Origin of the sequence: Aeromonas sp. s2, assembly GCF_040907935.1 — a bacterium.
Lineage (GTDB): Bacteria > Pseudomonadota > Gammaproteobacteria > Enterobacterales > Aeromonadaceae > Aeromonas > Aeromonas dhakensis.
In genome coordinates this window covers 169,237-224,800 of record NZ_JBFOCR010000002.1, presented here as the reverse complement: position 1 = coordinate 224,800, position 55,564 = coordinate 169,237, and the positions used below count along the sequence as shown (strand labels likewise).

Annotated in this window: 58 protein-coding genes (2 of these 58 running past the window's edge); 16 read left to right on the top strand and 42 right to left on the bottom strand. The window is 61.6% G+C overall.

What is annotated here, in order from left to right:
* Nucleotides 1–67: the start of a hypothetical protein gene (locus AB5Y81_RS01285; RefSeq protein ID WP_025202220.1), read on the bottom strand. 479 nt of this gene lie to the left of the window's left edge; 67 of the gene's 546 nt are visible here — the first part of the coding sequence; its start codon is at nt 65–67; its stop codon lies beyond the left edge, outside the window.
* A 186-nt stretch (nt 68–253) separates the two neighbouring features.
* On the opposite strand from AB5Y81_RS01285, the gene AB5Y81_RS01280 reads away from it, so the two are divergent.
* Nucleotides 254–2,044, top strand: a complete 1,791-nt coding sequence (locus AB5Y81_RS01280; RefSeq protein ID WP_025202221.1) for a long-chain fatty acid--CoA ligase — start codon at nt 254–256, stop codon at nt 2,042–2,044.
* A gap of 63 nt (nt 2,045–2,107) precedes the next feature.
* On the opposite strand, the gene gshA is transcribed toward AB5Y81_RS01280, so the two are convergent.
* Genes gshA through AB5Y81_RS01260 form a run of 4 tightly spaced genes read right to left on the bottom strand, consistent with a single transcriptional unit; the run spans nt 2,108 to nt 8,007 of the window.
* Nucleotides 2,108–3,706, bottom strand: a complete 1,599-nt coding sequence (gene gshA, locus AB5Y81_RS01275; RefSeq protein WP_005308917.1) for a glutamate--cysteine ligase — start codon at nt 3,704–3,706, stop codon at nt 2,108–2,110.
* Nucleotides 3,707–3,765: 59 nt separating this feature from the next.
* On the bottom strand, nt 3,766–6,579 hold the full coding sequence (locus AB5Y81_RS01270) for a pitrilysin family protein (protein WP_279484861.1): 2,814 nt from the start codon (nt 6,577–6,579) through the stop codon (nt 3,766–3,768).
* A 19-nt stretch (nt 6,580–6,598) separates the two neighbouring features.
* A complete protein-coding gene (locus AB5Y81_RS01265; protein ID WP_017780238.1) occupies nt 6,599–7,036 on the bottom strand; it encodes a YqaA family protein in 438 nt (145 codons plus the stop codon).
* The gene (locus tag AB5Y81_RS01260; protein WP_026141414.1) at nt 7,033–8,007 is read right to left on the bottom strand and encodes an NADP-dependent oxidoreductase; all 975 of its coding nucleotides are present in this window, start codon (nt 8,005–8,007) and stop codon (nt 7,033–7,035) included. The genes AB5Y81_RS01265 and AB5Y81_RS01260 overlap by 4 nt, the downstream gene beginning before the upstream one ends.
* A gap of 56 nt (nt 8,008–8,063) precedes the next feature.
* Here AB5Y81_RS01260 and AB5Y81_RS01255 point away from each other — a divergent pair, with 56 nt between their 5' ends.
* Nucleotides 8,064–8,231, top strand: a complete 168-nt coding sequence (locus tag AB5Y81_RS01255; RefSeq protein ID WP_005308905.1) for a hypothetical protein — start codon at nt 8,064–8,066, stop codon at nt 8,229–8,231.
* Between the two features lie 48 nt (nt 8,232–8,279).
* On the opposite strand, the gene AB5Y81_RS01250 is transcribed toward AB5Y81_RS01255, so the two are convergent.
* Nucleotides 8,280–9,284, bottom strand: a complete 1,005-nt coding sequence (locus AB5Y81_RS01250) for a hypothetical protein (protein WP_026141415.1) — start codon at nt 9,282–9,284, stop codon at nt 8,280–8,282.
* Between the two features lie 274 nt (nt 9,285–9,558).
* Here AB5Y81_RS01250 and AB5Y81_RS01245 point away from each other — a divergent pair, with 274 nt between their 5' ends.
* The gene (locus AB5Y81_RS01245; protein WP_017780241.1) at nt 9,559–9,837 is read left to right on the top strand and encodes a hypothetical protein; all 279 of its coding nucleotides are present in this window, start codon (nt 9,559–9,561) and stop codon (nt 9,835–9,837) included.
* 18 nt (nt 9,838–9,855) lie between these two features.
* The gene (locus tag AB5Y81_RS01240; protein WP_010635110.1) at nt 9,856–10,203 is read left to right on the top strand and encodes a hypothetical protein; all 348 of its coding nucleotides are present in this window, start codon (nt 9,856–9,858) and stop codon (nt 10,201–10,203) included.
* 53 nt (nt 10,204–10,256) lie between these two features.
* Here AB5Y81_RS01240 and AB5Y81_RS01235 read toward each other — a convergent pair whose 3' ends face one another.
* The 4 genes from AB5Y81_RS01235 to rpsF form a co-directional block, all read right to left on the bottom strand.
* On the bottom strand, nt 10,257–10,997 hold the full coding sequence (locus tag AB5Y81_RS01235) for a ferredoxin--NADP reductase (RefSeq protein ID WP_042051409.1): 741 nt from the start codon (nt 10,995–10,997) through the stop codon (nt 10,257–10,259).
* 101 nt (nt 10,998–11,098) lie between these two features.
* Entirely contained in the window at nt 11,099–11,545 is a 447-nt protein-coding gene (rplI, locus tag AB5Y81_RS01230) for a 50S ribosomal protein L9 (protein ID WP_005308892.1), read from the bottom strand.
* A gap of 52 nt (nt 11,546–11,597) precedes the next feature.
* On the bottom strand, nt 11,598–11,828 hold the full coding sequence (gene rpsR, locus AB5Y81_RS01225) for a 30S ribosomal protein S18 (RefSeq protein ID WP_005308890.1): 231 nt from the start codon (nt 11,826–11,828) through the stop codon (nt 11,598–11,600).
* A gap of 30 nt (nt 11,829–11,858) precedes the next feature.
* The gene (rpsF, locus tag AB5Y81_RS01220) at nt 11,859–12,245 is read right to left on the bottom strand and encodes a 30S ribosomal protein S6 (RefSeq protein WP_005308887.1); all 387 of its coding nucleotides are present in this window, start codon (nt 12,243–12,245) and stop codon (nt 11,859–11,861) included.
* A gap of 237 nt (nt 12,246–12,482) precedes the next feature.
* Here rpsF and AB5Y81_RS01215 point away from each other — a divergent pair, with 237 nt between their 5' ends.
* Both AB5Y81_RS01215 and AB5Y81_RS01210 read left to right on the top strand, forming a co-directional pair.
* On the top strand, nt 12,483–13,706 hold the full coding sequence (locus tag AB5Y81_RS01215; protein WP_026141721.1) for an Nramp family divalent metal transporter: 1,224 nt from the start codon (nt 12,483–12,485) through the stop codon (nt 13,704–13,706).
* Between the two features lie 67 nt (nt 13,707–13,773).
* Nucleotides 13,774–14,664, top strand: a complete 891-nt coding sequence (locus AB5Y81_RS01210; RefSeq protein ID WP_279484862.1) for a hypothetical protein — start codon at nt 13,774–13,776, stop codon at nt 14,662–14,664.
* Here AB5Y81_RS01210 and AB5Y81_RS01205 read toward each other — a convergent pair.
* On the bottom strand, nt 14,655–15,545 hold the full coding sequence (locus tag AB5Y81_RS01205) for a LysR family transcriptional regulator (protein WP_042008753.1): 891 nt from the start codon (nt 15,543–15,545) through the stop codon (nt 14,655–14,657). The two genes, AB5Y81_RS01210 and AB5Y81_RS01205, sit on opposite strands and share 10 nt — an antisense overlap.
* Nucleotides 15,546–15,669: 124 nt before the next feature.
* On the opposite strand from AB5Y81_RS01205, the gene AB5Y81_RS01200 reads away from it, so the two are divergent.
* The 4 genes from AB5Y81_RS01200 to AB5Y81_RS01185 are packed head-to-tail and all read left to right on the top strand — an operon-like array spanning nt 15,670 to nt 18,906.
* Nucleotides 15,670–16,341, top strand: a complete 672-nt coding sequence (locus AB5Y81_RS01200) for an SDR family oxidoreductase (protein WP_279484863.1) — start codon at nt 15,670–15,672, stop codon at nt 16,339–16,341.
* A 10-nt stretch (nt 16,342–16,351) separates the two neighbouring features.
* Entirely contained in the window at nt 16,352–17,527 is a 1,176-nt protein-coding gene (locus AB5Y81_RS01195) for an MFS transporter (RefSeq protein ID WP_279484864.1), read from the top strand.
* A gap of 43 nt (nt 17,528–17,570) precedes the next feature.
* Nucleotides 17,571–18,023 (top strand): VOC family protein, encoded by a 453-nt coding sequence (locus AB5Y81_RS01190; protein WP_017780248.1) that lies wholly within the window; start codon nt 17,571–17,573, stop codon nt 18,021–18,023.
* Nucleotides 18,024–18,054: 31 nt separating this feature from the next.
* Nucleotides 18,055–18,906 (top strand): glycine betaine ABC transporter substrate-binding protein, encoded by an 852-nt coding sequence (locus tag AB5Y81_RS01185; protein ID WP_341536319.1) that lies wholly within the window; start codon nt 18,055–18,057, stop codon nt 18,904–18,906.
* 58 nt (nt 18,907–18,964) lie between these two features.
* On the opposite strand, the gene AB5Y81_RS01180 is transcribed toward AB5Y81_RS01185, so the two are convergent.
* The 5 genes from AB5Y81_RS01180 to rlmB form a co-directional block, all read right to left on the bottom strand.
* Nucleotides 18,965–19,801: a DMT family transporter gene (locus AB5Y81_RS01180; RefSeq protein ID WP_139396699.1), complete on the bottom strand. Its 837-nt coding sequence runs from the start codon at nt 19,799–19,801 to the stop codon at nt 18,965–18,967.
* Nucleotides 19,802–19,921: 120 nt separating this feature from the next.
* Nucleotides 19,922–20,782, bottom strand: coding sequence for a DMT family transporter (locus tag AB5Y81_RS01175; protein WP_010635120.1), 861 nt, complete (start codon nt 20,780–20,782; stop codon nt 19,922–19,924).
* A gap of 218 nt (nt 20,783–21,000) precedes the next feature.
* Nucleotides 21,001–21,450 (bottom strand): GNAT family N-acetyltransferase, encoded by a 450-nt coding sequence (locus AB5Y81_RS01170; protein WP_005308863.1) that lies wholly within the window; start codon nt 21,448–21,450, stop codon nt 21,001–21,003.
* A 57-nt stretch (nt 21,451–21,507) separates the two neighbouring features.
* Entirely contained in the window at nt 21,508–22,074 is a 567-nt protein-coding gene (locus AB5Y81_RS01165; RefSeq protein ID WP_005308861.1) for a Crp/Fnr family transcriptional regulator, read from the bottom strand.
* A 10-nt stretch (nt 22,075–22,084) separates the two neighbouring features.
* A complete protein-coding gene (gene rlmB, locus AB5Y81_RS01160; protein WP_279484867.1) occupies nt 22,085–22,834 on the bottom strand; it encodes a 23S rRNA (guanosine(2251)-2'-O)-methyltransferase RlmB in 750 nt (249 codons plus the stop codon).
* 947 nt (nt 22,835–23,781) lie between these two features.
* Between rlmB and AB5Y81_RS01155 the strand changes: the two genes are divergently transcribed.
* The 3 genes from AB5Y81_RS01155 (at nt 23,782) to AB5Y81_RS01145 (ending at nt 25,784) form a co-directional block, all read left to right on the top strand.
* A complete protein-coding gene (locus AB5Y81_RS01155; protein WP_368146511.1) occupies nt 23,782–24,513 on the top strand; it encodes a PhzF family phenazine biosynthesis protein in 732 nt (243 codons plus the stop codon).
* Between the two features lie 73 nt (nt 24,514–24,586).
* On the top strand, nt 24,587–25,018 hold the full coding sequence (locus tag AB5Y81_RS01150; RefSeq protein WP_279484869.1) for a GFA family protein: 432 nt from the start codon (nt 24,587–24,589) through the stop codon (nt 25,016–25,018).
* A 199-nt stretch (nt 25,019–25,217) separates the two neighbouring features.
* Entirely contained in the window at nt 25,218–25,784 is a 567-nt protein-coding gene (locus AB5Y81_RS01145) for a (d)CMP kinase (RefSeq protein WP_279484870.1), read from the top strand.
* Nucleotides 25,785–26,087: 303 nt separating this feature from the next.
* Here AB5Y81_RS01145 and rnr read toward each other — a convergent pair whose 3' ends face one another.
* Nucleotides 26,088–28,481, bottom strand: coding sequence for a ribonuclease R (gene rnr, locus AB5Y81_RS01140; RefSeq protein WP_005308855.1), 2,394 nt, complete (start codon nt 28,479–28,481; stop codon nt 26,088–26,090).
* Between the two features lie 134 nt (nt 28,482–28,615).
* On the opposite strand from rnr, the gene AB5Y81_RS01135 reads away from it, so the two are divergent.
* The gene (locus AB5Y81_RS01135) at nt 28,616–29,638 is read left to right on the top strand and encodes a GGDEF domain-containing protein (protein ID WP_024942009.1); all 1,023 of its coding nucleotides are present in this window, start codon (nt 28,616–28,618) and stop codon (nt 29,636–29,638) included.
* A 61-nt stretch (nt 29,639–29,699) separates the two neighbouring features.
* On the opposite strand, the gene luxS is transcribed toward AB5Y81_RS01135, so the two are convergent.
* The 8 genes from luxS to AB5Y81_RS01095 all read right to left on the bottom strand — a co-directional run bounded on the left by luxS (nt 29,700) and on the right by AB5Y81_RS01095 (nt 37,295).
* The gene (gene luxS, locus AB5Y81_RS01130) at nt 29,700–30,209 is read right to left on the bottom strand and encodes an S-ribosylhomocysteine lyase (protein WP_011704660.1); all 510 of its coding nucleotides are present in this window, start codon (nt 30,207–30,209) and stop codon (nt 29,700–29,702) included.
* Between the two features lie 18 nt (nt 30,210–30,227).
* Nucleotides 30,228–30,821 (bottom strand): transglycosylase SLT domain-containing protein, encoded by a 594-nt coding sequence (locus AB5Y81_RS01125; RefSeq protein ID WP_272943021.1) that lies wholly within the window; start codon nt 30,819–30,821, stop codon nt 30,228–30,230.
* Between the two features lie 60 nt (nt 30,822–30,881).
* Entirely contained in the window at nt 30,882–31,220 is a 339-nt protein-coding gene (gene glnB / locus AB5Y81_RS01120; RefSeq protein WP_005308848.1) for a nitrogen regulatory protein P-II, read from the bottom strand.
* A gap of 9 nt (nt 31,221–31,229) precedes the next feature.
* A complete protein-coding gene (locus AB5Y81_RS01115; protein ID WP_117404995.1) occupies nt 31,230–32,852 on the bottom strand; it encodes an NAD+ synthase in 1,623 nt (540 codons plus the stop codon).
* 73 nt (nt 32,853–32,925) lie between these two features.
* Nucleotides 32,926–35,034: a prepilin-type N-terminal cleavage/methylation domain-containing protein gene (locus tag AB5Y81_RS01110; RefSeq protein ID WP_124249360.1), complete on the bottom strand. Its 2,109-nt coding sequence runs from the start codon at nt 35,032–35,034 to the stop codon at nt 32,926–32,928.
* 8 nt (nt 35,035–35,042) lie between these two features.
* On the bottom strand, nt 35,043–36,149 hold the full coding sequence (locus tag AB5Y81_RS01105; protein WP_005308842.1) for a hypothetical protein: 1,107 nt from the start codon (nt 36,147–36,149) through the stop codon (nt 35,043–35,045).
* Between the two features lie 4 nt (nt 36,150–36,153).
* Entirely contained in the window at nt 36,154–36,741 is a 588-nt protein-coding gene (locus tag AB5Y81_RS01100) for a PilW family protein (RefSeq protein ID WP_017780260.1), read from the bottom strand.
* Nucleotides 36,742–36,761: 20 nt separating this feature from the next.
* Nucleotides 36,762–37,295, bottom strand: a complete 534-nt coding sequence (locus AB5Y81_RS01095) for a GspH/FimT family pseudopilin (protein ID WP_279484871.1) — start codon at nt 37,293–37,295, stop codon at nt 36,762–36,764.
* Between the two features lie 93 nt (nt 37,296–37,388).
* Between AB5Y81_RS01095 and AB5Y81_RS01090 the strand changes: the two genes are divergently transcribed.
* Nucleotides 37,389–37,775 carry a type IV pilin protein gene (locus AB5Y81_RS01090; protein ID WP_005308836.1) on the top strand — a complete coding sequence of 129 codons (387 nt, stop codon included), beginning with the start codon at nt 37,389–37,391 and terminating at the stop codon, nt 37,773–37,775.
* 4 nt (nt 37,776–37,779) lie between these two features.
* Here the strand turns inward: AB5Y81_RS01090 and tppA are convergent, their stop codons facing one another.
* The 12 genes from tppA to murJ form a co-directional block, all read right to left on the bottom strand.
* A complete protein-coding gene (tppA, locus tag AB5Y81_RS01085; protein WP_279484872.1) occupies nt 37,780–38,181 on the bottom strand; it encodes a type IVa pilus pseudopilin TppA in 402 nt (133 codons plus the stop codon).
* 8 nt (nt 38,182–38,189) lie between these two features.
* Nucleotides 38,190–41,543: a pilus assembly protein gene (locus AB5Y81_RS01080; protein ID WP_279484873.1), complete on the bottom strand. Its 3,354-nt coding sequence runs from the start codon at nt 41,541–41,543 to the stop codon at nt 38,190–38,192.
* Between the two features lie 9 nt (nt 41,544–41,552).
* The gene (locus AB5Y81_RS01075; RefSeq protein ID WP_005308830.1) at nt 41,553–42,029 is read right to left on the bottom strand and encodes a PilX N-terminal domain-containing pilus assembly protein; all 477 of its coding nucleotides are present in this window, start codon (nt 42,027–42,029) and stop codon (nt 41,553–41,555) included.
* 10 nt (nt 42,030–42,039) lie between these two features.
* On the bottom strand, nt 42,040–43,134 hold the full coding sequence (locus AB5Y81_RS01070; protein WP_010635135.1) for a PilW family protein: 1,095 nt from the start codon (nt 43,132–43,134) through the stop codon (nt 42,040–42,042).
* Nucleotides 43,131–43,544, bottom strand: a complete 414-nt coding sequence (gene tppB, locus AB5Y81_RS01065) for a type IVa pilus pseudopilin TppB (RefSeq protein WP_005308826.1) — start codon at nt 43,542–43,544, stop codon at nt 43,131–43,133. Before tppB ends, AB5Y81_RS01070 begins: the two co-directional genes overlap by 4 nt.
* Nucleotides 43,541–44,044 (bottom strand): type IVa pilus pseudopilin TppE, encoded by a 504-nt coding sequence (gene tppE / locus AB5Y81_RS01060; RefSeq protein WP_010635136.1) that lies wholly within the window; start codon nt 44,042–44,044, stop codon nt 43,541–43,543. The genes tppB and tppE overlap by 4 nt, the downstream gene beginning before the upstream one ends.
* 258 nt (nt 44,045–44,302) lie before the next feature.
* Nucleotides 44,303–45,238 carry a 4-hydroxy-3-methylbut-2-enyl diphosphate reductase gene (gene ispH / locus AB5Y81_RS01055; RefSeq protein WP_017780262.1) on the bottom strand — a complete coding sequence of 312 codons (936 nt, stop codon included), beginning with the start codon at nt 45,236–45,238 and terminating at the stop codon, nt 44,303–44,305.
* Nucleotides 45,238–45,690, bottom strand: a complete 453-nt coding sequence (gene fkpB / locus AB5Y81_RS01050) for an FKBP-type peptidyl-prolyl cis-trans isomerase (RefSeq protein WP_065018301.1) — start codon at nt 45,688–45,690, stop codon at nt 45,238–45,240. Before fkpB ends, ispH begins: the two co-directional genes overlap by 1 nt.
* Nucleotides 45,687–46,190, bottom strand: coding sequence for a signal peptidase II (lspA, locus tag AB5Y81_RS01045; protein WP_065018302.1), 504 nt, complete (start codon nt 46,188–46,190; stop codon nt 45,687–45,689). The genes fkpB and lspA overlap by 4 nt, the downstream gene beginning before the upstream one ends.
* Nucleotides 46,190–49,051 carry an isoleucine--tRNA ligase gene (gene ileS / locus AB5Y81_RS01040; RefSeq protein WP_279484875.1) on the bottom strand — a complete coding sequence of 954 codons (2,862 nt, stop codon included), beginning with the start codon at nt 49,049–49,051 and terminating at the stop codon, nt 46,190–46,192. The genes lspA and ileS overlap by 1 nt, the downstream gene beginning before the upstream one ends.
* Nucleotides 49,051–50,025, bottom strand: coding sequence for a bifunctional riboflavin kinase/FAD synthetase (gene ribF, locus AB5Y81_RS01035; protein ID WP_005308812.1), 975 nt, complete (start codon nt 50,023–50,025; stop codon nt 49,051–49,053). Before ribF ends, ileS begins: the two co-directional genes overlap by 1 nt.
* Before the next feature lie 142 nt (nt 50,026–50,167).
* Nucleotides 50,168–51,733 carry a murein biosynthesis integral membrane protein MurJ gene (gene murJ, locus AB5Y81_RS01030; protein ID WP_279484876.1) on the bottom strand — a complete coding sequence of 522 codons (1,566 nt, stop codon included), beginning with the start codon at nt 51,731–51,733 and terminating at the stop codon, nt 50,168–50,170.
* 191 nt (nt 51,734–51,924) lie between these two features.
* On the opposite strand from murJ, the gene rpsT reads away from it, so the two are divergent.
* Nucleotides 51,925–52,188: a 30S ribosomal protein S20 gene (gene rpsT / locus AB5Y81_RS01025; RefSeq protein WP_005308808.1), complete on the top strand. Its 264-nt coding sequence runs from the start codon at nt 51,925–51,927 to the stop codon at nt 52,186–52,188.
* Nucleotides 52,189–52,236: 48 nt separating this feature from the next.
* Here the strand turns inward: rpsT and AB5Y81_RS01020 are convergent, their stop codons facing one another.
* From AB5Y81_RS01020 to thyA, 5 genes are all read right to left on the bottom strand, one after another.
* On the bottom strand, nt 52,237–52,539 hold the full coding sequence (locus AB5Y81_RS01020; RefSeq protein WP_005308804.1) for a metalloregulator ArsR/SmtB family transcription factor: 303 nt from the start codon (nt 52,537–52,539) through the stop codon (nt 52,237–52,239).
* A 49-nt stretch (nt 52,540–52,588) separates the two neighbouring features.
* Nucleotides 52,589–53,521 carry a transcriptional activator NhaR gene (gene nhaR, locus AB5Y81_RS01015; protein WP_005308802.1) on the bottom strand — a complete coding sequence of 311 codons (933 nt, stop codon included), beginning with the start codon at nt 53,519–53,521 and terminating at the stop codon, nt 52,589–52,591.
* Nucleotides 53,508–53,891, bottom strand: a complete 384-nt coding sequence (locus AB5Y81_RS01010; RefSeq protein WP_005308716.1) for a hypothetical protein — start codon at nt 53,889–53,891, stop codon at nt 53,508–53,510. The genes nhaR and AB5Y81_RS01010 overlap by 14 nt, the downstream gene beginning before the upstream one ends.
* A 20-nt stretch (nt 53,892–53,911) precedes the next feature.
* The gene (nhaA, locus tag AB5Y81_RS01005; RefSeq protein WP_010635142.1) at nt 53,912–55,102 is read right to left on the bottom strand and encodes a Na+/H+ antiporter NhaA; all 1,191 of its coding nucleotides are present in this window, start codon (nt 55,100–55,102) and stop codon (nt 53,912–53,914) included.
* 225 nt (nt 55,103–55,327) lie between these two features.
* Nucleotides 55,328–55,564, bottom strand: partial view of a thymidylate synthase gene (gene thyA / locus AB5Y81_RS01000; protein ID WP_005308712.1) — the 3' end only. The gene runs 558 nt beyond the window's last position; the window shows 237 of its 795 coding nt (coding positions 559–795); the start codon falls outside the window, past its right edge; its stop codon occupies nt 55,328–55,330.

Sequence of the window (55,564 nt, the reverse complement as noted above, 5' to 3'; positions counted from 1 at the left end):
AGAGCCCGCCGGCCCCCGCCAGCAACAGCAATACCCCGGTCACCACCCCCTTGATACCGACACTCATTATGCTCCCTCCCTGAATGGCTCCACACGTCAGCCACCATCATGCCTCAAGCGCCCCCTAATTGACGACTTTGTGATCCAAGACAAATGGCGAACACTTGTAAGCTGTAATCTTAGAGTTTAAACTCCAGCGCGATTTTTCAGTGCCCCTTAGGGCGTACAACTGTTACTTGAGGATGTCTGACTGATGCCGAAACACCACCTGGTTCGACTGATGCGGGAACGTATCGCCCGGCTTGGCAACAAGGCCGCCCTGCGCGTACAACAGGATGGCCAGTGGCGTGCCATCGGCTGGCGTACCCTGGGGCAGGCCATGGACTACTGCGCCCAGGCGCTGATCCGCGCCGGCCACCAGCCTACCGAGATGGTCGGCATTTATGCCCGCAACATGCCGGAGTGGACCCAGGCCGATCTCGGCATCCTGGCCGCCCGCGGCGTCAGCGTCCCTATCTACCCCACCAGCACTCTGGATCAGCTGCGCTACATCGTCAAAGATGCCGGCATCAAGGTGCTGTTCGTCGGCGAACAGCCCCAGTTCGACCAGGCGCTGCAACTCATTGAAAGCGGCGAGATCCAGCAGCTCATCGCCCTCGACGGCAGTGTCAACCTGCGCGGCTGCCCGCAGGCGAGCCACTTCCAGGAGTTCCTCTCTTCCGGCAATCACCAGCCCAGCGAACAGGGGCTGCGCGAGCGTGAGAGCCAGTACCGGATGGACGATCTGCTGACCCTGATCTACACCTCGGGCACCACGGGTGAGCCCAAGGGGGTCATGCTCGATTTCGCCAACATCGCCGCCTGCTTCGAGATGCACAACAGCCGCCTCGATCTGAACGAGCAGGACGTGTCGCTCTGCATGCTGCCGCTCAGCCATGTGTTCGAGCGCGCCTGGACCTACTACGTGCTCTATTGCGGCGCCGAGAACGTCTACATCCGCGATCCGCAGAAGGTGATGGATGTCATCGGCGAGGTGCAGCCGACCGTGATGTGCGCCGTGCCGCGCCTCTACGAGAAGGCCTACGCCATGATCCAGGCTCGCGTCGCTCAGGCCCCACGCCTGCGTCAGGCCCTGTTCGGCTGGGCCACCCGGGTCGGCAAGCAGATGGTCGCCACCCGCCAGGCGGGTAAAGCCGCCTCTCCCCTGCTCTACGGCCAGCTCTGGCTCGCCGAGCGGCTGGTGTTTCGCAAGCTGCGCGCCCGTTTCGGCGGCCGCACCCGCTTCCTGCCGGTGGCCGGCGCCCGCCTCGCCGACGAGGTGAACTTCTTCTTCCAGGCCATGGGGCTCAACCTCAAGTACGGTTACGGCATGACCGAGACCACCGCCACCGTCTGCTGCTACGAGGACAGCCAGTTCAAGCTGGGCTCCATCGGCACGGCGCTCAGCGGCATCGAGGTGAAGCTGGGTGAGAACAACGAGCTGCTGGTGCGCTCCCCCACCGTGATGCGCGGCTACTACAACAAGCCCGAGGCCACCGCCGAGGTGATGACCGAGGATGGCTTCCTGCGCACCGGCGATGCCGGCGAGCTCGACGGCGAAGGCAACATCTACTTCACCGAGCGCCTCAAGGAGCTGATGAAGACCTCCAACGGCAAGTACGTGGCGCCGCAACTGGTGGAGGGGACCCTCGGCAAGGATCGCTTCATCGAGCAGATCGCCATCGTCGCCGATGCCCGCCACTTCGTCTCCGCGCTGATCGTGCCCTGCTTCGAGTCGCTGGAAGAGTACGCCCGCTCCATCAACCTGCAGTACCAGTGCAAGACCGAACTGCTGCGCCACTCCAAGGTGGTGGAGTTCTTCGAGGCGCGCATCCAGGATCTGCAAAAGGAGCTGGCCAAGTTCGAGCAGGTGAAGAAGTTCACCCTGTTGCCGAGCGCCTTCTCCATGGAGTTGGGGGAGCTGACCCCCACCATGAAGCTGCGCCGCAAGATCATCGAGTCCAAGTACCAGAGCGAAATCGAGGCCATGTATAACCACGTCTGATTACCGCTCGGATTTCCGGAAATAAAAAAGCCGCTTCAAGAGCGGCTTTTTTGTTGCCTGTCATCAGGCCGGGGTCTTGCTGGTCCCGAAGTAGTCGGCCAGGAAGTCGTCGAACGACAGGCTGTCGCTGCGCTCCCGCTCCCGCTGCTTGGCCAGCGACTCCCGTGCCTCGCCGGCAAAATAGGCTTCGTCCCAGTACTGCAGCTCACCCGCCAGCATCTCTTCCCGGTAGCGGCTCGCCAGCTCGTCGGCGAAGGCGCCGTTGTCCTTGCCACTTTCCAGCAGTTGCTTGAGCAGGCGGGCGGAGTAGGTGAGCTCGGGATTGAGCAGCTTCTCGCGGTGCATCGCCAGGGTCTCGCGGTAGCGGTTGCGGCCGCAGCAGCGATCCAGCAGCGCGGCGACCTCGGCCAGCTCGTCGAACAGCTTGAGGCCGAACTCCTTGAGGCCGATGGGGTTGCCCTGTTCGTCCTCCAGCTCGAGGCCGGGACGGCGCCCCTCCAGCACCACCTTGGTCTGGTTGCGGCGATTGCGGGCGATCTCTTCGTCATCCAGCACAGGGGACGGACGCAGCAGGCACCAGACCAGGAACAGGTCGAAGAAGCGGATCTGATCCACCTCGATGCCATACGGGGTGAAGGGGTTGACGTCCACGGTGCGCAGCTCGATGTATTCGATGCCACGCTGCTCCAGCGCGTCGGACGGCTTCTCGCCACTGCGCGGGGTGCGCTTGGGGCGGATCGGCGCGTACAGCTCGTTCTCCAGCTGCAGCACATTGTCGTTGAGCTGGCGGTACTCGCCGTTCACCTTGACGCCGATCCTGGCGAAGTCGGGATCATGGGTGTTGATGGCGCGGCGCAGGCTGCTCACATAGGCCGGCAGGTTGTCGTGGCTTATCTTGAGCCCCGCCTGGGCGCTGTTGGTGTAACCCAGATCCGACAGCCGCAGGGCGGTGGCGTAGGGCAGGTAGAGGGTGCCCTTGCCGGTCTTCTGGAACGGCAGGTTGCTCTTGCGCCCCTTGAGGAAGGATTCGCAGATGGCCGGCGACGCGCCGAACAGGTAGGGCACCAGCCAGCCGAAGCGGTAGACGTTGCGGATAAGCCCCATGTACTTGTCGGAGATGAAGCGCTGGCTGCAGCACCCCTCGCACACCAGCTCCTGCCACTCGCACCAGAAGCTGTCCGGCATGGAGAAGTTGAAGTGTACCCCGGCGATCACCTGCATCAGGCTGCCGTAGCGGTTCTTCAGCCCCTGCCGGTAGAGAGTCTTCATCCGGCCGATGTTGGAGCTGCCGTACTGGGCCAGCCGGATGTTCTCCTCGTCGCCGACGAAGCAGGGCATGGAGAGTGGCCAGATCCGCTCATCACCCAGGTGATGAATGGTGTGACGGTGGATGTCGCCAAGCTGTTCCAGCAGGCTGTCGATAGAGTCGGTGGCCGGCGTGATGAACTCCAGCAGGCTCTCCGAGTAGTCGGTGGTGATGTTGGCATGGGTCAGTGCCGAGCCCAGACTTCTGGGGTGATCGGTCTGGGCCAGGGTCCCCTGTGGGGTGATGCGCAGACATTCACGTTCGATCCCGCGCCGGATCCCCTTGAGGGCGGTCAGCCGTTCCGGCGAACCCAGGGCGGTCAACAACTCGGTGAGTGACAAGCTTGTCGTAGTCATATTCACGGCTCATGTGTGGCCGCCCCACAGGGGGGCGGCACTATTTTTATGTAGCGCCCTCAGGGCAGCTGCAGCGGATAGATGGGAAGATGAAGCTCCTGCAGGGGTTTTTCAAGCTTTTGCTTGTCCCCCACCACCACAATCACCATCTCGGCCGGGTCAAGCCAGCGTGCCGCACTGGCCTTGAGCGTCTCGGCCGACACCGTCTTGATCAGGTTGTTCTGGGCCTGCACATAGTCCGGCTTCAGGTCGTACATGATCATCTGCAGCAGGAAGCCCGCCTTCTGGCCAAGCGTCTCGTAAGAGAGCGCATCCTGCTGGGAGACGGCGCTGCGCATATAGGCGAGCTCGACCGGGGTCGGGCCGCTCTTGCGGTAGTTGTCCATCTCCTTGAGGAACTGGCGGATGGCATCCACGGTCGCATCGGCCCGCACGTTGGCGCCGGTGGCGAAGGTCCCCACCTCCCGGTTGGCGGAGAAGCCCGAGCTGGCCCCATAGGTATAGCCCTTGTCTTCCCGCAGGTTGAGGTTGATGCGGCTGTTGAAGTTGCCGCCCAGGTTGAAGTTCATCAGCCCGGCGGTGAAGTAGTCACCCGTGGTATCGAACGGCATGGCGCGACGGCCGATACGGATCACCGACTGGGGCGCCCCCGGCTTGTCCACCAGATAGATACCCGGCTTGGCCTGCTCGCCTTCGGGCTTGAGGCTGCCAAGGGAGGGCGCAGCCCCCTTCCACTGGGTCAGGAAGCCGAGTTGATCCTCCACCTGGGACTGGGTCACGTCACCCACTACCACCACCTTGGCGTTGGTCGGGTTGTAGTAGTTCTGGTAGAAGCGCTTCACGTCCGCCAGGGTCAGCTTCTCCACGTCGGCCAGCACGCCGTCACCCGGCTGACCGAGACGGTTCTGCTTGCCGTAGATCAGCTCGCGGAAGGCCTGGCCGGCCAGCCACTCGGGCTGCTGCTCGCTCTGTTTCATCCCCTGCAGCATCTGCGCCTTGACCCGCTCGAAGTCGGCCTCGCGCATGCCGGGCCGCTCATACACCTCGCGCACCAGCGCCAGGGTCTGTGGCAGCTTGTCGGCCAGGCTGCTGATGGTGACCAGGTTGTTGTACTGGGCGCTGGAGACGCTGACGCTGGAGCCGAGCTTTTGCAGCTCGTCGCTGAGCTGGGCCTCGGTCAGACGCACCGAGCCCTGCCCCATCATGCTGGCGGTGAGGCTGGCCAGCCCCAGCTCGCCCTTGCCTTCGGCCCGCATGCCGCCCGGCAGGGCGACCATGATGGAGACGGCCGGGATTTCATCGCTCTGGGTGCCGATGATCTCGATCCCCTTGTCGAGCTTGCCGTGCCAGATGGCGGGCACCTTGACGCTCACCGCATCGGCCGCTTTGGGCTGCACGCTGCGATCGAAGTCGTCTTTCACCGGCCGCTCGGCCAGCACCTTGTCATGCTTGGCGTAATCCGGCAGCTCGCGCTTGGCCGGGGTGAAGTTGGGCTTGGCGGCCTGCCAGTCGTTCTTGCCTTTGGGCACCACGCTCAGCACCACCGCCGGCTTATTCAGGATGAACTTGTCGTAGGCGGCCTTGACCTGCTCCGGCGTCACCTTGCCGATGGCGTCCAGGCTCTTGAACACATAGTTGGGATCCTGGGCGAACACCTGGCCCATGGCGAGCTGGCTCACCTTGCCGGAGACGCTGTCCAGGCCCCAGATGGCCGAGGCACGATAGCTGTTGATCGCCTTCTCCAGATCCTCCGGCTTGAGGCCGCGACCGGCGAACTCGCCGATCACCTTGTCCACCTCGCTTTTGAGGGTCTTCAGGCTGCCATCCACCGCCGGGTTGGGATAGGCGTAGACGGTGAGGGTGCAGGCCAGCTCCTCGCAGTAGTGGGAGGCCCCCGCATCAATAGCCTTGCCGCTCTTGACCAGCGACTGGTAGAGCATGGAGCTGGCGGAGCCGCCCAGCACGTCGGCGAACATGTCGAGGGCCGGCTCCTGCGGATCGCCAAGGGACACGGTCGGGTAGCTGATGTAGAGCAGCGGCAGGTGCACCTTGTCCTCGAGCGTCACGTAACGGGTCTCGGGCAGGGTCACCGGCTCGGGGGTCGGCTCGGCCACCTCGGGTCCACGCGGGATCGGGCCGAAGTACTTCTCAATCCAGGCCAGCGCCTGCTTGGTGTCGAAGTCGCCGCCCAGGGTGAGGGTGGCGTTGTTGGGGCCGTACCAGCGCAGGAAGAACTGCTTGAGGTCGTTGACGTCGACCCGATCGAGATCCTCCACATAGCCGATGGGCTGCCAGGAGTAGGGGTGGGTGCGCGGGTAGAGCGCCTCCCCCACCTTCTCGCTCACCAGACCGTAAGGCTGGTTGTCGATGCGCTGGGCCCGCTCGTTCTTGACGGTGGCACGCTGGATCTCGAACTTCTTCTGGCTCACCGCATCGAGCAAGAAGCCCATGCGGTCGGCCTCCAGCCACAGCACCTTCTCCAGCTGGTTGGCCGGCACGGTCTCGTAGTAGTTGGTGCGGTCCTTGTTGGTGGTGCCGTTCATGTCGCCACCGGCCTCGTTGATGATCCGCATGTGCTCCTGATCCCCCACGTGCTTGGAGCCCTGGAACATCATGTGCTCGAAGAAGTGGGCGAACCCGGACTTGCCCACCTGCTCGCGGGCCGAGCCCACGTGATAGGTGACGTCCAGGTGCACCAGGGGATCGGATCGGTCGGGCGCCAGAATGACGGTCAGGCCGTTGTCCAGCTTGTACATCTGATAGGGAATGCCGAGCTTGCCCTCTTCCTTGACCTGTTCCGACACCAGGGTGGGTGCCGCCAGCACGGGCAGAGAGAAGCCCAGAAGCATGCTTAATGGAATGAGTTTGTTCACGGTTACCTCGTGAGTGAAGCTAGAAGATCTGCCTGGCCAGCAGAAAGACCAGGGCATAACGGAACAATTTGCCGAGCCCGATGAGAATGAGAGAGCGCCAGAAGGAGAGGCGCAGCCAGCCGGCCAGCAGACAGAGACCATCGCCGACCACAGGCGTCCAGGCCAGCAGCAGACACCAGTGGCCATGTTGTTTGAGCCAGCCGAGGGCTTTTTGTTCCCCACGGCCTTGAAAATCTTCCGGTTTTTTCTTGAAGGTGGCGAGCCAGCCGAGCCACCAGGTGGTCATGGAGCCGAGGGTATTGCCCAGCGTCGCCCACAGCAGCAGGCTGGCCATGCTCCACTCCCCCTTGGTCGCCATGGCCCCCAGCAGCACTTCCGAGCTGCCGGGCAGCAGGGTGGCGGAGGTGAAGGCGCTCAGAAACAGCCAGCCAAGCCCCAGCTCGGTGATGCCATTCATCCGGCCAGCTCATCCGCGGCGGGCATGCGCAGCAGCAGCTTGCCGCGCACGTGGCCCTGCTCGATGGCCTGATGGGCCAGGGCCCCTTCCGCCAGCGGGAATTCGCCGGAGACGGTGATCTGCACCTCCCCCTGACGCAGCAGGATCAGCATCTGGCTCAACTGCTGGCGGTCAGGATGTACCAGCATGCCAAGCACCTCGATGGCGCTGCCGGCCGCGGCATCCTTGATCTGCTGGGCGGTGATGGTGGGTACCGTCACCAGCCGGCCGCCCGGCTTGACGCAGGCCAGCGCCGCCTGGCCACTCTCGCCCCCCACCAGATCCAGCACCAGATCGACCGGACCGTCGGCCACCACCTGGGCGGCCCAGTCCGCATCGTGGTAATCCACCATCTTGCTGGCCCCCAGCGCGTGCAGGAAGCTGTGGTTGTCACCGCTCGCCATCGCCACCACCTCGGCGCCATAGGCGCTGGCAAACTGCACCGCCAGATGGCCGACGCCGCCGGCACCGGCCAGGATCAGCACCCGTTGCCCCGCCTTGAGGGCGCCGTGCTCGAACAACCCCTGCCAGGCGGTGAGGCCGGCCAGCGGCAGCGCCGCCCCCTGTCTGAGGCCAATATCCTCCAGCCTGACCAGCTCCTCCTCGCGGGCCACCACGGACTCGCCGTAGCCGCCGGCGGTGAGGGGAAAGCCCACCATGCCGCATACCCTGTCCCCCTCGGCCAGCGAACTGACACCAGGGCCGACCTTCTCGACCACGCCGGCCACGTCATAGCCCGGCGTCCAGGGCAGCTTCTCCTTGTTTTGCGCCGCCGCCCAGCCGAGGCCGGCCCGGGTCTTGGCATCGATGGGGTTGACCCCCGCAAAGCAGATGCGCACCCGCACTTCGCCCTCGGCAGGCACCTTGTCCTGGGAAGGGTTGAGCCTGAGTACCGAGGGGGCGCCGAATGCGGTAATCTGTAGCTGCGTCATTGCACAATCCATCCTGTTGATTGATCAAGGGTCAACAGAATAACAGCGAGGACACCATGGCTCGAATGTTTCTTATTCCTCTGTTGCTGGCCCTGGGGTGGTGGGCGTTTCTGCTCTACTTCCGCATCCCGCTCAAGCAGGGGGCCAAGGGGTTTTACTGGATCATCGGCATCGGTGGCGGACTGGCCGCCTTCCTCAGCCTGATGATGGTGCTGACCCACTAGCACAGCGCCCGCGCGCAATAAAAAGGCCACCCCGAGGTGGCCTGATGATCAACTTCCTTGCGAACTGAGATGGTAGTGGCGGTTGCTACCCTGCCCCAGCACGCCCTGGGCCAGCAGATGCTGGAACACCCGGTCCACCTCCTCCAGCGACAGCGACAGCGCCTGTGCGACGCTGCGCTTGCTGCACTTGAGCTCGCCGCTCTCCAGCGCGCTGCGCACCTGCTCCACCACCTCTGGCTCGGGCTCCGGCCGGCCGGGCAGCTGCTGCGCCATGGCAGCGGCCTCCGCCTGCTGCAGCACGATCTGTTCCCGCTCGCGGTCCCGCTGCCACAGCCAGCTGCGGCGAAAGCGGTTCTCCTCGCCGATCAGACTGACGAAGAAGGCGCCGAACACGTCGAGCAGCACCGAGAGGAAGCAGACCAGCAGAAACTGCACCTGGCTGATGCTCATGCCCACCCCGTCCGCCAGGCTGCTCATCAGCCCCAGCATGGAGGATTGTTCGTTGACGGGCTTGGCGTCGCGCTCCTGGCGCAGCTCGTCCTGGCGCAGCCTGAGCTTGGTGTTGGCCTGCTGCAGGCCGCTGACGCCGCTGGAGATGCGCGCCATCTCGATATACTTGCGGGCCGCCTCCTCGTTGAGCTGGATCTGCCGCTCTATGCTGGCGATCTGCTCGTCGAAGCGGGCGATCTCCCGCTCATGGCGCGCCTGCTGGTTGAGGATTGTGTTGGTGGCGCTGTTGATGCCGCCTATGCTGCCGCCGATGGAGATGGCGGCCAGCACGCTGTAGAACAGCAGCGACCAGAAGGCCCCGCCCAGATCGCGACGCGCCTTGCACTCCCCGTATTCATACCAGACGTAGAACTTGCCCAGTTCGAAGATGATGGCCAGGCCACCGAACAGCCACTTCATCAGGGGATTCTCGTCGATGGAGAGAAACAGCAGCAGAGAGAAGACGATGGAGGCCAGAATGGCCAAGCCGGTAAAACTGTACACCGTGGTCAGTGCGAACCACCCCTTGGGGTAGCGCAGCACGGCAGAAGCCTGTGTGGTCATGAGAAAGCGGGCGCGATATGCAGGAAAAGTTGGCTGCCGATTATAGTCAGCAGACTCCTCGAGAGAAGGACAATCACCATAATTGCACCAGATCCTTGGTCAGTTGCCCAGAGTGCGACCAAAACGGACAAATCGACCGCAAAAAGTCGATACACTCACTGCCGACTCTCGTAGCATGGGAGATTGAGCCTGATTCTGCCCGGATTCAGCAAGACTGGCATACACTGACCCGCAACAACCAACCACCGAGGCCACAATGAACCGAACGACTAGCTTGTTACTGCCCCTGCTTCTGGTTGCCGGCGCCGCGCTGGCAGCACCGCAGTATGAGGAGGAAGGTGGTACGGCATTTTCCGTCGATGCACTAACCTTCAACCTGGACTGGGATGACAAGCAATTTGGCTGGTCATCGACCAACTGCTTCGAGCCGGGAGTGAACGATGGCACCCAGACGCCATGCCGGGAAAGCAGGGTCAGCTTCGACGATGAAGAGCACCGCAATGATCCCCCCGGCAGCAACCAGATGCCCGCCACCCAGGGCACCGGCCAGTAACCAAGGAGAACTTTCGTCATGACTCATTCAACCATGTTCAACAAAGGCGCCCTGCTGCTCTCCCTGCTGTTGGCCAACGGGGTTGCCTTTGCCGCCCCACCCCACTCCAAGGATGGCGATGGCATCCGGCTCTCCACCGACAACATCAAGCTGAACGTCGACTGGGATGACAAGGAGTACGACTGGTGGCAGCACAACTGCCTGGATCTCGGCATCGGTGACAGCCGCATCAAGCTCAACTGCGACAAGATCGACGGCAAGTACCGGGATCACTACAACCGCAGCATCCATAGCGGCAACAACCCGGGGCAGGGACATGACAAATTCAAAGAAAAAGACAAGGGCCACGGCAACAAGAAGCACTGATCTGACTGCCGTCGAGCATGAACAAGGGGCCCATGGCCCCTTGTTCGCTTTTCCTACCAGTAATTCTCGGCACTGATGTTGCCGGGGGCCCGCCGCAGGTTCTTGGCCAACCCCAATGACAACAGGGTCTGCTGGGTCTCCTTCACCATGGCCGGGTTGCCGCAGATCAGCACCTGGCTCAGCGCGGGAGAAAATTCCAGCCCCACTCGCGCCTGCAGGCGACCATCGGCGATGGCCGCCGGGATCCGCCCCTCCATCGCTCCGGGCCAGCTTTCACGGCTGACGAAGGGGACGTAGCGAAAACGCTCGCCATGACGCTCGGCAAAGCTCGCTATCAGATCCCGATAGCTCAGCTCCTCCCCCTTGCGCACCCCGTGCACCAGCACCAGATTCTCGAAACGGGCAAAGGCTTCCCCGTCCGCCAGCATGGAGAGGAAGGGGCCGATGGCGGTCCCGGTGGAGAGCAGCCAGAGATCGCGTCCGGCCGGCACCTCGTCCAGGGTGAGAAAACCGGTCGCCAGGGATTGCACCAGCAGGCTGTCGCCCGCCCGCAGGGAACCCAGGGTCGGAGTCAGCTCCCCATCGGGGATCTCGACGAAATAGAACTCGTGGTAGGGAGTCGAAGGCGGATTGACGAAGGAGTAGGCCCGCTGGACGCGGCGTTCGCCCTGCTCGAGGGCCAGTTTGGTGAATTGCCCCGCCTTGTAGGGGGCCAGCTCGGCCGCCACGCGCAGGGAGAACAGGGTGGGCGTCCACTCGATGCGTTCAAGGACGCGACCTTCGACCCAGGCCATAGGGATCTCCTCCAGAGGAACAGGTCTTTACTCTACCCCCGGGCCTGAAAATAAAAAACCCGCGCAAGTGCGCGGGTTTTTTCTGCAAAAGCGAATCGCTATTACAGGGCAACAACCTGGATCTGTACGGTTGCTTTAACGTCAGCGTGCAGCTGAACAGCAACTTCGTAGTCACCGGTGTTACGCAGAACGTTGCCCATGCGGACTTCGCTCTTGGCAACGGCTACGCCGGCAGCAGTGATGGCTTCAGCCACGTCACGGGTACCAATGGAACCGAACAGCTTGCCTTCGTCGCCAGACTTGGAAGCGATAACCACGGTAGCCAGTTCGGCCAGCTTGGCAGCACGCTCTTCAGCAGCAGCTTTGTTGGCAGCCAGTTTGGCTTCCAGCTCAGCGCGACGAGCACCGAAAGCTTCGATGTTGGCCTTGGTGGCCATAACAGCTTTGCCTTGCGGGATCAGGAAGTTACGGGCGTAACCAGCTTTCACGGAAACTTGGTCACCCAGACCGCCCAGTTTGGCGATTTTGTCGAGCAGGATAACTTGCATTACCTTTCCTCTATAAATTTCGTTGAGTTAGGCTTAAGTGCCGGACCGATTCTTACTTGTTGTGCAGATCGGTGTACGGCAGCAGAGCCAGGTAACGAGCACGCTTGATGGCGCGTGCCAGCTGACGCTGATACTTGGCGCGGGTACCGGTGATACGGCTCGGTACGATCTTGCCAGATTCAGTGATGTAGTTTTTCAGAGTAACGATATCTTTGTAGTCGATCTCGGTAACGTTCTCGGCGGTGAAGCGGCAGAACTTACGACGACGGAAATAACGTGCCATGGCCTTTATCCTCTAGTCAGTGATCCAGAATTACTCTTCGGAAGCAGCTTCAGTAGCTTCTTCGCGGCGCTCGTCGTCACGACGGGTGAAGCGCTCTTCCTTGGCCTTGGCCATCGGAGAAACTTCAGTCACGGCGTGCTTGGTGCGCATGATCATGTTGCGGATAACGGCATCGTTGAAGCGGAAGTTGGTTTCCAGCTCATCGATAACGGCTTGCTCTGCTTCTACGTTCATCAGAACGTAGTGGGCTTTGTGCAGTTTGTCGATCGGGTAAGCCAGCTGACGACGGCCCCAATCTTCCAGGCGATGAATGGTACCACCGGAGGTGGTGATGGCGCCGGTGTAACGCTCGATCATGCCAGGTACTTGCTCGCTCTGGTCCGGATGAACCATGAAGACGATTTCGTAATGACGCATTTTAGCTCCTTACGGATTAATTCAGCCTCCGCCCAGGTGCAGCCAGACCTCGGAGGCAAGGAACATAATGGTGTTTAGACGCTGCTTTTCTAGGGCGGCGTATTGTACGAAATCCCATCCTTCACTGCAACCAGCCACCGCCGATGTTTTTATCTATGGGAACAATACAAAACATCAATTGATAATAATTATCATTTAGATCTATTCTATCTCCATGCACTTATGGAGGCTGATACCATGCAACCCGCGCTGACCACGGCCATCCCGGCCCGCAAATTCAAACTGACCCTGCTCGGGCCGGCCTTTATCGCCGCCATCGGCTACATAGATCCGGGCAACTTCGCCACCAACATTCAGGCCGGCTCCACCTTTGGCTACCAGCTGCTATGGGTCGTGGTGTGGGCCAACTTGATGGCCATGCTGGTGCAGACTCTCTCGGCCAAGCTCGGCATCGTCACCGGCAAGAACCTGGCGGAACACATTCGCGACCGACTGCCCAAGCCGGCGGTCTGGGCCTACTGGGTGCAGGCGGAGATCATCGCCATGGCCACCGATCTGGCCGAATTCATCGGGGCCGCGGTCGGCTTCAAGCTGCTGCTCGGGGTCACCCTGCTGGAAGGGGCCGGCATCACCGCCGTGGTCACCTGGGGGATCCTGATGCTGCAGTCCCGCGGCCAGAAACCGCTGGAGTTCGTGGTGGGCGGCCTGCTGCTGTTCGTGGCGGCGGCCTACATCGTCGAGCTGGTGTTCTCTCGCCCCCACCTGCCGAGCCTGCTGGAAGGGGCCCTCTTCCCCGGCCTGCCCAACAGCGACGCCGTCTATCTGGCGGCCGGGGTGCTCGGTGCCACCGTGATGCCGCACGTTATCTACCTGCATTCGGCACTGACCCAGCACACCCAGGATCAGGGCTCGGTCCCCCAGCGGCTGCACACCACCCGGGTCGACGTGGCCATCGCCATGACCATCGCCGGCTTCGTCAACCTGGCCATGATGGCCATGGCCGCGGCCGCCTTCCACAGCTCCGGCAACCAGCAGGTGGCCGAACTGGAGTCCGCCTACCAGACCCTGACCCCGCTGCTGGGCCAGGCAGCTGCCACCCTGTTCGGCCTCTCGCTGGTTGCCTCCGGTATCAGCTCCACCGTGGTGGGCACGCTGGCCGGGCAAGTGGTGATGCAGGGCTTCGTGCGCTTCACCATCCCGCTCTGGCTGCGCCGTGCCATCACCATGGCCCCCGCCTTCGTGGTGATCGCCATGGGGCTCAACACCACCGAGATTCTGGTGTTGAGCCAGGTGGTGCTGAGCTTCGGCATCGCGCTGGCGCTCATCCCGCTGCTGATGCTGACCGGCGATCGCGCCCTGATGGGGCAATATCGCAACCACCCGGTGACTCAGGCGCTCGGCCGCCTCATCGTCGCCCTGGTGATCGGGCTCAACGCCTACCTGCTGGTCGCCATGATCTAGCACTCATCATCCTGCCTCCGGACCGGCTCATTAACCGAGGTTAATGAGCCGGTCTGCGCTTTGACGTATGCTGGCGGCTCTCTTCCTCTTCGATCTGCGGGAGCCATCCATGTCACATACCCGAGCCAGCTTCGTACTGGGCCACCATCAGGAGCAGGCCAGCGTCATCTGCTGCCAGAGCGGCGACACCAGCCTGCTGGTCACCGACCTCACCCCCTTTCATCCCCAGAGCCACCTCTGGCCCGATCAGCCGGGTGACGTGGGCACAGTGCGCTGGGAGGGTGGCGAAGCGGCCGTCGGCCCCTGCCGCATGGGGGCCATCAGTCCGGATGGGGAGCTGTTCGTCGACCAGGCGATCCCGGTCAAGCGGGGCGCGGAAGGGTGGCGTTTCGTGGTGGTGCACCCGCTGGCTGGCCACTGTGCGCTACCGGTGGGCAGTCAGGTGACGCTGCAAGTGGATGCCGAGGCCCGTCACGCCCTGAGCCTGGGCCACAGCGGCTGCCACCTGGCGGCACTGGCGCTCAACCGGGCGCTGATGCCTTACTGGCGCAAGGAGGTGAGCGAGCGGGACGCGCTGGAGCAGCCGGATTTCGATCGTCTCGCCATCCAGACCTCGCGGGTCGAGCCCAATGGCTCGCGCGAGCAGTACCGGATCGGCAAGAGCCTGCGCAAGAAGGGGGTCAACAGTGAGGCCCTGCTGGCGGATCTGGCGCAGATTGAAGCGCATATCAATCGCCAGCTGGCCGACTGGCTGGCAACCGGAGGCGAGATCCGCCGCAGCCGGGCCGGCGAGTCGATCATCGACTCCCGTTACTGGCACTGCCCGCTGGAAGGGCGGGAAGTGACCATTCCCTGCGGCGGCACCCATGTGGCCACGCTGGCCGAGCTGGGACGGATCGAGACCAGCCTCACCGCCGATGCAGAAGGGTTTGTCATGATGACCCGGGTCTACCCCTGAGGGCGTCCGAACTCGGCGACCAGCGCGTCGATCAGGGCGCGCACCCGGCGCGGCTGATGCCGCCCGGAAGGGTAGACGATCTGCAGCCGTGATGCCGGGGCTGCGAACTCGGGCAGGATCTCCACCAGGCGGCCACGGCTCAGATCCTCCCCCACATCCCAGCGGGACTTGAGGCAGATCCCCTCCCCCTGCAGACACCACTGGCGCACCAGATAACCGTTGTTACTGATGCGCCGCCCCTGCACCATCACCCGCTTCACCACGCCCTCGACCTGAAAAGACCACCAGCGCTCCGGATGTTCTCCGAAACGCATCAGCAGGCAGTCATGATCGGCAAGCTCTTCCGGATGGCGGGGCTCCCCCTTGCGCGCCAAGTAGGCGGGTGAGGCACAGACGATCCGGCGGTTCTCCCCCAGCGAGAGGGTGCGCAGTGTGCTGTCGGCCAGCTCTCCGTAGCGCAGGGCCAGATCGATCCCCTGCCCCACCAGATCCAGATAGCCGTCGGTCAGGTTGAGATCCAGCGTGATCCCTGGGTGTTGCGCCATGAAGCGATCGAGCAGCGGCACCAGCCGGCTGATCCCCAGATCATGAGGGGCGCTGATGCGCAGCAACCCGTTCATTTCATCCCCACCATCGCGCAGACGGCGCTTGAGCCCCTCGGCCTGGGCCAGCAGATGGCGCCCCTCCTCCAGCAACAGGCGCCCCTCTTCGGTAAGGCTGATGGAGCGAGTGGTTCTGCTGAGCAGGGTCGTGCCGTAGTAGCGCTCCAGGGAGGCCAGCCGCTCCGAGACGGTTGCCGGGGAGAAGCCCAGCTCACGCCCCGCGGCGGCCAGCCCCCCTTTTTCCACTATGACCAGGAACAGATTGAGGTTCTCGAGCATGATTGTATTGATAATCCGAATTATGTTTTAGATTTTGCGGCAATTATCAAAATACACCGTCACATCTATCTTCTCCAGCAGACACAGGCGCGGATCCCCCGCCGTCTCAGAGAGGAACATTGCCATGGCATTTCATCAACACACCCTGTCCCTTGTCATCGGTGGCCACACAGGTATCGGCCGCGCCGTCGCCGATGCCCTGCGCCAGCGCCCCGGTCAGGTCATCGTCGCCAGCCGCAAGAGCGGCCTGGATATCACGGACCAGACCTCGATCGATAACCTCTTGACCGATCTGGGCCAGCTGGATCACCTGGTCATCACCGCCGGTTCCCAGGCGCCTGGTGGGTCGCTGCTCGAGCTGGATCTCTCGGCGGCCAAGGCGGCCTTCGACACCAAGTTCTGGGGCACTCTGGCGGTCATTCGCAGTCTGGCACCGCATATGGCCCCCGGCGGCACCATCACCCTCACCACAGGGTTCCTGGCCCGCAAGACAGTGCCCGGCACCCTGATCAAGACCACCATTAATGCCGCGCTCGAGGCCGCCGCCAGGCTGCTCGCCCGTGAGCTGGCCCCCATCCGGGTCAACGTGGTCAGCCCGGGGCTGACCGATACCGAGGCCTACGCCGCCATGGCGCCCGAGGTGCGAGAGGCCATGCTGGGCCGGGCAGCCGCCAGCCTGCCGGCCGGTCGGCACGGCCGCGCCGAAGATCTTGCCGCCGGCTATCTGCTGGCCATCGACAACCCCTTCATGACCGGCGCCACCATAGATATCGATGGCGGCGCCCTGATCAACTGAGGAGATGAGCATGAAAGAGCCCAACACGCTCCCGGCCCGGATCTGGATCCTGACCCTGAGTGCCTTTGCCATCGGCACCGCGGAGTTCCTGATCGCCGGCATCCTGCCTCAGGTGGCTGAATCGCTGGGGGTCACCACGGGTCAGGCGGGCAACCTCATCACCGCCTATGCCCTGGCCATCGTCTTTGGCGGCCCGCTGCTCACCCTCTGGCTGGCCCGCTTCGAGAAACGTCGCGTCCTGCTGGCACTGATGGTGCTGTTTGTGGTCGCCAACCTGATCGCGGCCTTCAGCACCGACTACGTCACCCTGATCGTGAGCCGCATCCTGGCCGGCCTGACCCAGGGCCCCTTCTATGGCATAGGTGCCGTGGTCGCCACCCGCATGGTGAGCGACAAGATGGCGGGCCGCGCCGTCGGCCAGATGTTTGCGGGCCTGACCCTGGCCAACGTGCTGGGCGTGCCGGCGGGTGCCTGGATAGGCAACGCCTTCGACTGGCATACCACCTTCCTGGTGGTCGCCGGGCTGGGTCTGCTCTCCATGCTTGCCATCGCCCTCGTCATCGAGCGCCAACCCAGGGAGAACGCCACCTCCATCAGCCAGCAGCTCGCCGCCTTCCGCAGTTGGAACCTACTGGCCAGCCTGCTCTTTACCGTACTGGGCTGGGCCGGCTTCATGACCCTCTATGGCTACATAGCGCCGCTGGCAGAAGAGGTGGCTGGCTTCGAACGTTCCGCCATCACAGGCGTGCTGGTGGTCGTCGGGCTGGGCCTGGTGCTGGGCAACAACATCGGCGGGCACAGCGCCGACCGCAATCTGCGGCATTCCCTGCTGGTGTGGCCACTGCTGACCATTCTGGCCCTGCTGCTGGTCGGCGTGGTGGAGCACTACCCATGGCCTTTCCTGATCGCCACCTTCCTGTTTGGTGTGGCCACCTTCGCCAATCTGCCCGCCATGCAGATGCGGGTGATGAAATATGGCCGGCAGGCCCCGGAGCTGGCGGCCACCGCCAACATCTCGGCATTCAACATCGCCAACGCCTTGGGCGGAGTGATCGGTGGTGCCGTCGTCGACAGTCAGCTGGGACCGGCTGCCCTCCCCTTCTTCGCGGCGCTGGTACCGGCCCTGGGGCTGCTGTTCATCCTGACCCAGGAGCGAAGAGGCCGGCCAAAGGCCCTGGCCTGCTAGGCGACGACCCCTTCACCCGCATTCCGAGCCGACAGGAGGCCATATGACCATACATGCCATCGACCACGTCACGCTTCGCACGGATCAGCTGGAGCAGACCATAGCGTTTTATCGCGATGCCATCGGCCTGCAGGAAGGGGGGCGGCCCCCCTTTCCTTTTCCGGGTTGCTGGCTCTACGCAGGAGGGCACCCCCTGCTGCACATCGTCGCCAACAACACCCAGGGCGAGGGACTGACCGACTATCTGGGGAAACGGGAGACGGAGCAAGGCAGCGGCTGCATCGATCACATCTCGCTGAGCGCCTCGGATCCTTTGGAGACGCAGGCTCGCCTGCTGCGACTGGAGGTGCCCTTCGTCAGCCGGGTCATCCCGGAGCGCAACGAGCTGCAGCTCTTTCTGAGGGATAACAACGGGGTGCCGGTCGAGTTGCTCTTCACCCAGACGGACATAGACCAGCACGACAACCCAACGACCGGGGGAGATAGGGATGAGTAACAGACGACATTTCATCAAAAGCGCGATCGCCATGGGCACCCTGGCAGTGGCGGGGCGTGCCTTGGCAAGCCCCCGCTCCCCCTCGGGCCAGGGAGTTGGCCCCCAGCTCAGGCTCGGCATCACGGCTCTCTCATTCCACCGCATGGCCGGGGCCCTGGTGACTGCCGTTCTGGAGCAACGGGGCTACCGGGTCACCCGCAGCCACGCCCCCCATGAGGCCAATTTTGAACGGCTCGCCAGCGGCGAGATCGATCTGCTGGCCTCCGCCTGGCTGCCTGCCAGCCACGGCATCTACAAAGCCGAGGTCGAGAAGCGGGTGGCCGTGCGTGAGCTGGGGCTGCACTACCAGCCCTATGCCCTGTGGGGCGTCCCTGAGTATGTTCCCGTCGATCAGGTGGCCGAGGTCGCCGACCTGCTGCGCCCCGAGGTGAGACGGCGCATGACCCCGCAGATCCAGGGGATCGGGCCGGGGGCTGGCATCAGCCGCTTCTCGCGGGAGATCATGAAGGTGTACGGGCTCGAGCAGGCGGGTTACCGCTTCCTGAACGGGACACAGGAGCAGTGTCTGGCCGCCTTTGAGCAAGCCGTGGCCGAGCAACACTGGGCCATCGTGCCCCTGTGGCGCCCCCAGTTCCTGCACGCCATCCATCCCATCCGTGAGTTGAAAGAACCCGGAGGGCTGCTGGGCGGGGTCGACAGGGCCGTGCTGCTGATACGGGAGGATCGCCTGGACAAACTGGACGGCGCCACCCTCACAGCGCTGGACAAGCTGCGCTTTGGCAACGAGCTGATAGAGCGCCTCGACTATCGGGTCAGCCGGCTCGGCGAGCCCCTCGACCGGGTCGCCCGGGAAGCCATTGCCGCCTTGCAGCAACCAGCCTGATGTCGCCGCCGCCGGCATCCAGGTCGGGGGCGGCCGTCAGCACCGAGGGGGCAGGCCCCTAGCCGAGGCGGATCAGCAGGATCCCGCCCAGGATAATCAGGGCGGCCAGCAGCCTGACCCGCCCCAGCGTCTCCCCCAGCCAGCCCCAGGAGAGCAGCACCGCAAACAACACGCTGCTCTCGCGCAGGGCCGCCACCAGGCCGATGGGTGCCTTGGTCATGGCCCAGATGACGATACCGTAGGCCAACAGCGACAGGGCGCCACCGATGGCGCCGCTGCGCCACGCCGCAGGCCCCAGCTCGCGCCAGGCGGTGCGACTCTGCCAGCGCATCAGCAGCGGCATCATCAGCGCGGTGAGGGCGAACAGCCAGAGGGTGTAACGTATCGGCTCACCGGCCGAGCGGGCTCCCGCCCCATCGGACAAGGTGTAGGAGGCGGTAAACAGCGCCGTGATGAGTACCGCCTGCAGCGCGGCCGGTGCCAGCCGCAGGCCACCGCGCCACGCCATCAGCAGCACGCCGCTCACCAGCACCACGGCTCCCGTCACCGCCACCATTCCCGGCACCTCCCCCAGCAGCAGGGCACCGAACAGCAGGGTCACCAGAGGGGCACTGCCCCGGGCCAGCGGATAGATCTGGCCAAACTCACCCAGCCGGTAGGCTCGACCGAGAAAAAGACAGTAGCCGCAGTGCAGCAGGATGGAGAGCGTCAGCCAGGGATATTCGGCCGCCACCGGCCAGCCCACCAAGGGCAGCAAGGGAGCGGCAAACAGGCCGGAGCAGAGAGAGACCAGCAAAACGCTGACTCGCCCCTCGGCCTGGCGTTTGGCCAGCGCATTCCAAAGCGCGTGCAGCAGGGCGGCCAGCAGGATGGCAGCAAAGATGGTAGGGGTCACGACAGGGTTCCGATAGCAACAGGCCGCCCAGCATAGCCGGTTTGCCCGGCCATGACAGAGAGCGGTCTCATAAGATGCCGGCTTTTCTCACCCATCGGCCTGCTGCCGATGGGGATGTCATCAGCGCAATCGGCGCTGCCAGTGAATGGCCAGCAGGATGAAACTCACCCCGACCCAGAGGTTCCACGCCGGGATCTCGCCAAACAGCCAGACCCCCAGCAGCACCACGAACATCAGGCCGGAATACTCGGTCGCCGCGATGCGGTTGGCCTCCACCTGACGATAGGAATAGAAGCAGCTGGCGTGATAGAGCAGCTGCATGACGCCGCTGCCGCCGATCAGCACCAGCAGCCGCCAGTCCACCGGCTGCCACTGACCCACCGCCAGACCCGCGGTCAGCGGCATGGCCAGCAGGTTGGCCCAGAACAGGGTCGCCACCACCGAGATCCCGGCCGGCAACTTGCGTCCCGTGATGTTGAACAGCGCCAGGGTGAAGGCGGTCACCAGGGCGCCCAGCCCGGCCAGATGGAAATCCCCCGGCCGCAGCACGAACACCACCCCGAGCAGCCCCATGCCGCTCAGCAGCCAGACTCTGGGGTGGATCTTCTCCTTGAGCAGCCAGGCCGCCAGCGGCAGCGTCAGCAGCGGGGAGACATAGAAGATGGCGTTGGCCGTGGCCAGCGGCAGCTGGGTCAGAGCCAGCATCATGCCACCGCCGCCGAGCAGGCAGAGGTGGCCGCGCAGCAGGTGCCACTTCCAGGCACCCAGCCCCCAGGCCGAGCGCGGCACCCGCAGCATGAAGGGCAGCAGCACCAGCAGGGTCAGCAGCTGGCGCAGGAACATGTATTGGAAGGGGCTGAAACCGGGGCCGATCAGCTTGACCAGCACGTCGGAGAAGGCCTGGGCCAGATTGCCCAGCACCAGGGTGATGATGGCGAAGGTTTGCAGGTCCAGTGCGAACCGCTTGCGCAACAACTCCATCAGCGACAACCGCTCGTGTGACGAACGCAAATAAAATGGCTCAACGGCTCAATCGCTGAATCTTGTTCTGTATTAATGGGGTAAAAGACCATTTTTAAAACCTATCCATCAACTGTTGCCGATTAATCACTCAGAGGGTACCCACTAACATGGCGCCAGGCACCCGTTTTCTTTACTACCTCAAGACATAATAATTTCATTGTTATGCCTAAAAGGCATTAAGAGGAGCTCATGCCGATATGGGGAATGTCATCTTCCAGATAGGGTTCACCCACGGCGGTGAAGCCGTGACGGCCGTAGAAGCCCTGCAGGTGCGCCTGAGCCCCCAGATAGATGCTGACCCCGGGCCACAGCCGGGCACACTCCTGCAGTGCCTGCTGCATCAGACGGTGGCCCAGGCCATCGCCTCTCGCTTCGGGGGCAGTCACCACCCGGCCGATCACCACCTGCTCACTCTTGGCCACACCGGGCGCCATCAGCCTGGCATAGGCCACCAGTGCCCCATCCTGCCAGCCGAGCAGGTGCAGTACGTCGGGGCGCTTGTCGACGCCGTCCAGATCGAGAAAGACGCAGGTCTGCTCCACCACGAAGACCCGGGATCTCAGGGTGAGCAGTTCATAGAGTTCGTTGACGTCGAGTTGTTCGAAAGATTTGAGAGACCAGTTCATGGGGATTCCTTGCTCATGATGAGAAGGGCAGCATAGCCAGCCGCACGCAGGCCGGCATTAACCTTTGTTAAGATCCTTCAGCCGTTTGCGAATGCGGCTCAGGCTGATGGGGGTGATGCCGAGGTAGGCGGCGATCTGGTGATCGGGCACCCTGGCCTCCAGAGCGGGAAAACTGCGCAGAAAGTGCTGATAACGAGCCTGCGGGCTCTCGGTCAAGAGCAGCAGCTCCTTCTCCTCCTTGATACGCAGCTGCACCGCCAGCAGATGCTGATACCAGGCGGGCCAGCAGGAGAGCGTGCGCAGGTCGGCCAGATTGAACAGCAAGAGCCGACAGGGCTCCAGCGCCTCTACGCTGTAGCGGGCCGGCTCGCCGCTGAGCAGGTGGTGGAAGTCGAGAAACTCGTCCCCCTCCCAGTAGAACTCCTTGATGTACTCGCGGCCATCTGCCAGCACCACCTTGGCCCGCAGCAGCCCCTGCTCCACCATCACCAGCAGATCGGGTCGATCGCCAGCATGCCAGAGACAGGCACGGGGGCTCAGGGTCAGCGGCCGGGCAAAAGAGAGGAGGCGCGCGGCCTCCTGCTCATCTGTGACCCGATCCCGGCAAAATGGGGGTCTGTCCATTCAGCTCGCCTCAGGTACGACGCTGGCGCACGGCTTCGAACAGGCAGACGCCGGTCGCCACCGAGACGTTGAGGCTCGATACCGCCCCCGCCATCGGAATGCTCACCAGCTCGTCGCAGTGCTCGCGGGTGAGGCGACGCATGCCCTTGCCCTCTGCGCCCATCACCAGCGCCATGGGGCCGGTGAGCTTGGCCTGATAGAGGTCGTGATCCGCCTCACCGGCGGTGCCGACCAGCCAGACGCCACGCTCCTGCAGCTCGCGCAGGCTGCGGGCCAGGTTGGTGACCTGAATGAGCGGCACCACTTCGGCCGCGCCACAGGCAACCTTGCGTACGATCGGGGTCAGGCCGGTGGCCTTGTCGCGCGGCACAATAACCGCATGCACCCCGGCCGCATCGGCGCTGCGCAGGCAGGCGCCGAGGTTGTGCGGATCGGTCACCCCGTCCAGCACCAGCAGGAAGGGCTGAGTCTGTTGCTCGGCCAGCTTGTCCAGCAGGCTGGCCAGATCGTGCTCGGCCAGCTTGGGCGCCTCCTTCAGCCGGGCCATGATGCCCTGGTGATTGTTGCCCTCAGCCTTGTCGTCGAGCGTCTTGCGGTTCACGCTCTGCACCTTGAGGCCGAGCGCATCCAGCTCCGCCAGCAGGGGCTGCAGCCGCTCATCGTCGCGGCCCTTGAGGGCCCACACTTCGATGAAACGCTCCGGCTCGCGCTCAAGAAGGGCGGCCACGGCGTGGATGCCGTAAATCAGTTCACTGCTCATGTTCAAGATCCGTGGTGTCGGGTCGCACCCAGTGCGCCCCAAAGAAAAATGGCCCTACCGGCAGCCTGACCACCATGATGCTGGCGTCGGCACCGGTCGCTAAATGATGGCGCATCATACCAGAGACTCCGCTCCCTAGGGAGTTCAGCCAAACGCCTTCGCCTATGCCAAGCATCCCAATCCCTGCGGGATTGCCACTATGCGGGGTTTCGCCCGCCCTGCGGGCTGCGGCGAGCGACTTCTTGCTGGCCCAAGAAGGCCTTCCCACGCCAATTCGACCGCTGCGCGGTTTCCCTCGGGTCAAGCACAAGGTAGGACGGGCCGCCGCAGATGGGGCATCCATGCCACGCTGCGGCTGCGCCATCATCCTGAGGGCGATCCTGACCTTGCGCCCTCCCCTCGGCGGATCACAGGGGGAGCCAATACCCCGCCCCTCTGATGCACTTGCGGTTACCTGAAACTCACCGTATTGGCGCACTACGCACAAAGCCCCATCATGCCAATTAATTTGTTGATCCTGCTCAGGAAATCATCACTTCCCTCTTTTCTCCCCGGTAGCACTCGCTACCATAGCCGTTTGGCAACCGTCCGTCGGAGTCACCCATGAACCAGGCCAACGAAACCACGCAGGTAAACAGCAGCAGACTGGAGGCTGAAATTCAGGGGCGGTAGCCTTACCGCCACATGCCATAGCAAACACCGCCACGGTTTTTCCTCACAACGGTAATGCGCGAGAAAAATACGGAAATTATGCGAACACATTCAGCTTCAGAGGCAAGATATTAATAAGTGGTTTTTAATGATATTACTAATGATTGAAATCAGAGCGAAGCAGGGCTAGATGGAGGGCGGCACCAATGTGTTAGTACCGCCTTTCATCTAATTTTAATTAAGTTTCAGTCAAGGATGGTGGATTATCAAAATTGATATTTATGATGTGTTTATCGGTGAATCGGGCCTTTGGCAATCCTTGTGGTGTGTTAGAGCTAAAAAACTGGTTTCCCGATAACGAGTTGCATCAAATCACCCGTGACATTGGGCTGCCAGTGACTTCCTTCATTACTAAAGTTGACGGACAATTTCATATTCGCTGGTTTGCATTGGATGATGAAATTAATCTTTGCGGTCACGGTAGTTTGGGAGCTGGCGCTGCTATTATTTCCAAGTACTCACTGGATGAAGTGGTTTTCAGTAGCAGACACGGTAAAGTGGTTATTGCTAAAAGAAATGGCCTATATACACTTTTGCTGCCGAGTTGGGAGGGCCAGCCTTGTCCTGCTCCAGTAGAGATATCTGACTTAGCTGCCGATACCATTGACATTTTTTCTACTCGAGATTTAGTCTTGGTTTTACCCTCTGTAGAGAGGGTAATTAATTTCCAGCCAGACGATGAACGATTGAAGAAACTCAATGGCTATCATGCTCTAATCGTGACAGCCGCAAATGGCAAGAGTGGTTATGTTCTAAGATACTTCGCCCCTAAAATTGGTATATCTGAAGATTTGGCAACGGGCTCAGCACAATGCTCGCTTGCTCCTTATTGGTTTAAAAAACTTGGTTCAGATTCATTGAATGTGCATCAACTTTCAGTGTCTGGTAGTTATTTTGAAGTAGAGCGCACGACAGAGAGTTTAATCACGGTGTGTGCTCAAGCAAAGCTACGTGCTATTGAAATTTAAAAAACAACTCAAGATGGGCTGTCAACGCACTATGTGTCCAGTCCCTTAGCCAAGCATTGGGGTTTACTGAAAAATGGCAGATTTCAAAGCTATCGGGAACGTTCAAATCAGTCCAATCCACAGAGCAACTTGCCATTGTGGCGGGGTTGTTATTGAGCTGTGCTTGCCGAATGGAGTCGAAAACCCAAGGCGTTGCAATTGTTCTATCTGCCGTCGTCGTGGTGCCATTTGCTCTTCTGTTCCTGTCGCCAGTCTGCGCATCCTTCAAGGTGAAGAGTTGCTTACCCTGTATCAATTCAATACACATACGGCCAAACACTATTTCTGCAAAGTCTGCGGCATATATACCCACCATCAGCGTCGCTCCGATCCAAGCGTTTTCGCCTACAACGTCGGCTGCCTTGAAGGTGTCAATCCATTTGCTCTTGGAGAAGTACCCACATCTGATGGTATTAACCATATCTCTGATCGAAAATATGAAAAAAACCATAATACTGCAATATAGATTTTTAGCTCCGTGTAGCAATTAATAATTACGGCAGTTTGCTCCCTGTCACAGGCGTGCCCGGCATTGGTTCCCTGTAATTCTCCGAGACGCATTGAACTGACAGTAGTACCATAATGGATTAAGGGGTCAGGCAACCCCTAGCTATATCAGCATTTGGATTGGCGATATATACCATGGCGTAAAAACAGGTAAGAGCATGAAGAGAATCAACGTCGTCGGCACGAGTGGGAGTGGTAAAAGTACTTTTAGCCAGGTGCTTGCCAATAAACTCAATTATCCATATCTAGAAATGGACGCTATGTTCTGGAAACCTAATTGGCAGGGCTCTACCGATGAAGAGTTATTCGCTACGCTAAAACGTAAGTTAGCCGATGAGTACTGGGTCTTGGATGGAAACTATAATCGCACGGTGCCGATCAAGTGGGAGCGGGTCGATACGGTTATATGGATTGACTACTCCTTCTCAAGAACCTTGTATCAGGCCATAAAACGAGCATTTCTTCGTTCGTTGACAAAGCAGGAGTTGTGGAAAAACTCGGGAAATGTAGAGTCATTCAGGAAGTCGTTTCTAAGTAAAGATTCGGTGATCCTCTGGGCATGCAAGACCTATAAAAATAATCGAGCTCGCTATCTACAGATTTTTTCAGACCCCAAATACAGCCACATTCGATTTATACGTCTCCAAAGCCCCACAATGGTGAAAGCATTCATCTGTGGCCTGTCTGACCGTCCACCAATTAAAGGGCCACGTAGCGACCAATAGAATGGCAATCGATCACCCCAGTAGCAGTCGAGCACAATATTGGTTCCCTCTCTGATACGCAGAGACGAAGTCGCACGCCGTCAGCATCGTGGCGAAGGTGAGAAAACGCTACACAGGGAGAGTACATAAACAGTAGTGGCTGCTCCTCCCCCACTTCGATGACCATAAAAAAATCCGAACCCCGGTAACAGGGTTCGGATTTTTTCGTCGCCAGGACTATCAGGCGCTGGCGAAGATAACCCGGGGCCATCAGCCCCTTACGACCTCAGCCCGGGTCGCCGGCTCCAAGCATGGGCCGAGGGCTTACCCCTTGGCCTTGTCGCGCGCTTTTTTGCTCGGTCGTCTGTTGCTGGGTTTGGCACGGCCGCCCTTGGCGGATTTGCCGTGGTCCTTGCCCTCTTTCTCTTTGCGTTTGTCGTGGCGCTCGGCGCTCTTGGCCTTCTCCTTCTTGATCTCGGCCATCTTGCGAACCGCCTGCTTGGCGTTCTTGCCGGTGATCTTGAGGGGCTCTTCCACCATCACGAAGTCAATCTTGCGATCGTCCAGGTTCACGCCCATCACCTTGACCCGCACCTTGTCGCCCAGACGGTAGCGGCGGCGGAAGTTCTCGCCGATCAGCTGCTGGTGCAGCGGGTCGAACTGGTAGTAGTCGTTGGTGAGGGTGCTGACGTGCACCAGACCGTCGATGTGGATCTCGGCCAGACGCACAAAGAAGCCAAAGCCGGTGACGCTGGCGATGACGCCGTCAAACTCGTCACCCACGTGGTCCAGCATGTACTCGCACTTGAGCCAGTCGGCCACGTCGCGAGTGGCGTCATCGGCGCGGCGCTCGGTCATGGAGCAGTGCTCGCCCATCGGATCCACTTCTTCCAGCTGGTAGTGGTAGCCACCGCTCGGGGTCCACTTGTGACGCAGGTTGCCCTGCTGCTCCTTCGCGGTCTGATACTTGATCGCCCGGTGCAGGATGAGGTCGGGATAGCGACGGATCGGCGAGGTGAAGTGAGCATAGGACTTCAGCGCCAGACCGAAGTGGCCGATGTTGTCGGCCTGATAGATGGCCTGACGCATGGAGCGCAGCAACATGGTGGAGAGCAGCTCCGCATCCGGGCGCCCTTCAAACTTGGCGGCCAGGTCGGCAAAGTCTTTCGGCTCGGGCTCCAGGCCCCCCTTGAGCTCCAGGCCCAGCTCGGCCAGGAAGTCACGGAAGCCGGTGAGGCGCTCTTCGCCCGGGCGGTCGTGCACCCGGAACAGGGCTGCAGCCTCGTTCTTCTCGATGTAACGGGCGGCAGCCACGTTCGCCTGGATCATGCACTCTTCGATGATCTTGTGGGCGTCGTTGCGTACCAGCGGCACGATGCGGTCGATCTTGCGCTGGGCGTTGAAGATGAAGCGGGTCTCTTCGCTCTCGAACTCCACCGCACCGCGCTGATGGCGGGCATGCTTGAGCGCCTTGTAGAGGTTGTTGAGCTCTTCGATGTGACCCACCAGCGGCTCGTACTGCTGACGCAGCTTGGGATCGCCATCCAGGATCGCCGCCACCTTGGTGTAGGTCATGCGGGCGTGGGAGTTCATCACCGCTTCGTAGAACTTGTAGCCGGACATGCGGCCGGCGGCGGAAATGGTCATCTCGCACACCATGCAGAGGCGGTCAACCTGCGGGTTGAGCGAGCAGAGGCCGTTGGAGAGCACCTCCGGCAGCATGGGCACCACGAATTCGGGGAAGTAGACCGAGTTGCCGCGCTGGTAGGCTTCGGTGTCGAGAGCGGTGCCCGGCTTCACGTAGGCGGAGACGTCGGCAATGGCGACCCACAGGCGCCAGCCGCCGCCGCGCTTGGCTTCACAGAAGACGGCGTCATCGAAGTCGCGGGCATCTTCCCCGTCGATGGTGACCAGCGGCAGGGCGCGCAGGTCGATGCGACCCTCTTTGGCCTTCTCCGGCACCTGTTCGCCGAGACCAGCAACCTCTTTGGTCACCTCCTCGGGCCAGGTGTGCGGGATGCCGTGGGTACGCAGGGCAATCTCGATCTCCATGCCGGGTGCCATGTTTTCACCCAGCACTTCCAGCACGGTGCCGACCGCGTTGAAGCGGGCGGTGGCGCGCTGGTTGATGCGCACAACCACCACCTGGCTCTGGCGAGCCCCCTTGTTCTCCCCTTCCGGGATGATGATGTCCTGGCCGATGCGGCTGTCGTCGGGTACCACGAAACCGACTCCGTTCTCGACGAAATAGCGACCGACGATGTCCGCCTCGCGGGCCTTGAGCAAACGCACCAGACGCGCCTCCTGGCGACCCTTGCGGTCGATCTCGGTGGGCTGCACCAGGGCGTAGTCGCCGTGCATCAGGCGCTGCATCTCGCGGTTGTTCAGGAACAGATCCGGGCCACCACCCTCGGGACGCAAGAAACCGAAGCCATCCTTGTGGCCGAGCACATAGCCTTTGACCAGATTCAGGCGATCCGGCAGGGCGTAACACTGGTTGCGGGTGAAGACCAGTTGACCGTCGCGCTCCATGGCGCGCAGACGACGACGCAAGGCTTCCAGCGGCTCTTCTTCGGTCAGCTTGAGGACCTTGGCCAACTCTTCACGGGACATGGGCTTTTCATGGCCCTTGATGAGGTCGAGGATCAGCTCGCGACTGGCGATCGGATTCTCGTATTTTTCGGCCTCGCGTTCGAGGAAAGGATCTTTTTGAGACATAAGCAGGCCTTAGGGTAGGTGGTAACGGCGACATTATATCGGAGGGGGGGGCGAATGGCATCCATCGACTGCCTTTTGGCCAATCTCTCTGTCATACTATGCACAGTTTGCAGTCATGATGAGACATGGAACTCATGAGCAAGGATTCGTTCGCCCAATCCGCCGCCTATCTCAAGCAGGCGGTTCCCCTGATGATCAAGTATCAAATCCCCACCACGCCGGATAATTACACCCTTTGGTATAACTATGTGGCGGCCAGCATGCCCGAGCTCAATCAGGCCATCGATCAGGCCATCAAGCTGCAGGGCACCTGCTCGCTCACCACTTGCGAACGCCTCTATCACCAGCACCTCGCCGCCCAGGACGAGCAGCAGATGGAGGCGATGAAGCTCAACCTGGCCGCCATGGCCAACGAGCTCGGCCACACCATGCAGGATGCCATCTCGGATACCGGCATGTTCCAGGAGATGCTCGACAAGAGTTTCGACCGGCTGAGCCTCATCGATGACGAGGGGCTGAGCCTGGAGGACACCATGGGGATCCTGCGAGATCTGGTGCGCGAGTCGCGGGACGTGCGCATGTCGACCATGCACTTTCGCAACCAGCTCAGCAGCGCCGAGAAGGAGATCAAGGAGCTGCGCGAGGCGCTCAACGAGACCCGCAAGCTGGCCAACGAGGATGCCCTCACCAGCCTGCTCAACCGGCGCGCCTTCGATCTGGAGATAGACAGCCTGCTGCGCAGCAAGCAGCCCTTCTCGCTGATCCTCGCCGATATCGACCGCTTCAAGAGTTTCAACGACGAATATGGCCACCTGCTGGGAGATCAGGTGCTGCGCGCCTTCAGCAAGCGACTGCGGGAGACCTGCAAGGAGGGCGTCACCGCCTACCGCCTCGGCGGCGAAGAGTTTGCCCTGCTGCTTCCCATGCGCAACCTGGCGCTGAGCCGCCAGATGGCGGAGAGCCTGCGCCGGGCCATCGAGAAGATGTCGATCCTGGATCGCAAGTCGGGCCGGCGCATCGACCACATCACCGCCTCGTTCGGGGTGGGCGAATACAATGGTCAGGAGACGGGCGACAGCCTGGTCGAGCGCACCGACAAGCTGCTCTACAAGGCCAAGGAGCTGGGCCGCAACCGGGTGATGCCGCTGCCATCCTGAACTCGCCAAACGCAAAAAGGCCGGTCATTGACCGGCCTTTTTCATGTTTGCCATCCCGGGATCAGAGGCTTTTCAGCTTCTCTTCCGGCAGGGCCAGTTCGTCATTGCGGTTGACGCCGATGCCGCGCTCCAGCACGTGGCGGGCGATGGCATGGGCCTCTTCCAGCGAGTGCATGCTGTAGGTACCGCACTGGTATTCGTTCAGCTCGGGGATCTTGCCCTGCTCCTGCACGGTCAGCACGTCGCTCATGGCGGCCTGCCAGGCAGCGCCAACCCGGGCTTCGTCCGGTGCACCGATCAGGCTCATGTAGAAGCCGGTGCGGCAGCCCATGGGAGAGATGTCGATGATCTCCACCCCGTTGCCGTTTAGGTGGTCACGCATAAAGCCGGCAAACAGGTGCTCGAGGGTGTGGATGCCGCGCTCGGAGAGGATCTCCTGGTTCGGCACGCAGAAACGCAGGTCGAACACGGTAATGGTGTCCTTGTTCGGGGTCTGCATGGTCTTGGCCACACGTACCGCCGGCGCAGCCATGCGGGTGTGGTCAACGGTAAAACTGTCCAATAACGGCATTTCTGACTCCTGATTTGGTTACCAGAACCAGCCCCCGCTGGAGAGCTGATCCTTGCATTGTCGATACTGGGCGCCGTAGCGCTGGGCGCGAGCCTCCACCTTGCGGGATGTCTTCATCAGCCATCCCTTGCTGCGGTAGCTGCCACGCCGATAGCCACCCCACCCTTCGTGATAGTTGAGATACTGGCCATACGCATCCCACTTGGAGGTGCCGTTCAGCCGCTGGGCCTTGTGAGTGTACCAGCCCATGAAGTCGATGGCGTCGGCAAAGTCATCGCGATCGCTCCAGCTGTTGCCGGTCTCCCGCTGATAGTCGGCCCAGGTTTCATCTTTGACCTGGGCATAGCCGTAGGCGGAGCTGGCCCGCCCGGTCGGGATGAAGAGGAAATACTGCATCGGCGGCTGGGCATCGTGCACGAAGGAGGACTCCTGATACATCATGGCCATCACCACCTGCACAGGCGTTCCCCACTTCTCGTTCATCTTGAGCGCCGCCTTGTGCCAGTCCGGCTTCTCGCGAAAGATCTGGCACAGGTTTTCCGGCTGGGCCGGCGGCCGGGTACTGCAGGCGGTCAGTCCGGCCAGCAGGCCGGCCACCGCAACGAGGCGCATCCAGGACATCAGCGGGCTCGAGTCTCCATTCGTTGGCTCATCACAAGGCTCGGCCATCCGTCAGATGGCGTCTTCGTTCTCTTCGCCGGTACGGATGCGGATGACCCGTTCCACCTCGCAGACGAAGATCTTGCCGTCACCAATCTTGCCGGTGCGGGCGGTGTTCTGGATCGCTTCCAGGCAGGCATCGAGATCCTCGTCCTGCACCACCAGCTCCACCTTCACCTTGGGCAGGAAGTCGACCATGTACTCGGCGCCGCGATAGAGCTCGGTGTGGCCCTTCTGGCGGCCGAAGCCCTTGACCTCGGATACCGTCATGCCGTTGATGCCGATCTCGGCCAGGGCCTCGCGCACATCATCCAGCTTGAACGGTTTGATGATGGCTTCAATCTTCTTCATGGTGACTCCTTACCAGTTCTGTTTGCCAAACCCGGACGTGATGGGGTAACGGCGATCCTTACCAAAGTTGCGGGCCGTGATGCGGGGCCCGACCGCCGCCTGACGGCGCTTATATTCATTGAGATCCACGAGGCGGATCACCTTGCGCACCACCGCCTCCTCGAAGCCCTCTGCCACCATGTCGGCCACGGAGGCATCTTCTTCCACATAGCGCTTGAGGATGGCATCCAGGATGTCATAGGGGGGCAGGCTGTCCTGATCCACCTGGTCCGGTGCCAATTCTGCCGAAGGAGGACGGTCGATGACCCGCTGCGGGATCACATAATCGACGGAATTGCGGTATTCGCACAGCTTGAAGACCAGCGTCTTGGGGACATCCTTGAGCACGTCGAAACCGCCGGCCATGTCGCCGTACAGGGTGGCATAGCCGACCGCCATTTCACTCTTGTTACCGGTGGTCAGCACGATGCGACGACGCTTGTTGGAGAGCGCCATCAACAGCACACCACGGCAGCGAGCCTGCAGGTTCTCTTCGGTGGTGTCGCGAGCGGTCCCTTCAAACAGCGGCGCCAGCTGGGCCATAAAGCCTTCGAACATGGGCTCGATGGAGATGATGTTGAACTCCACCCCCATCCGTTCGGCCTGCTCCTTGGCATCCTCCACGCTCATCTGGGCGGTGTAGCGGAACGGCATCATCACCGCCTGCACCTTGTCGGCACCGATGGCATCGGCCGCAATGGCCAGGGTCAGCGCCGAGTCGATGCCGCCGGAGAGGCCCAGCACGGCACCGTGGAAGCCGTTCTTGGTGACGTAGTCGCGCACCGCCAGTACCAGTGCCTGATAGGTCTCGGCCAAGGGTTCCAGCGGCGCAGCGGGTTCCCGCTCCTTCACCGGCTGGCCATCGGCAAAGCGCACCAGCGCCAGCTCTTCGGCAAAGGGGGCCAGCTTGTGAGTCAGCTCGCCCTGGCTGTTGAACACCTTGGAGCAGCCGTCGAAGATCAGCTCGTCCTGACCGCATACCTGGTTGAGGTAGATGAGCGGCAGACCAGTCTGATCGCAGCGCTCGGCCATCAGCTCGCGGCGGATCCAGGGTTTTTCCTGATCGTAGGGCGAGGCATTGATGGTGAGCAGCAGCTCAGCCCCAGCGGCCTTGGCGGCCAGCGCCGGCCCCGGCTGCCAGAGGTCTTCGCAGATGAGCAAGCCCAGCTGATGACCACGGAAGGGGACCACGCAGGTCTCGGTTGCCGCGGTGAAGTAGCGCTTCTCGTCGAAGACCCCGTAGTTGGGCAGATCCTGCTTGAAGTAGCGTGCAACCAGTTGCCCCTGCTCATAGAGGGAAGCGGCGTTGTAGAGCGCCTCCCCTTCACGCCAGGGGTGACCAACCAGAATGGCGCAAGCCCCCTGCCATGCCGCGATGCGGGTCAGCGCGGCCTCCACCCGGACCATCAGGTCGGCGCGCAGCAGCAGATCTTCCGGCGGGTAGCCGGTCAGGGCCAGTTCGGAGCAGACCAGCAGATCGGCGCCTTGCCGGTCAGCTTCGGCGGCTGCCGCCAGCACCTTGTCACAGTTATCTTCGATGGCGCCTACCGTCAGATTCAACTGGGCAAGCATCAGAGAGAGGGCTTTTGCCATGGCGATGCATCTTGAATTCGAAAATGATGGGGAATGATAAAGAAAAGGCGCTGGCTGTGCCAGCGCCCAAGACTCAGGGGGTACAAGTCAGGCTGCTCGCGTTGGTCACGCCGTTGTCCACCAGCAGGCCACAGGGCCCGGTGATCACCTGACCGCTGGCGGGCGGTGTCATGGCGATGCTCAACGACGCCGGCTTCAGCAGATAGGTGGTGTTGCCCTGGGCACTGTAGGAGAAACTCACCACCAGGCTGCTGTTTTGCGCCGCCGTGCAGACATAGGTGGCCGGCTGGTTGTTGGCCTGGGGCTTGTCGATGCGGCATGTGGCCCCCGTGGTGGTGGTGGTCACGCTCAACCCGTTGAAGGTGTTCTTGTTGCATGAAACAGGATCCGTATTGTTACCGTTACCTTTTTCCAGACATTCGATCCGTCCCGATACAGTGATGGTCGGCACCGTCTGGGAACTGGTATCGATCGCCACCGGCATGCTGGCGCTCTTGGCTTCACTCTGATCCACTGGCGAGATGAGCGAGGCGGTGATCCCCGAGTTGCCTTGATAGGCGGTCACCTTGATCGACGCGCTCTGCAACACGTTGGAGGCATCCTTGGTGCTCTTCTTGGCCGACAGGTAGCCGCGACTGTAGCTGCCGAAGTAGTAGTTGTTGAGATCGACCACCGTCTTGACCGTCTCGTTGGTCACCCCTACATAGTCGGAGACACTGCCGGTCAGCTGGCCACTCAAGGGCACCAGACTCCACTCGGCCAGCATGGTCAGGTTGATATCCTGGAATGGCACCCTGGCCAGCAGATCCTGCGAGGTCAGGTCGAGCGCGGCCAGATAGGTGGGCGAGAGCACATCCACATAAATGCCGCGCGCGATCAGCTGGGCCGTGCCCGTGCTCATGGTGACCTTGGTCGTGGTGTCTCCCCCCGCCGCCGCGTTGGCAGGCAACCAGTCGGCAAACTCGGTGATGGTCGGTGGCGTGGCAGTGGGGTTCGCTGTCCAGTTGAGGGTGTTCTTCTGCCAGGTGATATAGGTGGTGACCACGTACTTGATGTAATTCTGGTAGCTGGTCTGATTGGCCGTCTTGGCGAGGAAGTCGGCGCTGGTCACTATGACTTTGATCAGGTTCCACTCGGGCAGAGGGCGATAATAGCCATCGAGCCGGACGAAGCGGCAGGCATCCACATAGTCGCCACTGTTGACCGAGGTGAGCGAGCTGTTATAGCGCTGCCTGTTGGTGTGCAGCGGGGAGTAGAACTGATCAAAGCTGCTGCCGCTGCCATCGAAGTGGTTCTTGCAGCAACTGGTGCAGAGAGTGGGTTGATCCTTGACGCTGCTGTTGAGGATGCCGGTCTGCTTGGTGACCTGGGAGCCCACGCTCCAGTAGAGAAGATTGCTGTCGGTCAGGATCGCCTGGCCCGGCAGGTAGGCATTGACGCTCGAGCCGTAACTGCAAGAGCAGGAGACCGAGGCCAGATCCTGCAGCACCTGCTGGGTGTTGCCACCGTTGTCGGGCTTGTAGGTGACCGTCTCGAACTGCACCAGCTTGCCGACGGTGCCATCCTTGGAGGTCACCGTCGGCAGCGGTTTGCTGGTCTCCTGCTTGCGCCCTTCCTGATCGATCTGGATGGAGATGACGTCCGGCGCCACCCCCGGGGTATAGACCACCTGGGGAGGTTCGCGACTGGTATCGAGCCCGCCATTCAACTGGTTCTGGGCCAGTGACTCTGCCGGCGACACTGCGCCGGCCAATAACAACGAGACTGGATTCCCGTCATTATCGCTCCAGCTGACGGTCACGTTGACGACCTTGCGGCCTGGGTAGGACTGCAGGTATCCCGCAGGGACCGTCGTCTGCCAGGTCGTACCATTCCAGTACTGGTTGTTGACGGTCCAGCTCAGGGTATAGGTCCCGCCGCCATCGGCGGGGGTGACGGTACTGGTGCCCGCCGCAATGCTGTTATAGGCCGTGAGTGGAGAGACGGCACTCACCACGCCGTTGAAGGTACGAAAGTCATCGAGTTTCGACTCGGCCAGCCGCATCGCCACCTCATAGCGCCGCCCGTCCTGGGAAGCCCCGAGGATCCCGCGCGACATGGCCACCAACCCGGCCACCCCCACCCCGAGCAGAACCAGGGTGATCAAGATCTCCAACAGCCCGAATCCCTTGTGCGGTTTCATGTTCGCTCCTACCAGTCCCGCCAGCTACCGGGCACTAGGTTAATGATCTGAAATGCGGCTCCATTCTCGATATTGCTCAGCACCGCCTGGTCGTACTTGGCGTCGAAGGTCCCGTTGGCGGTCTTGCCCAGTTGGTAGTTGGCAACCACAGCGCCATTGACGATAGCGCCCCCCTTCAGGCTGATATCGTTGGTAGTCGTGGCGGGTGTGGAGGAGTAGGCGAACACCAGCCCATAGAGGGTGGCGTTGCCGTTGACCATCAGATCCCCGTTGCGCACGATAAGCACCACAGGTGCAGCAACCGAACCGATTGAACCGCCCGGCTTGCAGTCCCCATCGACGATGATGAGTCCACGGGAGGCGGTCGACAACGAATCGCAATTGGTCAGCATCTGCACCGCCCGCGACTCCAGATTGGCCCATCCTGTTGCATCGTCATTCTCGTTGAACAGATACCAGACCAGGTCGCTTGGGAAGGCGGTATCGTTGTCCTTGATGTCCGACTGCTTGTCCCCCTTCTGGCTGATGTAGGCACTGCACCCTCCGCTGTAATCCCCCTGATGGCAGGTCTGGCCGGAACCATTGGTCAGGTCCACATTACCGTTGGTCCAGATGGAGAGCGGCACGCCAGGCCCGCCCCCGTTGGGATTGGCCACCACGGTAAAGTTGCCGGAAACGGCCATGCCACCGGCAACCGTCAGAGGGGCAGCCGGGGTGCCAGCCAATACGCTGACCTTGATGGTCTTTATCTCCACATCGGCATTGGCAGTACTGTCAACCAGGGTAGCCTGGGCTCGCACCCTGACCGGTGTCACGCTCGCCCCGCCCACGGTCACGGCTGTGTCGTCCAGCGCAAACAGGGTATAGGTACCGGCCGACACAGTGACCGACACGCCACTGCTGGCGCTACGCCAACTTGCGTCCTGCGCCAAGCGGCCGACCCCGTCGGATAAACCCAGTTCGGCCAGGGCCAGTGCCTGTCGATACTGCACTTCGTTGAGGCTGACACGGCGGTCAGACACCATCAGCTTGCCCACCAGCAGCGAGATGCTCAGTAACATCACAGTAAGCAGCAAGGTAACGGTGAAGGTGGTAAAACCAAGATGACGTTGCATGACATCAATACCCGTCGTTGCGCAGCTTGATATCACGCTGCAGGGTGAGTTTGAGTGCGGTGTTGGCCTTGAACTGGCCCGATATGTTCAGCCGCACCGTCCGTGCACCTGACGAGACGCTGCCACTCAACAGCGAGAAGGTGAGATCCGTAATTTCGATGGTATTGTCGGTACTCAGCAGGCTGCCGGTGCTGCAACTGGTGCCAAGCTGCACCCCTTTGTCGGCACTGTCGTAGCTGTAGATATAAGTTTCATCAGCCCCAAGCACGCCGTTGTTATCATCATCGTATTTCAGCCGGATGCAGCGATAAATCTTGGAGCCAGTGACCGTCTCATTCATCAGATCGCTGCTGGTATCGAAATAGAAAGGGGATCTGGCTCCCGATGCCGCGCCGAGAAAGGCTGTCGCCCCCTGATCATAACCGGTGCGCTGCACGTCACGGGCAATCATGTCGGTGACGCTCTGCAGCTCCTGATTGAGGCGGCTCACCTGCATGGAGGTTTGATTGACCCTGAGGATGGTGGCGAACAAGGATGTCACCGCGGCGACCAGCAGCAGGCCTGCGACCATGGCAACCATCAGCTCCACCACGTTGAATCCCCTTGGCGCTCTCAACATGCAGGCACCCCACTGACATTGCTGACACTGCAGGTACGCACACGCCCGACATTGTTGGTCTTGACCTGCATGGAATAGGTACCGGATGAGATGGCAATATTCCCCGCCGTCAAGGAGGACCTTCTGGGAGAGATACTCAGGGGCCTGATGTTGCTGGCCGATTCACTGTAGCTGGCAACCAGGCTGATACCGGGATATTCACTGGCATCGCCCCCCTTGCGCCCCTCAATGCTGGAACAGTGATCGCTGCAACTGTTGCAGCTGCCATCGATAAAAATGCGGTAACACCAATTGCTGGTGCCGCTGTTGAAGATGATGAATTGCAGGGTGCGATTACGCTTGATGGCCTCGGACTTCAGCAACATCACATCCGTATACACCGCCTGGGTGGCGGCCTTGACCATCTGCTCCTGGCGCAGTGATTGATAACTGGGAATCGCAACAGTCAGCAGCAGAGCGACCAGAGACAGGGCGACCATCAGCTCTATCAGGGTAAAACCGGCGGATCTGCCCTTTCTGCCTTCCATCGTTCAAGACTCCTTTCTTTTTGCACATGCCAGTAGAGCACACCGTCAGTACTATCCTATAGTATCAACCTGTTTCACGAAGCATGCCGCCCCATGAAAGCCAAACAGTCCGGAATCACGCTGCTGGAACTGCTCGTTGCAGTCGCCATCGTCGCCATCATTGCATCCATCGCCTACCCCAGTTTCAGCGACGGTTTGCGCAAATCCCGTCGAGCCGAGGCATTCAAGGGCTTGCTCAGCATGCAGCTGAAACAGGAAGAGTTCCGAGTCTCCAACACCAGCTACGGCACGACTCCCTCGCAAGTGGGCAACCCCACCAGCAGCTACTACGACTTCACCATCTCCGGGGCTACCGCAACCACCTACACCCTGATTGCCACCAGCAAGGGAGCGCAGGTGGGCGACAAGAGCGGCAGCACCGCCTGCGATACCCTCACCCTCAACAAGGCTGACATCAAGACCCCGGCCGCCTGCTGGTAACGCATTACCAGCACTCGGCGGCCGTCATGCTGGCCATCGACACCCCCTGCTGCCCCCCCTGATCCAGAGTCAACAAGCCGCAGGGATCGCCGTTCATCACTCCGGTCGGGATCGCCGTCAGGGTATAGCGGGCGCCGCTGGCATTGAGCGCCAGATTGTAATAGGCAGCCCCGCCATCCCTGGGCAAGGTGGCCAGTCCGGCTGAGGACAGGTTGCCACCATCATAATTGCCATCGGCGGTAAACTGCCGCTCCATGTATTGCGCCGCCTCGAGCAGTGCCGCCTTGGCCTCGGCCCGCTTGGCCGACGCCATGTAGCTGTTGTAGCTGGGGTAGGCAATCAGGGTCAGAATCGCCATCACGGCTACCGCAATCATCAGCTCCAGCAGGGAAAATCCACGCGCCATCTCCACCTCTACTCCAGTTGCAACCAGGACTGGCGACCACCCAGGTCACCCGCCCCCTCTTCCAGGGTGACCGAGATATTGCCGCTGGAACCGCTGATGTACTTGCGCTCCATGTCGGCATCCTCCACCACGCTCGGCGTCGTGGTGAGCTCGTCAAACTGCTTGCCACTGACCGGCACCTTGATGTCGTTGCCGCTGCCGTCCTTGATCCCCACATAGTCGTCATCATTGACGGCCCCATCGCCATTGACGTCGAACACCGAGTAGCTCAGACGCGCCCCCGAGACAGGATCCAGCTCCATCAGCCAGGAACGTCCACCAAAGTCACAGGCATCCGCCGAGGGGATCAGGGTATTGAAGATCAGCCGTTTGTTGCGGTAGAGCATCTCCGAAACGGCTCGCTCCCCTACCCCCTTGCTCAACGCAGGGGACTTCAGTACCAGATACCACCCTTTCTGGCTGGTGTAGTTGACCGCCGTGTTGGAGACCACCCTCACGTTGAACTTGATGGTGGTGCCATTGGCGGAGTATTCGTGGGTGATGCTCTGCTGTTGCAACTGGCTGGCAAGCACGGTCGCCCCCGCATCCCAGATGCCGTAGACGGCCTCCAGCCTGGGGGTTGCCGGCAACAGCTTGTCGTCATTGGTGAAATAGCTGCCGGTTCCCATCAGCACCATGATGCCCCCCTTGGGATGGCGGATGGCCAACGGACGCATGGTAATGGGTTGGCGCGTGCTGGCAGAGCAGGTCCCGTTGCACGCCTGAAACAGCGGTTTTGGCTTGTTGCCGGTCTTGAAGGCACTCCCCCACTGGGCGCTGTTGTTGTCGGTCAGGTCGAATTTCCACAGATTGCCCTGCAGATCGCCGGCATAGACATAGTCCGCCACCCGATCGCCGTCCTCGTCTACCGGCAGGGGGGATGAGAGGCCATTGGGTTCGCTGGCCGAGCCCACCTGGGTATCTATCTCCTTGATCACTGCGCCGGTCGCCAGATCCAGCACAAACAGCCGGGCGGTCTGGCTGGTGCTGTTGTAGCCGTTGGCCACCAGCGCCACCCATTTGTTGCCGGACTTCACCCGGACCAGGGTCGGCGCAGCCAGCGCTACCCCCATCTCGGCGTTGGTAAACTCCCACAACATCTTGTCGGCAGTGAAGTTGTCGGGGGCCGTCACGTCGATGGCAAAGACCGCCTTGCCTCCCGCGCCGGTCGACCCCAGCAGCACGGTTTTCCAGCTGCTGCCAAGATAGGCATCCCCCACCTTGGGCGTACCGTCCACATAGTAGCGGTGGCTGTAATCCGGCTTGGTCAGCAGGCTCAGATCCCCCAACAGGCTGGCCGGGATGTAGCCCAGCGTCTCCACCCCGTTGGCGACCCGAAAACCGTGCAGCATGCCGTCATTGGCCCCCACGTAGAGCATGGGAATACGGCGACTGATGGCCGTCGAGCCAAGGAAACTCTGGTAGCCCTCCCGCTCGGCCTGGGTCAGGCCGGTGGCGCTGCCATAGCCGTAGTCCCGGTTGCCGACATAGACGGGATCCGAGTTGATGATGTCCCCCAGCAGGTCGCTGCGACTGCGGAACAGGCCGCCATTGCTCTGCTCACGGCTGCGATCACCGCGCAAGTAGGCGACCCGGTTTTCCCCCTGGTTGTCACCGGCGAGGTTGAACAGGGCGCGATTGGTGGCGTTGAGATCGGCCCAGGTGAAAGGAATGCCGACCCCGTTCTGGCGAGTGAAGAGGCTGCGGGCGGTATGGGCAGGGATCTGGGTTGCGGCATCCCAGGCCATGTTGCCCAGCGAGCCGTCGCTGTTGAGCGGAATGGAGATGAGCTGCCCGGACCAGTCGCCACTGTTGTAGCGGGCCTGATAGATGTGGGTATTGCTGTCCAGCCGGGTGGCATTGGCGGTCACCGAACTGGCGGAGCTGTTGCGTGCCGCAATCTGGGCCAGAGTGCTGCTCAGGGCCGCAGCAAAGACGTCGGGGTCACCCGCGCTGAAGAAGCTGCCCTTGCTGTTGAGCGCCGCGTGCCACAGGTCATCGATCTTGTACTCCGGAATGTAGGTCGCGTTCTTGTACTCCTTGTCATCCGGATCATGGGGATTGGGCCAGCTGTTCGGGATGCCGTTGGCCGGATTGAGCGACCCGTTGACCCCGAGCCCAACGGTAAAGTTGACCAGATGCTGCCAGTTGGCGGGATCTGCCGTGCTGGTCGGCACCTTGTCGGCCAGATCGGCACGCAGGTCTGTTTTCCAGTACTTGTAGGCCACGTCGGCCAGGGTATTGCTGTAGCCATCCTTGTCCAGATCCCCCACCGAGGGGGTATCCCCGTTCCAGTAGCCATCGGTCATCAGGATGTTGTAGCTCTGCCGGCAAGTTAGGTGGGGCAAGGTGCTGCCGGCGCTGGCCGCCCAGGGGCCATTGTTGTCGGTGCGGGAGAAATACTCCCCCACATCCTTCAGGCTGGTGCGCAGCGGCGTGCCGGCGGCCGGAATGTCGCGGCTGTAGAGGTCGCTGAAAAAGGCGCTGCGATCGGTGCCGGAGAAGGGCGCCACCCCGCGGATCACGCTGCCGCTGGCATTGATGGTGGCAAACCCCACCCGCAGGGCCTGTCCCTGACTGGCGAAGGCACGACCGACCCCGGCCCGGGCAGCCAGGATCCGGGAGCGATAGTAGGTGTACCAGTTGGCGAAGTTCTGAATCTCCTCCTCATAGGTACAGACAGGAGCACTCTTGCAGTCGCTGCGATTGGGACGCCCGCCATAGGTGCTGCCCGACTTTATCTCGACCCGGGTATAACTGCTCGCCCTCTTTACGTCACCGCTGCCCTTGTAGGCGAAATAGACGGCGGGCCAGAAGGTCTCGTCATCGTTGTAGTCGCTGGAGGAGAACCCGGTGTAGTAGCGCAACGACTTCGAGCGGTTGTTCTTGGTCAGGTCGCGACAGCCGGCGGCGATGTTGAAGGGGTTGTGCGGCGCGCAGCTGATGCTGGCATTCGCCATCAGGGTACCGTCCGCCTTGGCCCAGGGGCGGTAGCTCAGCAAGGGGTTGTAGTAGAGCTTGTTGTTGTTGCTCGAGCGGGTGTAGGCGTTGCGATCGTTGTTGCTGGTGAAGGTCACGGTCCGGTTGTCATAGTCCTCGCTGCCATAGACGTTGTCGGCACGGGGATAGACGTAGCGAGCGCTGTTTTCGATCAAATCCTCCGGCATCAGCTCGAAGTGCATCGAACCTGAGTCATCCAGACTGAACATGATGTTGGGTTCGGCCCGGGTGCCGAGATAGAGGGGAACCTGGGCGATGTCGAGCGCCGCCTGCACCTGGGTGCAGAGCAACAGGGCACAAAATCCGTAGCCAGATGCACGCATGGTTCCCTCCTAGCGGCTGTAGGTCGATTGCAACAGCACCCGGCTCTCGTCCGAGAGGCCAAATCCCCGAGCCGTGATGCGATAAAGACGGCGCTCGCTGATGGGCTCGTCCACCGCCAGGCTCTCGTTGCTGCTCTGGGTGTAGGGCAGCCGCTCGATGAAGTACTCTGGGGCCCGTCCCGCCAGCCCGCTATTGGCATAGGTCCGCCAGGCCGTGGAGGGAGAAGCGGGATCCACCGCCACGCTGACGAACTCATAGAGGCCGGCGCTGTTGTCGTAGGGGCCTGAGTTGCCCGCCTCCAGATAGCGCTCGGCAGCGCGCAGTGCCGCCTCCGCCGCCTGCAGCGCCTGTTGCGACTCCTTCTGGTTGCCCGCCATTTTCTCCTGCAGCAGGGCGCTCTGCATGCTGGCCATCGCCAGCAGGCTCACTACCGCGAGAAAAATCAGGCTGATCACCAGTGCCATTCCCCCTTGTCGCCCCATCATGCCTCCCTCCTCATGGCAGCCGGTTGCGCAAGGCGACCGTGGTTTCGGCCACCCAGTACCAGTGGCTGTCGGTTGCCTGGAAGGTAGCCCCGGCGAAGCTGATGGCCTGCGGATCCGACACCACATTGCCCTGGTTGCTGCGCATCAACAGCTGAACGCCGATCCCCAGCACGTTGTCCCAGTTCGGGTTGCTGGCGGCACTCACGTAACGATCCGCCGCCCGATCCCGGTTCTGATCCTCACCGAAGGTCAGCTGGATGTCGGTGACCCCGTCCGCCAGCAGCATGCCCGCCCCCAGCCCGCTCTTGCGATAGAGGGCATAAGGTGCGCCGGCCGAGGGACGGGCGATGTAATAGACCCGGGTTTCCATCCGGCTCAATACCGAACCGGCGCCGAAGCGCTCCTCGACCGGGCTGCTGGCCCCACCCCAGGAGCTGACGGCATTGCCCGGGGTGTATTTGTTGTCGTTGGAGTGGCCGATGTTGACCTCGCTGCCCCCTCCCACCACCTGGGTTTGGGTGATCTGGAAGATCCGCGCCTTCTGGCAGTCGGAGACCATGACGATGTCCCCCTCGCACAGGTCGCTGTAGCCCTGCTTGCCGGTGCCGCAGTAGTTGGCCTTGCTGGAGAGTTGCTGCACGAACAGCTGGGCGGCGCTGTTGTTGCGGGTCACCGGCACACCGCTGCCGGTAGGCCCCTGCACCAGCAGCACGTCGGTTCCCGGCTTGGGTTTGGGCTCGGCCGCGGTAAACAGGGCCGACAGCGGCGCAGGCAGCGTCGCCGTGACATTGTCATAGCCGCGCAGATAGACGGTGAAGTTGTAGGGCAGCGCCGTCGCCCCGTTGAGGGTATTGGTGATGTTGACCCCCTGCTTGCTGAGGCAGCCCTGGTAGCCCACCATCCGCAGCTCTTGTTGCAACAGGTTGACGGCAAACCGGCTGTCCTCCTGCACCCGGGCGATGGCCTCACCGGTCAGGTAGGTTTTGTGGTTGCCAAGCAGCACCTGAATGATGATCCCGACCGTCAGCAGCGACAGCAGCAGGGCGATCATCACCTCCACCAGACCGACACCGGCCTGGCGCAGCAAGGTGCGCCGCCCGTTCACAGATCCGTCCTCAGGGTCATGCTGCGCAGCGCAGGCTCGGTGGCCAGCCGGCTGGCATCCCACTGGATGGTGATGGTCGCCTGTCCGGCACTCACGGCAATGGCCCCATCACCGCCGGGCAGGCCGCCGAGCGCCTGTTTCCAGTACTGCACATCCTGTATCGCCATCGAGCTGCCGGAGACCGCCTCCCCCAGGCCGACGTTGTACTGGCCGAGCAGAGCCGCGCTGCGGTTGGCCCGCATCATGTCGGTGATCATGTAGGCAAACTGGGTCGCCTCGGTCCGGGTCAGGGCCGACTGGTTGCTCTTGAGTGCCTGCAACTGCAGGGTCGCCATGCCGAGGATGCCGATCGACAACACCAGCACGGCGATCATGATTTCAAGCAGCGAGACGCCTTGCTGGTGCTTCATATGCAGCTGGTCTCCGTGATTGAAGGGCGGCCGGCCGGGGTGATCGTGATGTCGCGCGATGCCTCCTGAGCGCAGTCGGGCGGCTGCAGGGAAAACACCAGCGCCGCCTGGGTGCGACCATCGAGAAAGCCATTGCCACTGAAACGTACCAGCGAGGTATTGCTGACCAGGGTGCCGGCCCCCATGTCGGGAAAGAGTCGCAGCAACTCGCCGTTGTCCAGGGTGCCGTTGCCGTTGCTGTCGACCCAGATCTGCCAGCCCGATTCCCAGTGGTTCTGGGTCAGATTGCTGGTGGAGGCGGAGAGAGTGACCGCCGTATTGCGGCGAATGGCTTCGGAGCGGGCAAGGTTGATGGCGGCCACGAAGTTGTTGGCCTGGCTGGTCAACGTCATGTTGCGCATTATCGCGCTGAAGGAGGGGACTCCCAGCGTCAGCAGGATAGAGACGAGCGCAATGGTGACCATCAGCTCGATGAGGCTAAAACCTGAACGCAAAAACATCCTGTTTCGCTCTGATTTTGTCGGGGGGCCGGCTGCACATCCATCTGCCATCAAGCCGGTGATAAGTTCATCAGCAGTCTAGGCCGCGAACCTTCGCTTGCAATTCAATCTACTCAAATCTTGGACATACATCATCAAATTTCGCTGCGATCTCACGGCAACGCGGCCAACAAGAGCCATAAGAATCACCCATGAAAAAGCCACCTCGCTGGAGGTGGCTCAATCAGAGACTGTGTAGTCCCGCAGGGGACGCATCGCTCACAGGATGCGCAGTTCCGGCGGCACTTCAAACACCACGTTCTCTTCACGACCGGGGTGTTCGGCCACCACCTTGCCGCCCAGCTCGCGCAGACGGGTGATGACGGACTGCACCAGCACCTCGGGGGCGGAGGCACCGGCGGTGACACCGATCGCCTTGACTCCCGCCAGCCAACCGGCCTCGATCATGGAGGCGTCGTCGATGAGGTAGGCCTTGGCGCCCACCTTCTCGGCCAGCTCCCGCAGGCGGTTGGAGTTGGAGGAGTTGCGCGACCCCACCACCAGCATGGCGTCCACCAGCCCGGCCATCTCCCGCACCGCATCCTGGCGGTTCTGGGTGGCGTAGCAGATGTCATCCTTGCGCGGCCCCTGGATATTGGGGAAGTGCGCCCGCAATGCATCGATCACGTCCGAGGTCTCGTCCACGCTGAGGGTGGTCTGGGTGACGAAGCAGAGATCGTCCGGGTTCTTCACCTTGAGCCTGGCCACGTCTGCCGGCGTCTCCACCAGATACATGCCGCCCTCGCGATTCTCGTACTGCCCCATGGTGCCGATCACCTCGGGATGACCGGCATGACCGATGAGCACGGCTTCGGAGCCCTTGCGACTGGCGCGATGGACCTCCATGTGCACCTTGGTCACCAGCGGACAGGTGGCATCGAACACCTTGAGAGCGCGGGACTTGGCCATCTCGCGCACCGCCTTGGAGACGCCGTGGGCGGAGAAGATGACGATGCTGTCGTCCGGCACCTCATCCAGCTCCTCGACGAAGACGGCACCCGCCTCCTTGAGCTTGTTCACCACGTAGCGGTTGTGCACCACTTCATGACGGACATAGATGGGGGCACCAAACTTCTCCAGCGCGCTCTCGACGATGCTGATGGCACGGTCGACACCGGCGCAGAAGCCACGGGGGTTAGCCAGCAGGATATCCATCAGTGCACCTTCTCCTCGTCATCAACCCCCAGGATCTCCACCTCGAAGGTGACGGTGTGACCGGCCAGGGGGTGGTTGAAATCGACCGTCACCGACATCCCTGCCACCGCCCGGACGATACCCGGCAGCTCGCTGCCGTTGGGCTGGTCGAACAGTATGATGGTGCCGACTTTCGGCTCCACATCGGCACCGAACTTGGCGCGGTCCAGATGGTAGATGTTGTCGGGGTTGGAGAGTCCGAACGCCTCTTCCGGCGCCAGGGTGAAGCTCTTGCTCTCCCCCTCGCGCAGCCCCAGCAGGCACTGTTCGAAGCTCGGCGTCAGACTGCCGTCTCCCATCCGCAGACGAGCCGGCTTGCCGTGCAGCGCCGTGCTGTCGGCCACCGAACCATCTTCCAGCTTGATGGAGAAATGGAACAGTACGCTGCTGTCCGCAGCAATCAGCTGGCTCATGAGTTCGCGTCCTGTTTTTTCTCGCCACGCAAGCCGTCCAGCACGATCATGGCGGCACCGATGAAGATGAAGCTGTCGGCCAGGTTGAACGCCGGCCAGTGGGCGCGCTGCCAGTAGAAGTCGAGGAAGTCGACCACATGGCCCAGCACCAGCCGGTCAAACACGTTGCCGAGCGCCCCGCCGATGATCAGGCTGTAGGCGATGCCGCTCCAGCGCTGGGTGACGGACTGCTTGCGCAGCCAGTGGATCAGCAAGCCGCAGATGGCAAACGCCAGCACCGCGAAGAACCAGCGCTGCCAGCCGCCCTGATCGGCCAGGAAGCTGAAAGCAGCCCCCTTGTTGTAGACATGGACCAGGTTGAAGAAGGGGGTGATCTCCACCCCCGGGTAGCCAAATGGCAGCAGCTTGACCACGGCGAGCTTGCTCGCCTGGTCCAGTACAAAGGCCAGCACTGCCAGCCACAGCCAACGCAGGCCGCTTTTATGGTGAGTCATGTTCATCAGGCAAATTGACGAGTTTCGCCGTCACCCTCGACGTTGGTGACGCAGCGGCCACAGATCTCTTCGTGACCCGCGATGGTGCCCACGTCTTCCACATGGTGCCAGCAGCGGTCGCACTTGGCGGCGGCAGACTGGGCCACGCTCAGCCACAGGTCATCACGCTCGGTTGCCACGGCCTCAGCCGGTGCGGCATCGACGCTGACCACCTTGGCCTTGGAGGTGAGCAGCACGAAGCGCAGCTCATCGGCCAGGGCGTTCAGACGCACCGCCAGCTCAGGCTTGGCGAACAGGGTCAGTTCGGCCTGCAGAGAACCGCCGATGCGCTTCTCGCCACGGGCCACTTCCAGCGCCTTGTTCACTTCACCGCGCACGGTGAGGATCTCGGCCCAGAACTCGTCGTTCAGCACTTCGCCCGTTTCCAGCCCGAACAGGCCGTCGTACCACTCCTCGGTGAACACGAACTCGCCGCGCTCGCCCGGCAGCAGGGCCCAGATCTCGTCGGCAGTGAAGCTCATGATGGGCGCCATCCAGCGCACCATGGCCTCGGCGATGTGATAGAGGGCGGTCTGGCAGGAGCGACGGGCCAGGCTGTCGGCCTTGGCGGTGTACTGACGATCCTTGATGACGTCCAGATAGAAGGAGCCCATCTCGATGGAGCAGAACTGCATCAGCTTCTGGGTCACGCCGTGGAAGTTGTACTCGTCGAACGCCGCCACGATCTCGGCCTGTACCGCCTTGGCACGGCCCACGGCCCAGCGATCCACCACCACCATGTCGGCCGGTGCCACCATGTCGGTCGCCGGATTGAAGCCGTTCAGGTTGGCCAGCAGGAAGCGGGCGGTGTTGCGGATACGGCGATAGGCATCGGCGGAGCGCTTGAGGATCTCGTCGGAGACGGTCATCTCGCCGGTGTAGTCGGTGCTGGCGACCCACAGACGCAGGATGTCGGCACCCAGCTTGTTCATCACGTCCTGCGGGCTCACCACGTTGCCGATGGACTTGGACATCTTGCGGCCCTGACCGTCCACGGTGAAGCCGTGAGTCAGCACCTGGTTGTAGGGGGCCTTGTCCTTCATGGCGACGCCGATCATCAGGGAGGACATGAACCAGCCACGGTGCTGGTCAGAGCCTTCCAGATACATGTCGGCCGGCTTGCCGTTGAACTCGGGACGGGCGTCGACCACGGAGGCGTGGGTAGAACCGGAGTCAAACCAGACGTCCAGGGTATCGGGCACCTTCTCGTAGTTGTCGGCATCCGCGCCCAGCAGCTCGGCCTTGTCCAGATCCCACCAGGCCTGGATGCCGGACTGTTCGACCCGCTTGGCCACCTCTTCCATCAGGCGCACGGAATCCGGGTGCAGTGCCTGGGTATCCTTGTGGACGAACAGGGAGATGGGCACGCCCCAGGTACGCTGACGGGAAATACACCAGTCAGGACGGTTCTCGACCATCGCCTGAATGCGGTTTTTACCCCAGGCAGGCACCCAGCCGCTCTGACCGTGCTGGGCAATGCCCTCTTTCTCGATGCGCTCGATCTCTTCCAGCGCACGCTTGCGCAGACCCTTCTGCTCCATGCTGATGAACCACTGGGGGGTGGCACGGAAGATGATCGGGGTCTTGTGACGCCAGCAGTGCGGGTAGGAGTGGTTGAACACCTTGTGGTGCAGCAGGGCACCACGCTCGGTCAGCACCTCGACCACGGCCGCATTGGCCTTGAACACGTGCTGGCCGGCAAACAGTTCGGTATCCGGCAGATAGACGCCGTTGCTGCCAACCGGGTTGGCCACTTCCAGACCGTACTTCTGACCGACCACGAAGTCTTCCTGACCGTGGCCAGGGGCGGTGTGCACCGCGCCGGTACCGGCGTCCAGGGTGACGTGATCACCCAGCACCACAGGCACGTCGAAGCTGTAGAAGGGGTGGTTGAAGCGCAGCAGCTCGAGTGCGGCCCCCTTGGCGTAGCCCAGGTTGTGGAAGTGCTCGATGCCAGCGCGATCCATCACGTCCTTCACCAGCTCGGCGGCCAGGATCAGACGCTCGGGATTGTCACCCTCTACCTGCACCAGCGCATAGTCGAGATCGGCGTGCATGGCGATGGCGCGGTTGGCCGGCAGGGTCCACGGGGTGGTGGTCCAGATCACGGCAGAGAGGGGTCCCTTGCCGGTGTGGCCTTCGGCGCAGTCAAACTTGGCGGCCACGGTAGCCTCGTCGACGGCCTTGAAGCGCACGTCGATGGAAGGGGAGTTCTTGTCGTAGTACTCCACCTCGGCTTCAGCCAGCGCGGAGCCGCAATCGGTACACCAATGCACCGGCTTGGAGCCTTTGTGCAGGTGGCCGTTTTCAACGATCTTGGCCATGGAGCGGATGATGTTGGCTTCGGTGCCAAAATCCATGGTCAGGTAGGGGTGTTCCCAGTCACCCAGCACGCCCAGACGGATGAAGTCGGTCTTCTGCGCTTCGATCTGGGTCTTGGCGTATTTGCGGCACTCGGCGCGGAACTCGGCGGCGGAAACCTTCTCACCCGGCTTGCCGACCATGCCTTCCACTTTCAGCTCGATGGGCAGACCGTGGCAATCCCAGCCCGGCACGTAGGGGGAGTCGAAACCGGAGAGGCCCTTGGACTTGATGATGATGTCTTTGAGGATCTTGTTGACCGAGTGACCGATGTGAATGCTGCCGTTCGCATAGGGGGGGCCATCGTGCAGAATGAACGAAGGCTTGCCCGCTTTGGCGCGGCGAATGGCGCCGTAAAGATCCTGATCGTACCAACGTTTCAGCATGTTGGGTTCGCGCTTGGCCAGATCGCCACGCATCGGAAACTCGGTTTCCGGAAGATTCAGGGTGTGTTTATAGTCGCTCATCAGTCCTGGGTTCCCTTCTTTTCTAAAAGAGTGCTGGGTAAATGAAATTGTGGCAGCCCGAACCAGGCTCGGGCCGCCAGGGCATCTCGTTCGATCTGCTCTTTCAAGGCGGTGAAAGAGGCAAACTTCTGCTCTTCGCGCAGCTTGTGGCGAAGCAGCACCTTGACCTGTTGACCATAAAGGTCGCCAGAAAAATCAAATAGATGTACTTCCAATCTGGCTTGTGTACCGCTCAAGGTCGGCCGTACACCCACATTGGCGACACCGGGGAAGGTCTTGCCGGAACATATCACTTCCACCGCGAACACGCCACCGACCGGGATCACCTGACGCTTGAGGGCCAGATTGGCGGTGGGAAAACCTATGGTGCGGCCCAGCTTTTCACCGTGGGCCACTCGACCGCTGATGGTATAGGGACGGCCAAGCATCAGCTCCACCTCCGCCATCCGGCCGGCCGCGAGGGCCTCGCGCACTAGCGTGCTGCTGACCCGCTGACGGGACAACTGGAAGCTCTGGGTGCTGATCACCTCGAAGCCGAAACGCCGGCCGGCCTCCTCCAGCAGGTGGAAGTCCCCTTCCCGCCCCTTGCCGAAGCGAAAATCGTCGCCGACCACCAGATAGTGCACGCCGAGTTTCTCCACCAGCAGTTGCTCGATGAAGGTGGTGGCGGACTGCTCGGCAAAGCGGTGGTTGAAGCGCACGCAGAGCATGCGATCGATCTGCATCCCCTTGAGCGCCTCGTACTTCTCCCGCAGGCGGCTGAGGCGGGCCGGCGCCGCGGCCCCGGCAAACAGCTCCAGCGGCTGGGGTTCGAACAGCATGACGCAGGCCGGCAGGCCGAGCTGGGCGGCCTTTTCCTGCAAGCGAGCCAGCACGGCATGATGACCCTGATGGACCCCATCAAAGTTGCCAATGGTCAATACACACCCCCGGTGACGGGGCTTGATATTGTGAATACCGCGGATAAGCTCCATCAGTGCCTTGTGCTTTGCTGCTATGAAAATCGCCGGATTATATATCAGGCGGCACGCCGGGTCAGCCCTGTTGCTGACCCGATTTCAGCCGCTCCGCCCCGACAACAGGTTCAGGTGGGGCTATCTCGCCGCAGGGGCTGACTCAGTCGTCCCGCCCCGCTCTCAGATCTCTTGGCCGGATCCCAACCGCCAGCAGGACACCGGCATAGATGGCGCCCCCCACGACCAGCAGCATGGCCAGCTGCATGGTCGCCTTGCTCATGTGCCAGGCGCCCCACTGGGCCAGATCCGGAGAGAGGTACAAGAGCACGCCCCCCATCAGCAGGCTGGCGGTCAGCAGCTTGAGACAGAATACCCCGGTGTGACGGGACGGACGGTAGACGCTCTGCTGATGGAGCCCCCTGAACAGCAAAGCCGCGTTCAGTGTGCCCGAGCAGGCGGTCGAGAGGGCCAGCCCCACGTAGCCGAGCGGATAGATGAAGAGCAGGTTGCAGACCATGTTGGCCGCCATCGAGATCATCCCGATCCGCACCGGCGTGCGGGTATCCTGGCGGGCGTAGTAGCCCGGTGCCAGCACCTTGATCAGCATCAGCGACAGCAAACCCGTGGTCGATGCCAGCAAACTGGCACTCGACATGCTCACCTCGTGCAGACCGAACTCGCCGCGCATGAACAGCACCCGCAAGATGGGCTCGCGCAGCACGGCGATGCCCACCATGGCCGGCAGGCCGAGCAGCATCACCATCCGCACCCCCCAGTCCATGGTGCGGGAGAAGTCGGCCGGGTCGGCATCCACGTGCTTCTTGGCCAGCGCCGGCAGAATGACGGTGCTGATGGCGACGCCGAACATGCCGAGCGGGAACTCCAGCAGCCGGTCCGAGTAATAGAGATAACTGATGGCGCCGGTCGCCAGGAAGGAGGCGAGCATGGTATTGACCAGCAGGTTGATCTGGCTGACCGAGACCCCGAACAGGGCCGGGATCATCAGGGTGCGGATCTTCACCACCCCCGGGTGGTGCCAACCCCACTTGGGCCACACCAGCATGTTGAGCTGGCGCAGGAACGGGAACTGGAACAGGAACTGCACCAGACCGCCGAGGAAGACACCGATGGCCAGTGCCAGCTCGGGATTGTCGAGCCAGGGTGAAATCCACCAGGCGGCGGCAATCATGGTGATGTTGAGGAAGATGGGGGTAAAGGAGGAGACCCCGAAGCGACCGAAGGTGTTGAGAATGGCCCCCGCCATGGCGGTGAAGGTGATGAACCAGAGGTAGGGGAAGGTGATCTTGAGCATCAGGCTGGCCATCTCGAACTTCTCGGCCGCCGGCCCGCCGTGCAGCCAGTCCCAGAACCAGCCCCAACCAAACAGGGCGGTCAGCACGCCTGACCCCAGCACCCCGAGCAGGGTGACCACAGTAACGATCCCCCCCAGGGTGCCCGCCACCGCAGCCAGCAACTCGCGCACTTCGCTCTCGTCGCCCTTTTTCTTGTACTCCGTCATCACGGGAACAAAGGCCTGGTTGAAGGCACCTTCGGCGAACAGGCGGCGCAGAAAGTTGGGAATGCGGTTGGCAAAGAAGAAGACGTCTGCGGCCACCCCGGCGCCAAGCAGATTGGCGATGACCACATCGCGAACCAAGCCCATCACGCGGGACGCCAACGTCATTCCGGACACTATCATGCCGGATTTGATCAATTTCTTACTCAAGACGAGGCCTCTGGAACTGTCGGAATGAAAAGAATGCTGATAGAATCGGCCGACAGTTTAACCGTCTCCCACCTGACACACCACCGGGGGGCGGTGTTTATTTGCACAAATCATTTGACAATATGTGGTTGAGAAGGCATATTTCCGGGCCTTTTCAATACACTCGCTAAGACAGTTTTAGGAGTTTTACCTTGGCTAACATCAAATCTGCTAAGAAGCGCGCTCTTCAGTCAGAGAAACGTCGTCAGCACAACGCCAGCCGTCGTTCCATGACCCGTACCTACCTGAAGAAAGTCATCGCTGCCATCGCCTCCGGCGACAAGGCTGCTGCGACTGCCGCTTTCGCTGTTGCTCAGCCGATCATGGATCGTATGGCGACCAAAGGCCTGATCCACAAGAACAAAGCTGCTCGTCACAAGAGCCGCCTGTCTGCCCAGATCAAAGCTATGGCTTAATCAGCGTCTGCTGATAAAGCTGAAAAAACCGGCCTTTGTGCCGGTTTTTTATTTCTGTTCGCTGCAGTACAACTTGTGCAGCAACCCTATCATCTCGCGCACCTCGTAGCTGCGCAGCGAATAGTAGACCGTCTGGGCCTCCTTGCGCGTCTCCACCAGTTCATCCCGCCGCAGCACGGCCAAGTGTTGTGACAACGCCGACTGACTCAGACCAAGCCGCTCGTTGAGCTCCCCCACCGACAGCTCCCGCTCCAGCAGCTGACACAAGATAAACAGCCGCCGTTCATTGGCCAGCGCCTTGAGCAGTGCCACCGCCCGGCTCGCATTGGCCTCCATCTCTTCCAGTTGCATCTCATTCCCTCTCGTTCGAGGCAAGAATCATACTCTGTGGCCCGTCAATTTAAAATGACAGGGTTGCCGGTTGAATCATGGCAAAGTCCTCCTGGCCGGCAAACAGGAAGGAGAAATCACTCTCGCACACCCGTTTTACTGCCGGGTGCTGGATCATCCGCTCGGCGAAGATGACGTAGTACTCCTCCATCAGATCCTGGGTCTCGCCCAGCAGCATCACCCCCTCCCCTTCCAGGATCTCCTCCCGGTAGATGGTGGGCGCCATGAAGATGCCCTGGTTGAAAAAGCCAAACGCCTTCATCAGGGCCGCATCGTCAAACTCGCCGAGAATGCTGGGGGAGACCCCCTGCTGCTCGAACCACTGGGTCAGCTGGCGACCCATGGCGGTACGCCGGCCGGGGATCAGCAGCTTGCGCTCCTCCAGACAGGCGGGAAACGGCAGCGATGGCAGCGGCGCCTTGCAGAAGAAGCTGACCCCGCAACCACCGAGCCGCTTGGAGAGCAGGCCGGCGTGCTGGCTGGAGTCCACCGGGCAGTCGGAGAGGATCATGTCGAGCTTGTGCTCACTCAGCTGCTCCAGCAACAACTCGTGGGTCGATTCGAAACAGCGCAGGTGGATGGAGCCATCATTGGGGATGACGGAGAGCAGCACCCGGCTGGCGAGGCGTTTTGAGAGGGCGTCGGCGATGCCGACGTCGAACAGGATCTGGCTCTCCTTGCGGTAGTTGACGATATCCAGCATCTCGTAGGAGAGGCTGAACATCTTGTCGGCATAACGGAACACCAGCTGGCCCAGCTCGGTCGCCTCCAGGGAGCGCCCCTTTCTTATCAGCAATTTGCCACCGAGGCGCTGCTCCAGCAGCTTGATCTGGCCGGTGACGGTCTGCGGGGTCAAAAAGAGGGCTTCCGCCGCTTGCGTGACGGAGCCCTTCTTCTGGGTCATCCAAAAATAATAGAGATGGTTGTAGTTAAGGTGTGACATCCGATGGGGTTCCCGCCTGGCGCGGGCTCCGGTAGCAACTGAGTTCAGCCGCCAGAATGTCATACATGTCGCTGATCGAGTCAACCTTGTTCGCGCCGAACTGCTCCTGCAGGTGGGCCTTGAGGCTGACCGGATCCGGCATCCGCTCCCCGCAGTAGCGCTTGTTGGACTGCTTGACCCGCTCGCCGGCCCGGCTGCTCAGCGCCCGCTCGGCGAAGGTCTCGCCAAACTGCGCCTTGGCCTGCTTGTCCCCCAGCAGCAGGGCGCTGTCGACCACGCCGCTGAGGTAGGCCGAGCAGCTGGCCGAGGCTGCATCCTGCTGGCAATCCTGCAGACTGCCGGCCCAAGCCGCCTGGCTCAGCGCCAGCATGGCCAACCATCCTACTCTTTTCATAACCCCTCCGTGCTTTGATCGGCCTCCCGGTTCGGGAGCGCCATGCGCAGGGCGAGATAACCGACGATCGCCGCCAGGGTGGATCCCACCAGGATCCCGAGGCGAGAGTAGCTGCCGTAATCCAATCCGCCGTGCTCGAAGGCCAGCGAGGCGATGAACATCGACATGGTAAAGCCGATGCCGCACAGAATGCTGACCGCAAAGATCTGTCTGAAGTTGACCCCGGGTGGCAGTTGGGCAATACCCAGCTTGACCGACAGCCAGCTGATGGTGAACACCCCGAGCGGCTTGCCGATGAACAGCCCCAGCATGATGCCCATGGGCACCGGGCTCAGCAAGGAGGAGAGGCCTATCCCTTCCAGCGACACCCCGGCATTGGCAAAGGCGAACAGCGGCAGGATCAGGTAGGCGCTCCAGGGGTGCAGGGCATGCTCTAGATGCTTGAGTGGCGAGGCATAACGCTTGCCGTTGAGCGGGATCATGAAGCCCACCACCACGCCGGCCAGGGTCGCATGGACGCCCGACTTCAGCACTGCCACCCAGAGCACCAGCCCGACCAGCATGTAGAGGCTGATCCGATCCTCGCCGCGGCGATTCATCCACAGCAGGGTCAGGGTCGCCAGGATGCCGATCGCCAGCGCCGTCAGCGACAGCTGCTGGGTGTAGAACAGGGCTATGATGATGATGACCCCCAGGTCATCCATGATGGCCAGCGCCAGCAGAAACACCTTGAGGCTCACCGGCACCCGCTTGCCGAGCAGCGCCATCACCCCGAGAGCAAAGGCGATGTCGGTAGCGGCGGGAATGGCCCAGCCGGCACGCGCCACTTCGTCCGAGTAGTTGAAGAAGGCATAGATCAGCGCAGGCGCCAGCATACCGCCCACCGCCGCGATGGCCGGGAAGGTGGCCTGCACCCGGGAAGAGAGGGCCCCTTCCAGCATCTCGCGCTTCACCTCGAGGCCGACCAGCAGGAAGAAGACCGCCATGAAGCCGTCGTTGATCCAGAGCAGCAGCGGCTTGTTGATGTCGAGGGCGGCAATGCGCACCTGCACCTGGGTATCGAGGAAAGCCTGATAGCTGCCAGCCAGACCGCTGTTGGCCAGGATCATCGCCAGCATGGCTGCCATGATCAGAATTATTCCGGAGGCGGCCTCCAGCTTGAGGAACTTCTTGATTACGTCGCTCATGGTTAAAATATCCACAGTCTTACTTTGATTTGAGTCTATATCCGATAACAATCCGTGAAAAATCGTTTCTTACTGCGAAATACAACGAAAAAACCGAAGGCAAAATCAAACATGCCTGCTATAAGCAGGTTTTCTCTCGGGCAGATATCACTCGAAACTCCCCCATAAGAATGAATACTCTGTGGTTTTTATGCATAAAAAGGCGCCTCATGGGCGCCTTTCACATCAGATGGCGACGGGCGCCTTGATGCCGGGATGGGGGTCGTAACCCTCGATCTCGAAATCCTCGAACCGGTAGTCGAAGATGGAGTCCGGCTTGCGTTTGATCAGCAGGGTCGGCAGCGGGCGCGGCTCGCGGGAGAGCTGCAGCGCGGTCTGCTCCATGTGGTTGGAGTAGAGGTGCACGTCACCACCGGTCCAGACGAAGTCCCCCACTTCCAGGTCGCACTGCTGGGCCATCAT

Coding starts and splice junctions, on each gene's coding strand:
- AB5Y81_RS01280 (WP_025202221.1), top strand. CDS start 254: ATGCCGAAACACCACCTGGTTCGACTGATGCGGGAACGTATCGCCCGG.
- gshA (WP_005308917.1), bottom strand. CDS start 3,706: ATGACTACGACAAGCTTGTCACTCACCGAGTTGTTGACCGCCCTGGGT.
- AB5Y81_RS01265 (WP_017780238.1), bottom strand. CDS start 7,036: ATGAATGGCATCACCGAGCTGGGGCTTGGCTGGCTGTTTCTGAGCGCC.
- AB5Y81_RS01260 (WP_026141414.1), bottom strand. CDS start 8,007: ATGACGCAGCTACAGATTACCGCATTCGGCGCCCCCTCGGTACTCAGG.
- AB5Y81_RS01255 (WP_005308905.1), top strand. CDS start 8,064: ATGGCTCGAATGTTTCTTATTCCTCTGTTGCTGGCCCTGGGGTGGTGG.
- AB5Y81_RS01250 (WP_026141415.1), bottom strand. CDS start 9,284: ATGACCACACAGGCTTCTGCCGTGCTGCGCTACCCCAAGGGGTGGTTC.
- AB5Y81_RS01240 (WP_010635110.1), top strand. CDS start 9,856: ATGACTCATTCAACCATGTTCAACAAAGGCGCCCTGCTGCTCTCCCTG.
- AB5Y81_RS01235 (WP_042051409.1), bottom strand. CDS start 10,997: ATGGCCTGGGTCGAAGGTCGCGTCCTTGAACGCATCGAGTGGACGCCC.
- rplI (WP_005308892.1), bottom strand. CDS start 11,545: ATGCAAGTTATCCTGCTCGACAAAATCGCCAAACTGGGCGGTCTGGGT.
- rpsR (WP_005308890.1), bottom strand. CDS start 11,828: ATGGCACGTTATTTCCGTCGTCGTAAGTTCTGCCGCTTCACCGCCGAG.
- rpsF (WP_005308887.1), bottom strand. CDS start 12,245: ATGCGTCATTACGAAATCGTCTTCATGGTTCATCCGGACCAGAGCGAG.
- AB5Y81_RS01215 (WP_026141721.1), top strand. CDS start 12,483: ATGCAACCCGCGCTGACCACGGCCATCCCGGCCCGCAAATTCAAACTG.
- AB5Y81_RS01210 (WP_279484862.1), top strand. CDS start 13,774: ATGCTGGCGGCTCTCTTCCTCTTCGATCTGCGGGAGCCATCCATGTCA.
- AB5Y81_RS01205 (WP_042008753.1), bottom strand. CDS start 15,545: ATGCTCGAGAACCTCAATCTGTTCCTGGTCATAGTGGAAAAAGGGGGG.
- AB5Y81_RS01200 (WP_279484863.1), top strand. CDS start 15,670: ATGGCATTTCATCAACACACCCTGTCCCTTGTCATCGGTGGCCACACA.
- AB5Y81_RS01195 (WP_279484864.1), top strand. CDS start 16,352: ATGAAAGAGCCCAACACGCTCCCGGCCCGGATCTGGATCCTGACCCTG.
- AB5Y81_RS01190 (WP_017780248.1), top strand. CDS start 17,571: ATGACCATACATGCCATCGACCACGTCACGCTTCGCACGGATCAGCTG.
- AB5Y81_RS01185 (WP_341536319.1), top strand. CDS start 18,055: ATGGGCACCCTGGCAGTGGCGGGGCGTGCCTTGGCAAGCCCCCGCTCC.
- AB5Y81_RS01175 (WP_010635120.1), bottom strand. CDS start 20,782: ATGGAGTTGTTGCGCAAGCGGTTCGCACTGGACCTGCAAACCTTCGCC.
- AB5Y81_RS01170 (WP_005308863.1), bottom strand. CDS start 21,450: ATGAACTGGTCTCTCAAATCTTTCGAACAACTCGACGTCAACGAACTC.
- AB5Y81_RS01165 (WP_005308861.1), bottom strand. CDS start 22,074: ATGGACAGACCCCCATTTTGCCGGGATCGGGTCACAGATGAGCAGGAG.
- rlmB (WP_279484867.1), bottom strand. CDS start 22,834: ATGAGCAGTGAACTGATTTACGGCATCCACGCCGTGGCCGCCCTTCTT.
- AB5Y81_RS01150 (WP_279484869.1), top strand. CDS start 24,587: ATGGCAGATTTCAAAGCTATCGGGAACGTTCAAATCAGTCCAATCCAC.
- AB5Y81_RS01145 (WP_279484870.1), top strand. CDS start 25,218: ATGAAGAGAATCAACGTCGTCGGCACGAGTGGGAGTGGTAAAAGTACT.
- rnr (WP_005308855.1), bottom strand. CDS start 28,481: ATGTCTCAAAAAGATCCTTTCCTCGAACGCGAGGCCGAAAAATACGAG.
- AB5Y81_RS01135 (WP_024942009.1), top strand. CDS start 28,616: ATGAGCAAGGATTCGTTCGCCCAATCCGCCGCCTATCTCAAGCAGGCG.
- luxS (WP_011704660.1), bottom strand. CDS start 30,209: ATGCCGTTATTGGACAGTTTTACCGTTGACCACACCCGCATGGCTGCG.
- AB5Y81_RS01125 (WP_272943021.1), bottom strand. CDS start 30,821: ATGCGCCTCGTTGCGGTGGCCGGCCTGCTGGCCGGACTGACCGCCTGC.
- glnB (WP_005308848.1), bottom strand. CDS start 31,220: ATGAAGAAGATTGAAGCCATCATCAAACCGTTCAAGCTGGATGATGTG.
- AB5Y81_RS01115 (WP_117404995.1), bottom strand. CDS start 32,852: ATGGCAAAAGCCCTCTCTCTGATGCTTGCCCAGTTGAATCTGACGGTA.
- AB5Y81_RS01110 (WP_124249360.1), bottom strand. CDS start 35,034: ATGAAACCGCACAAGGGATTCGGGCTGTTGGAGATCTTGATCACCCTG.
- AB5Y81_RS01105 (WP_005308842.1), bottom strand. CDS start 36,149: ATGCAACGTCATCTTGGTTTTACCACCTTCACCGTTACCTTGCTGCTT.
- AB5Y81_RS01095 (WP_279484871.1), bottom strand. CDS start 37,295: ATGGAAGGCAGAAAGGGCAGATCCGCCGGTTTTACCCTGATAGAGCTG.
- AB5Y81_RS01090 (WP_005308836.1), top strand. CDS start 37,389: ATGAAAGCCAAACAGTCCGGAATCACGCTGCTGGAACTGCTCGTTGCA.
- tppA (WP_279484872.1), bottom strand. CDS start 38,181: ATGGCGCGTGGATTTTCCCTGCTGGAGCTGATGATTGCGGTAGCCGTG.
- AB5Y81_RS01080 (WP_279484873.1), bottom strand. CDS start 41,543: ATGCGTGCATCTGGCTACGGATTTTGTGCCCTGTTGCTCTGCACCCAG.
- AB5Y81_RS01075 (WP_005308830.1), bottom strand. CDS start 42,029: ATGATGGGGCGACAAGGGGGAATGGCACTGGTGATCAGCCTGATTTTT.
- tppB (WP_005308826.1), bottom strand. CDS start 43,544: ATGAAGCACCAGCAAGGCGTCTCGCTGCTTGAAATCATGATCGCCGTG.
- tppE (WP_010635136.1), bottom strand. CDS start 44,044: ATGTTTTTGCGTTCAGGTTTTAGCCTCATCGAGCTGATGGTCACCATT.
- ispH (WP_017780262.1), bottom strand. CDS start 45,238: ATGGATATCCTGCTGGCTAACCCCCGTGGCTTCTGCGCCGGTGTCGAC.
- fkpB (WP_065018301.1), bottom strand. CDS start 45,690: ATGAGCCAGCTGATTGCTGCGGACAGCAGCGTACTGTTCCATTTCTCC.
- lspA (WP_065018302.1), bottom strand. CDS start 46,190: ATGAACATGACTCACCATAAAAGCGGCCTGCGTTGGCTGTGGCTGGCA.
- ileS (WP_279484875.1), bottom strand. CDS start 49,051: ATGAGCGACTATAAACACACCCTGAATCTTCCGGAAACCGAGTTTCCG.
- ribF (WP_005308812.1), bottom strand. CDS start 50,025: ATGGAGCTTATCCGCGGTATTCACAATATCAAGCCCCGTCACCGGGGG.
- AB5Y81_RS01020 (WP_005308804.1), bottom strand. CDS start 52,539: ATGCAACTGGAAGAGATGGAGGCCAATGCGAGCCGGGCGGTGGCACTG.
- nhaR (WP_005308802.1), bottom strand. CDS start 53,521: ATGTCACACCTTAACTACAACCATCTCTATTATTTTTGGATGACCCAG.
- AB5Y81_RS01010 (WP_005308716.1), bottom strand. CDS start 53,891: ATGCTGGCGCTGAGCCAGGCGGCTTGGGCCGGCAGTCTGCAGGATTGC.
- nhaA (WP_010635142.1), bottom strand. CDS start 55,102: ATGAGCGACGTAATCAAGAAGTTCCTCAAGCTGGAGGCCGCCTCCGGA.